At 75.0% G+C, this 55,805-nt stretch carries 51 protein-coding genes (2 of these 51 only partly in view); 17 read left to right on the top strand and 34 right to left on the bottom strand.

The window, feature by feature from the left end:
• The 3 genes from ANAEK_RS00485 to ANAEK_RS00475 form a co-directional block, all read right to left on the bottom strand.
• A protein-coding gene (locus tag ANAEK_RS00485; RefSeq protein ID WP_012524176.1) for a sensor histidine kinase KdpD crosses the window boundary here: on the bottom strand, positions 1-277 show its 5' end (the start). Its footprint begins 1,142 nt before the window's first position; 277 of the gene's 1,419 nt are visible here — the first part of the coding sequence; the start codon lies at positions 275-277; its stop codon lies off the left edge, out of view.
• Positions 278-377: 100 nt separating this feature from the next.
• Positions 378-1,850: a helicase HerA-like domain-containing protein gene (locus tag ANAEK_RS00480; protein ID WP_012524175.1), complete on the bottom strand. Its 1,473-nt coding sequence runs from the start codon at positions 1,848-1,850 to the stop codon at positions 378-380.
• A 16-nt stretch (positions 1,851-1,866) separates the two neighbouring features.
• Complete coding sequence (locus tag ANAEK_RS00475) at positions 1,867-2,547, bottom strand: outer membrane lipoprotein carrier protein LolA (protein WP_012524174.1); 681 nt, start codon at positions 2,545-2,547, stop codon at positions 1,867-1,869.
• A 98-nt stretch (positions 2,548-2,645) separates the two neighbouring features.
• Between ANAEK_RS00475 and ANAEK_RS00470 the strand changes: the two genes are divergently transcribed.
• Positions 2,646-3,008 (top strand): hypothetical protein, encoded by a 363-nt coding sequence (locus ANAEK_RS00470; protein WP_012524173.1) that lies wholly within the window; start codon positions 2,646-2,648, stop codon positions 3,006-3,008.
• Positions 3,009-3,026: 18 nt separating this feature from the next.
• Here the strand turns inward: ANAEK_RS00470 and amrS are convergent, their stop codons facing one another.
• The gene (amrS, locus tag ANAEK_RS00465; RefSeq protein WP_012524172.1) at positions 3,027-4,097 is read right to left on the bottom strand and encodes an AmmeMemoRadiSam system radical SAM enzyme; all 1,071 of its coding nucleotides are present in this window, start codon (positions 4,095-4,097) and stop codon (positions 3,027-3,029) included.
• A gap of 174 nt (positions 4,098-4,271) precedes the next feature.
• Between amrS and metH the strand changes: the two genes are divergently transcribed.
• Positions 4,272-7,724, top strand: a complete 3,453-nt coding sequence (metH, locus tag ANAEK_RS00460; RefSeq protein ID WP_012524171.1) for a methionine synthase — start codon at positions 4,272-4,274, stop codon at positions 7,722-7,724.
• Here the strand turns inward: metH and ANAEK_RS00455 are convergent.
• Positions 7,685-8,620: a LysR family transcriptional regulator gene (locus ANAEK_RS00455; RefSeq protein WP_012524170.1), complete on the bottom strand. Its 936-nt coding sequence runs from the start codon at positions 8,618-8,620 to the stop codon at positions 7,685-7,687. The genes metH and ANAEK_RS00455 overlap by 40 nt on opposite strands.
• Positions 8,621-8,701: 81 nt before the next feature.
• Here ANAEK_RS00455 and ANAEK_RS00450 point away from each other — a divergent pair, with 81 nt between their 5' ends.
• The 4 genes from ANAEK_RS00450 (at position 8,702) to ANAEK_RS00435 (ending at position 12,948) form a co-directional block, all read left to right on the top strand.
• Complete coding sequence (locus tag ANAEK_RS00450) at positions 8,702-9,118, top strand: CidA/LrgA family protein (RefSeq protein ID WP_012524169.1); 417 nt, start codon at positions 8,702-8,704, stop codon at positions 9,116-9,118.
• Positions 9,115-9,789 carry an LrgB family protein gene (locus tag ANAEK_RS00445; protein WP_012524168.1) on the top strand — a complete coding sequence of 225 codons (675 nt, stop codon included), beginning with the start codon at positions 9,115-9,117 and terminating at the stop codon, positions 9,787-9,789. The genes ANAEK_RS00450 and ANAEK_RS00445 overlap by 4 nt, the downstream gene beginning before the upstream one ends.
• A 155-nt stretch (positions 9,790-9,944) precedes the next feature.
• The gene (locus ANAEK_RS00440; RefSeq protein WP_012524167.1) at positions 9,945-11,003 is read left to right on the top strand and encodes a YncE family protein; all 1,059 of its coding nucleotides are present in this window, start codon (positions 9,945-9,947) and stop codon (positions 11,001-11,003) included.
• A gap of 22 nt (positions 11,004-11,025) precedes the next feature.
• Positions 11,026-12,948 carry a carboxypeptidase regulatory-like domain-containing protein gene (locus tag ANAEK_RS00435; protein WP_012524166.1) on the top strand — a complete coding sequence of 641 codons (1,923 nt, stop codon included), beginning with the start codon at positions 11,026-11,028 and terminating at the stop codon, positions 12,946-12,948.
• A 210-nt stretch (positions 12,949-13,158) separates the two neighbouring features.
• Here the strand turns inward: ANAEK_RS00435 and ANAEK_RS00430 are convergent, their stop codons facing one another.
• Complete coding sequence (locus ANAEK_RS00430; RefSeq protein ID WP_012524165.1) at positions 13,159-13,992, bottom strand: LEA type 2 family protein; 834 nt, start codon at positions 13,990-13,992, stop codon at positions 13,159-13,161.
• 216 nt (positions 13,993-14,208) lie between these two features.
• On the opposite strand from ANAEK_RS00430, the gene dnaB reads away from it, so the two are divergent.
• The gene (gene dnaB / locus ANAEK_RS00425) at positions 14,209-15,630 is read left to right on the top strand and encodes a replicative DNA helicase (protein ID WP_012524164.1); all 1,422 of its coding nucleotides are present in this window, start codon (positions 14,209-14,211) and stop codon (positions 15,628-15,630) included.
• Positions 15,631-15,651: 21 nt separating this feature from the next.
• Here dnaB and ANAEK_RS00420 read toward each other — a convergent pair whose 3' ends face one another.
• The 4 genes from ANAEK_RS00420 to thiE form a co-directional block, all read right to left on the bottom strand.
• The gene (locus tag ANAEK_RS00420) at positions 15,652-16,389 is read right to left on the bottom strand and encodes a transposase (RefSeq protein ID WP_012524163.1); all 738 of its coding nucleotides are present in this window, start codon (positions 16,387-16,389) and stop codon (positions 15,652-15,654) included.
• A 987-nt stretch (positions 16,390-17,376) separates the two neighbouring features.
• Positions 17,377-18,135, bottom strand: a complete 759-nt coding sequence (locus ANAEK_RS00415) for a hydroxymethylpyrimidine/phosphomethylpyrimidine kinase (RefSeq protein ID WP_012524162.1) — start codon at positions 18,133-18,135, stop codon at positions 17,377-17,379.
• The gene (locus tag ANAEK_RS00410) at positions 18,132-18,842 is read right to left on the bottom strand and encodes a gamma-glutamyl-gamma-aminobutyrate hydrolase family protein (protein ID WP_012524161.1); all 711 of its coding nucleotides are present in this window, start codon (positions 18,840-18,842) and stop codon (positions 18,132-18,134) included. The genes ANAEK_RS00415 and ANAEK_RS00410 overlap by 4 nt, the downstream gene beginning before the upstream one ends.
• Complete coding sequence (gene thiE / locus ANAEK_RS00405) at positions 18,839-19,507, bottom strand: thiamine phosphate synthase (protein WP_041454000.1); 669 nt, start codon at positions 19,505-19,507, stop codon at positions 18,839-18,841. The genes ANAEK_RS00410 and thiE overlap by 4 nt, the downstream gene beginning before the upstream one ends.
• Positions 19,508-19,589: 82 nt before the next feature.
• Here thiE and ANAEK_RS00400 point away from each other — a divergent pair, with 82 nt between their 5' ends.
• From ANAEK_RS00400 to ANAEK_RS00390, 3 genes are read left to right on the top strand one after another with little or no spacing between them, the layout of a single operon-like run.
• Positions 19,590-19,829: a hypothetical protein gene (locus tag ANAEK_RS00400; RefSeq protein WP_012524159.1), complete on the top strand. Its 240-nt coding sequence runs from the start codon at positions 19,590-19,592 to the stop codon at positions 19,827-19,829.
• Entirely contained in the window at positions 19,798-21,222 is a 1,425-nt protein-coding gene (locus tag ANAEK_RS00395; RefSeq protein ID WP_012524158.1) for a trypsin-like peptidase domain-containing protein, read from the top strand. The genes ANAEK_RS00400 and ANAEK_RS00395 overlap by 32 nt, the downstream gene beginning before the upstream one ends.
• Positions 21,223-21,243: 21 nt before the next feature.
• Complete coding sequence (locus ANAEK_RS00390; protein ID WP_012524157.1) at positions 21,244-21,513, top strand: DUF1844 domain-containing protein; 270 nt, start codon at positions 21,244-21,246, stop codon at positions 21,511-21,513.
• A gap of 22 nt (positions 21,514-21,535) precedes the next feature.
• On the opposite strand, the gene ANAEK_RS00385 is transcribed toward ANAEK_RS00390, so the two are convergent.
• The 6 genes from ANAEK_RS00385 to ANAEK_RS00360 form a co-directional block, all read right to left on the bottom strand.
• Positions 21,536-21,808 carry a hypothetical protein gene (locus ANAEK_RS00385; RefSeq protein WP_011419132.1) on the bottom strand — a complete coding sequence of 91 codons (273 nt, stop codon included), beginning with the start codon at positions 21,806-21,808 and terminating at the stop codon, positions 21,536-21,538.
• Between the two features lie 52 nt (positions 21,809-21,860).
• Positions 21,861-22,532 carry a dethiobiotin synthase gene (bioD, locus tag ANAEK_RS00380; protein ID WP_012524156.1) on the bottom strand — a complete coding sequence of 224 codons (672 nt, stop codon included), beginning with the start codon at positions 22,530-22,532 and terminating at the stop codon, positions 21,861-21,863.
• Entirely contained in the window at positions 22,532-23,905 is a 1,374-nt protein-coding gene (bioA, locus tag ANAEK_RS00375) for an adenosylmethionine--8-amino-7-oxononanoate transaminase (RefSeq protein WP_012524155.1), read from the bottom strand. The genes bioD and bioA overlap by 1 nt, the downstream gene beginning before the upstream one ends.
• 34 nt (positions 23,906-23,939) lie before the next feature.
• Complete coding sequence (locus ANAEK_RS00370) at positions 23,940-24,689, bottom strand: GDSL-type esterase/lipase family protein (RefSeq protein WP_012524154.1); 750 nt, start codon at positions 24,687-24,689, stop codon at positions 23,940-23,942.
• A gap of 76 nt (positions 24,690-24,765) precedes the next feature.
• Positions 24,766-25,371, bottom strand: coding sequence for a DUF2059 domain-containing protein (locus ANAEK_RS00365; protein WP_012524153.1), 606 nt, complete (start codon positions 25,369-25,371; stop codon positions 24,766-24,768).
• Between the two features lie 60 nt (positions 25,372-25,431).
• Complete coding sequence (locus ANAEK_RS00360; RefSeq protein WP_012524152.1) at positions 25,432-27,378, bottom strand: YgiQ family radical SAM protein; 1,947 nt, start codon at positions 27,376-27,378, stop codon at positions 25,432-25,434.
• A 128-nt stretch (positions 27,379-27,506) separates the two neighbouring features.
• Here ANAEK_RS00360 and ANAEK_RS00355 point away from each other — a divergent pair, with 128 nt between their 5' ends.
• Complete coding sequence (locus ANAEK_RS00355) at positions 27,507-30,776, top strand: hypothetical protein (protein ID WP_012524151.1); 3,270 nt, start codon at positions 27,507-27,509, stop codon at positions 30,774-30,776.
• Between the two features lie 22 nt (positions 30,777-30,798).
• On the opposite strand, the gene ANAEK_RS00350 is transcribed toward ANAEK_RS00355, so the two are convergent.
• The 6 genes from ANAEK_RS00350 to ANAEK_RS00325 form a co-directional block, all read right to left on the bottom strand.
• Positions 30,799-31,539: a rhomboid family intramembrane serine protease gene (locus tag ANAEK_RS00350; RefSeq protein WP_012524150.1), complete on the bottom strand. Its 741-nt coding sequence runs from the start codon at positions 31,537-31,539 to the stop codon at positions 30,799-30,801.
• A gap of 6 nt (positions 31,540-31,545) precedes the next feature.
• Positions 31,546-31,743: a hypothetical protein gene (locus ANAEK_RS00345; protein WP_011419124.1), complete on the bottom strand. Its 198-nt coding sequence runs from the start codon at positions 31,741-31,743 to the stop codon at positions 31,546-31,548.
• A gap of 71 nt (positions 31,744-31,814) precedes the next feature.
• Positions 31,815-33,011 (bottom strand): acetyl-CoA C-acetyltransferase, encoded by a 1,197-nt coding sequence (locus tag ANAEK_RS00340; RefSeq protein ID WP_012524149.1) that lies wholly within the window; start codon positions 33,009-33,011, stop codon positions 31,815-31,817.
• Between the two features lie 16 nt (positions 33,012-33,027).
• On the bottom strand, positions 33,028-33,225 hold the full coding sequence (locus tag ANAEK_RS00335; RefSeq protein ID WP_012524148.1) for a hypothetical protein: 198 nt from the start codon (positions 33,223-33,225) through the stop codon (positions 33,028-33,030).
• 73 nt (positions 33,226-33,298) lie between these two features.
• Entirely contained in the window at positions 33,299-34,105 is an 807-nt protein-coding gene (gene tatC, locus ANAEK_RS00330) for a twin-arginine translocase subunit TatC (RefSeq protein WP_012524147.1), read from the bottom strand.
• A 6-nt stretch (positions 34,106-34,111) separates the two neighbouring features.
• Positions 34,112-34,531 (bottom strand): twin-arginine translocase TatA/TatE family subunit, encoded by a 420-nt coding sequence (locus tag ANAEK_RS00325; protein ID WP_012524146.1) that lies wholly within the window; start codon positions 34,529-34,531, stop codon positions 34,112-34,114.
• A gap of 95 nt (positions 34,532-34,626) precedes the next feature.
• Here ANAEK_RS00325 and ANAEK_RS00320 point away from each other — a divergent pair, with 95 nt between their 5' ends.
• Positions 34,627-35,067 carry an EVE domain-containing protein gene (locus ANAEK_RS00320; protein ID WP_012524145.1) on the top strand — a complete coding sequence of 147 codons (441 nt, stop codon included), beginning with the start codon at positions 34,627-34,629 and terminating at the stop codon, positions 35,065-35,067.
• A 171-nt stretch (positions 35,068-35,238) separates the two neighbouring features.
• On the opposite strand, the gene ANAEK_RS00315 is transcribed toward ANAEK_RS00320, so the two are convergent.
• The 5 genes from ANAEK_RS00315 to ANAEK_RS23085 all read right to left on the bottom strand — a co-directional run bounded on the left by ANAEK_RS00315 (position 35,239) and on the right by ANAEK_RS23085 (position 42,356).
• Positions 35,239-37,305 carry a methyl-accepting chemotaxis protein gene (locus tag ANAEK_RS00315; RefSeq protein ID WP_012524144.1) on the bottom strand — a complete coding sequence of 689 codons (2,067 nt, stop codon included), beginning with the start codon at positions 37,303-37,305 and terminating at the stop codon, positions 35,239-35,241.
• Positions 37,306-37,507: 202 nt separating this feature from the next.
• Positions 37,508-40,066 carry a penicillin-binding protein 1A gene (locus ANAEK_RS00310; RefSeq protein WP_012524143.1) on the bottom strand — a complete coding sequence of 853 codons (2,559 nt, stop codon included), beginning with the start codon at positions 40,064-40,066 and terminating at the stop codon, positions 37,508-37,510.
• Positions 40,067-40,102: 36 nt separating this feature from the next.
• Entirely contained in the window at positions 40,103-41,122 is a 1,020-nt protein-coding gene (locus ANAEK_RS00305) for an RluA family pseudouridine synthase (RefSeq protein WP_012524142.1), read from the bottom strand.
• A 34-nt stretch (positions 41,123-41,156) separates the two neighbouring features.
• Positions 41,157-42,149 carry an MBL fold metallo-hydrolase gene (locus ANAEK_RS00300; RefSeq protein ID WP_012524141.1) on the bottom strand — a complete coding sequence of 331 codons (993 nt, stop codon included), beginning with the start codon at positions 42,147-42,149 and terminating at the stop codon, positions 41,157-41,159.
• Positions 42,150-42,212: 63 nt separating this feature from the next.
• Positions 42,213-42,356 (bottom strand): hypothetical protein, encoded by a 144-nt coding sequence (locus tag ANAEK_RS23085; protein WP_012524140.1) that lies wholly within the window; start codon positions 42,354-42,356, stop codon positions 42,213-42,215.
• Positions 42,357-42,607: 251 nt separating this feature from the next.
• On the opposite strand from ANAEK_RS23085, the gene uraA reads away from it, so the two are divergent.
• The gene (gene uraA / locus ANAEK_RS00295; protein WP_012524139.1) at positions 42,608-43,906 is read left to right on the top strand and encodes a uracil permease; all 1,299 of its coding nucleotides are present in this window, start codon (positions 42,608-42,610) and stop codon (positions 43,904-43,906) included.
• A gap of 104 nt (positions 43,907-44,010) precedes the next feature.
• Here the strand turns inward: uraA and ANAEK_RS00290 are convergent, their stop codons facing one another.
• The 6 genes from ANAEK_RS00290 to ANAEK_RS00265 all read right to left on the bottom strand — a co-directional run bounded on the left by ANAEK_RS00290 (position 44,011) and on the right by ANAEK_RS00265 (position 49,853).
• Complete coding sequence (locus tag ANAEK_RS00290) at positions 44,011-45,198, bottom strand: murein transglycosylase A (RefSeq protein ID WP_012524138.1); 1,188 nt, start codon at positions 45,196-45,198, stop codon at positions 44,011-44,013.
• A 61-nt stretch (positions 45,199-45,259) separates the two neighbouring features.
• Positions 45,260-46,174, bottom strand: a complete 915-nt coding sequence (locus ANAEK_RS00285; protein WP_012524137.1) for a DMT family transporter — start codon at positions 46,172-46,174, stop codon at positions 45,260-45,262.
• An 18-nt stretch (positions 46,175-46,192) separates the two neighbouring features.
• The gene (locus ANAEK_RS00280) at positions 46,193-46,954 is read right to left on the bottom strand and encodes a TerC family protein (RefSeq protein WP_012524136.1); all 762 of its coding nucleotides are present in this window, start codon (positions 46,952-46,954) and stop codon (positions 46,193-46,195) included.
• 54 nt (positions 46,955-47,008) lie between these two features.
• Entirely contained in the window at positions 47,009-48,013 is a 1,005-nt protein-coding gene (locus tag ANAEK_RS00275; protein WP_012524135.1) for an MBL fold metallo-hydrolase, read from the bottom strand.
• 28 nt (positions 48,014-48,041) lie between these two features.
• Positions 48,042-49,004 (bottom strand): electron transfer flavoprotein subunit alpha/FixB family protein, encoded by a 963-nt coding sequence (locus tag ANAEK_RS00270; RefSeq protein ID WP_012524134.1) that lies wholly within the window; start codon positions 49,002-49,004, stop codon positions 48,042-48,044.
• Positions 49,005-49,049: 45 nt separating this feature from the next.
• Positions 49,050-49,853, bottom strand: coding sequence for an electron transfer flavoprotein subunit beta/FixA family protein (locus ANAEK_RS00265; RefSeq protein ID WP_012524133.1), 804 nt, complete (start codon positions 49,851-49,853; stop codon positions 49,050-49,052).
• Positions 49,854-50,073: 220 nt separating this feature from the next.
• Between ANAEK_RS00265 and ANAEK_RS00260 the strand changes: the two genes are divergently transcribed.
• The 3 genes from ANAEK_RS00260 (at position 50,074) to ANAEK_RS00250 (ending at position 53,270) form a co-directional block, all read left to right on the top strand.
• The gene (locus ANAEK_RS00260) at positions 50,074-50,571 is read left to right on the top strand and encodes a DUF3015 domain-containing protein (protein ID WP_012524132.1); all 498 of its coding nucleotides are present in this window, start codon (positions 50,074-50,076) and stop codon (positions 50,569-50,571) included.
• A 74-nt stretch (positions 50,572-50,645) separates the two neighbouring features.
• Positions 50,646-52,643: a DUF4105 domain-containing protein gene (locus tag ANAEK_RS00255; protein ID WP_012524131.1), complete on the top strand. Its 1,998-nt coding sequence runs from the start codon at positions 50,646-50,648 to the stop codon at positions 52,641-52,643.
• A gap of 36 nt (positions 52,644-52,679) precedes the next feature.
• Positions 52,680-53,270 (top strand): DedA family protein, encoded by a 591-nt coding sequence (locus ANAEK_RS00250; RefSeq protein WP_012524130.1) that lies wholly within the window; start codon positions 52,680-52,682, stop codon positions 53,268-53,270.
• A 6-nt stretch (positions 53,271-53,276) separates the two neighbouring features.
• Here the strand turns inward: ANAEK_RS00250 and ANAEK_RS00245 are convergent, their stop codons facing one another.
• Positions 53,277-54,356, bottom strand: a complete 1,080-nt coding sequence (locus ANAEK_RS00245) for a GNAT family N-acetyltransferase (RefSeq protein ID WP_012524129.1) — start codon at positions 54,354-54,356, stop codon at positions 53,277-53,279.
• A gap of 64 nt (positions 54,357-54,420) precedes the next feature.
• Here ANAEK_RS00245 and ANAEK_RS00240 point away from each other — a divergent pair, with 64 nt between their 5' ends.
• A protein-coding gene (locus ANAEK_RS00240) for a PLP-dependent aminotransferase family protein (protein WP_012524128.1) crosses the window boundary here: on the top strand, positions 54,421-55,805 show its 5' portion. Its footprint extends 64 nt past the window's final position; 1,385 of the gene's 1,449 nt are visible here — the first part of the coding sequence; it begins with the start codon at positions 54,421-54,423; its stop codon lies off the right edge, out of view.

Raw genomic sequence — 55,805 nt, 5'->3', positions numbered from 1 at the left:
GATCGAGGGCCGCGGCCCCGAGGGCCACCGCCTCCCAGCGCCACCGGCGCCGCAGCAGCGCCAGGACGCCCACCGCGAACGCCAGGTAGACGACGCTCACCCGGAGCGCCGCGGCGTGCCACGGGGCCGGCTCGTGCCAGCCGGGCAGGTAGACGAGCAGGATGGCGCCGCGGAGCGCCACGCGCATCCAGGCCACCGCCTCCGCGCTGCGCCTCCGCGCCTCGCGCACCGCGTCCGCCACCGCCGCGCGGAGCGCCGCGTCCGCCGCTTCGAGCATCCCAGAACCCCCACCCGCCATCATAACGGCGGGCGCGTTCGCTCCGGGTACGTGCTCGACGGCGATCGGGCCGCCGCCTCCCACGCCGGCGGCGGGACGCTCACCGCCGCCGCCCGCCGAACATCGACCCGAGGATGCCCCGCATGATCTCCCGCCCGAGCTGCGTCCCGGCCGCGCGCATCGCGCTCTGCGCCATCTTGCCCAGGGCCGAGGCGGCCTCGGCGCCGACCGTGCGCGGCGCCGGCGCGGCCCGGCCGCCCGGGGCGGGCTCGGCGACGGTCGCCTGGGCGCGGCGCTGCAGGAGCTCGTAGGCCGACTCGCGGTCCACCGGCGCGTCGTAGCGCCCGCGCAGCGGGGAGGACGCCATGACCTGGGCGCGCTCCTCGGCGGTGAGCGGGGCGAGCCTCGACCGCGGTGGCAGCACCCAGGCCCGCTCCACCGGGTGCGGCGTTCCCTTCTCGTCCAGGAACGAGACCAGCGCCTCGCCCACGCCCAGCTCGGTGATGGCGCGCTCCACGTCCACCCCCGGGTTGGCCCGGAACGTCTCGGCGGCGGCGCGCACCGCCTTCTGGTCGCGGGGGGTGAACGCCCGCAGCGCGTGCTGCACCCGGTTGCCGAGCTGGCCCAGCACCACGTCCGGCACGTCGAGCGGGTTCTGGGTGACGAAGTAGACGCCCACGCCCTTCGAGCGGACCAGCCGCACCACCTGCTCGACCTTCTGCCGCAGCTCGTCCGGCGCGTCGTCGAACAGGAGATGGGCCTCGTCGAAGAAGAACACCAGGCGCGGCTTCTCCGGGTCGCCCACCTCCGGGAGCTGCTCGAACAGCTCGGAGAGCAGCCACAGGAGCAGCGTGGCGTAGAGCGTGGGCGCGCGGATCAGCTTCTCGGCGTGCAGGATGGTGACCTGGCCGCGGCCGGAGAGGTCGGTGCGGAGCAGGTCCTCGAGCGCCAGCGCCGGCTCGCCGAAGAGCCGGTCGGCCCCCTGCGACTCGAGCGCGAGGAGCGCGCGCTGGATGGCGCCCACGCTGGTGGGCGAGACGTTCCCGTAGCGCGCGCGGAGCGCCGCCGCGTTCTCGGAGACGTGCTCCAGCATGGCGCGCAGGTCCTTCAGGTCGAGCAGGAGCAGCCCGCCCTCGTCCGCCGCGCGGAAGGCCACGTTCAGCACGCCGGCCTGCACCTCGTTCAGCCCGAGCACGCGCGCCAGCAGCAGCGGCCCCATCTCGGAGATGGTGGTCCGGAGCGGGTGGCCGGCCTCGCCGTACACGTCGAGGAACGCCACCGGGCAGGCCTCGGGCGCGAGCGCGATCCCGAGCTGCTGCGCGCGCTCGACGAGCTTCGGCGCCTCGCCGCCCGGGCGCGCCATGCCGGAGAGGTCGCCCTTCACGTCGGCCAGGAACACCGGCACGCCCAGGCGGCTGAAGCCCTCGGCCAGCACGCGGAGCGTGACGGTCTTGCCGGTGCCGGTGGCGCCGGCCACCAGGCCGTGCCGGTTGGCGAGCCGGGGCAGCAGGGCGAGGTCGGTGAAGCCGGCGCCCGCGCGGGCGGCCTTCGCGACGAGGATGGGGTCGGACATGGGCCCCAGGATACGACTACTGGGCCTTCGGCGCCGCGATCCGGCGGACGTCCCGGGGGAGCTTCACCTCGAAGGCGGCGTCGGGCAGGCCCACGTTCCGCCGGACGTCCTCGAAGCGGATCTCGTTCGCGTTCCCGGCGCCGTCCACCACGCGGGTGGCGGTCACCTGCCCGTCCGCCGCCACGGTGAGCGCGATGGACTCGACCCGCGGGTCGGACTCCTTCGGCCGGAGCAGCAGCGCGCCCGACCCGTCGAGCGAGACGTCGAACTCGCGCAGGAGGTCGCCCTTGCCGAGCAGGAACGTCACCGCCGCGCTCATGGCCGAGCTGTCGAACGCCTCGTCCACGTAGGCCTGGTTCTCCTCCGGCTCGTACTGCACCAGCCGCGAGCCCTTCACCGCCACCGTCTTCGCCGCCGGCTTCTCGTAGTCCCAGCGCATCATCCCGGGCTTCTTCACGCGCAGCGTGCCCGAGGACGTCTGCCGGCGGCCGAAGCCGGCGTAGGTGTAGGCCTGGCGGAAGCGCGCCTCGAGGTCGCGGGTCCGCTCGTAGAACGCCTGGACCTTCCGGGCGAGCGCGCGCGGATCCTCGAGGGTGCGCGCCGCCGCGGCGCCGCCGGGCTCCGCCGGGGCGGGGGCCGGGCCGGACGCGGCGAGGGCGAGCGCGACGGGCAGGGCGAGGAGGAAGCTCGAGGTCATGGCGGTCTAGATACCAGACGGCCCGCCGCGGCGGCGCATTCAGCCGGTCCGCGGTCCTTGACGGCCGGGGACGCTCGGGTGATCCTCCCGCCCTCCGAATGCGCCGCCTGCTCCTCGTCCCCATCGCCCTGACGTTCGCCCTCGCCGGCTGCTCCGGTCCCTGCCAGGACCTGGGCGATCGGCTCTGCCGGTGCGTGGGCGTCGGCACCACGCGCGACGCCTGCGAGCGGAGCGTGAAGGAGCAGCTGCAGAACCACAACCCGTCGAAGGACGTCGAGCACCTCTGCGACCAGCGGCTGAAGACCTGCCGCGCGCCGGACGGGGCCGAGTTCTGCGAGTGGATCAACACCGCCTGCGGCAAGGCCTCCTGCGGCCTGTCGTCGGACGAGCCGGAGACGGCCTGCACCCCCGCCGCGGCCGCCGCGCTCGAGGGCGAGCCGGTCCAGTCGGTCGAGCCCTGAGCCTCCCGCGCGGGCCGGTCACACCGGGACGCCGAGCGGCAGCGGGATCCCGTCGTCGAGCCGGACCCCCTCGTCGCCGAACCGCCCGGCGATGCGCGTCCCGCAGGCCGCGCAGGCGCCGCCCTTCATCCGCACCGCCCTCACCGCGAACCAGTCGCGCTCGATGACCCGGGCGCCGCACCCCGGGCAGAAGGTGGTGTCGCCCTCCGGGTCGTGGACGTTGCCGGTGTACACGTGGCGCAGCCCCTCGGCCCGGGCGATCGCGCGGGCGCGGGTGAGCGTGGCGGGCGGCGTGCGGGGCCGGTCGGTCAGCTTGTAGGCCGGGTGGAACGCGCTGAAGTGGAGCGGCACCTCCCGGCCCATGTGATCGCGGATCCAGCCGGCCAGGTCGCGCAGCTCGGCGTCGCCGTCGTTCAGGCCGGGGATGAGGAGCGTCGTCACCTCGGTCCAGACGCGCGTCTCGCGCGCCAGCCACTCCAGCGTGTCGAGCACCGGGGCGAGGTGCGAGAACGTCTGGCGCCGGTAGAACTCCTCGGTGAACGCCTTCAGGTCCACGTTGGCCGCGTCGGCGCGCGAGAACAGGTCGCGCCGCGCCTCGGGCGAGACGTAGCCGTTCGTCACCAGCACCGTGAACAGCCCCGCCGCGTGCGCCGCGTCGGCCACGTCGATGGCGTACTCCGCCCAGATGATGGGGTCGTTGTAGGTGAAGGCGATGCCCGGGCAGCCGGCCTCGCGCGCCAGCGCCACCACCCGCTCCGGCGTCCAGTCCACCTCGGAGTGCAGCTCGTCGAGGCGCGCCTTGGAGATGTCCCAGTTCTGGCAGAAGCGGCAGCCGAGGTTGCACCCGGCGGTGCCGAACGAGAGCACCCGCGCGCCGGGGTGGAAGTGCGCGAGCGGCTTCTTCTCGATGGGATCGACGGCGAACCCCGTCGATCGGCCCCAGGCGGAGGTGACGAGCTTGCCGCCCTCGTTCCGCCGCACGAAGCAGAACCCGGCCTGCCCTTCCCCGATCCGGCAGTCGCGCGGACACAGCGTGCAGCGGACCTTTCCGCCGGCCGCGGGCTCCCAGTAGCGCGCCTCGTGGATCATGGAGCGATCCTAGCGCCGGGGCCGCGCGAAGCGACCGGGGGGCGGGCGGGGCCCCTCCCGCCGGTGCGGTGGGCCTGCAGGCGGGCTCGATCGCTCGGGGCCGGGGTGTTATCTCTCTAACTTTGCGGACGCGTCTCCAGCCCTCCGCCCCGCCCTCTCCGAACGGACGACCCCGTGAACTTCCGCGAAGCCCTCGAACGCCGCCCGCTCGTGTTCGACGGCGCCATGGGCACCCAGATCCAGCGCCACCAGCTCACCGCCGCGGAGTTCGGCGGGAAGGAGGGCGCGAACGACCTGCTCACGCTCACCCGCCCCGACCTCATCGAGGAGATCCACGCGCGCTACTTCGCGGTGGGCTGCGACGTGGTGGAGACGAACACGTTCGGCTCCTCGCGGCTGAAGCTCGACGAGTACGGGCTCGGCCACCGCACCTACGAGGTGAACTGCCGGGCGGCCATCCTGGCCCGCCGCGCCGCCGACCGCTACTCGACCCCGGATCAGCCGCGCTTCGTGGCCGGCTCGATCGGCCCGACCGGCATGCTGCCGTCGTCCTCCGACCCGGCGCTCGGGAACATCACCTCCGACGCGCTGGAGCGGATCTTCTTCGAGCAGGCGAAGGGGCTGGTGGAGGGCGGGGTGGACGCCCTCATCATCGAGACGCAGCAGGACATGCTCGAGCTCCGCGCCGCGGTGCTGGCCTGCGACGCGGTCCGGCGCGAGGCGCTGCGCGACGTGTTCGTCATCGCCCAGCCCACGCTCATCGACGCGAACGGCCGCATGCTGCTCGGCACCGACATCGGCAGCGCGGTCGCCACGCTGGAGCGGCTGCCGGTGGACGCGATCGGCCTCAACTGCTCCACCGGGCCGGACGAGATGCGCGCCTCGGTGAAGGCGCTCGCCGAGAAGTGCTCGCACTTCGTCTCGGTGCTGCCGAACGCCGGCATGCCCGAGAACGTGGACGGGCGGGCGGTCTACAAGCTCTCGCCCGACGACCTCGCCCGCGCGCTCGTCGGCTTCGTGGCCGAGTACGGCGTGGACATCGTGGGGGGCTGCTGCGGCACCACGCCCGAGCACCTGCGCAAGGTGGTCGAGGCGCTGCGCGCCCGGCCCGCGCCGCGCCGCCGCCGCCCCGCGCCCGCGGCCGAGCTCTCCTCCGCCATGAAGGCGGTCCCGCTCGCCATGGAGCCGCGGCCGCTGGTGGTGGGCGAGCGGCTGAACAGCCAGGGCTCGCGCAAGGTGAAGGAGCTGCTGCTCGCCGACGACTACGCCGGCCTGGTGCAGATCGCGCGCGGGCAGGTGGAGGCGGGCGCGCACGTGCTCGACGTGTGCGTGGCGCTGAACGAGCGCGACGACGAGGCGGCGCAGATGCGCACGCTCGCGAAGCTGCTGGCGCAGTCGGTGGACGCGCCGCTCATGATCGACTCCACCGAGCCGGACGTGATCGAGGGCGCGCTCAAGGTCTACCCGGGCCGCTGCATCGTGAACTCGGTGAACCTGGAGAAGTCCGGGGAGCGGGTGCGCCGGGTGCTGCCGCTGGTGCGCCGCTACGGCGCCGCGGTGGTCGCCATGACCATCGACGAGAAGGGCATGGCGCAGACCGCCGAGCGCAAGGCCGAGGTGGCCCGGCGCATCGTGGCGGTGGCGAAGGACCACGGCATCCCGCCGGACAGCCTGGTGTTCGACGCGCTCACCTTCACGCTCGCCACCGGCGGCGAGGAGTACCGCCGGAGCGCGGTCGAGACGCTGGAGGGCATCCGCCGCATCAAGGCGGAGAACCCGGGCGTGCTCACCACCCTCGGGGTCTCCAACGTCTCCTTCGGCCTGGCGAAGAGCGCGCGCGAGGTGGTGAACTCGGTGTTCCTGTACCACGCGGTGCAGGCCGGGCTCGACCTCGCCATCGTGAACCCGAAGGACATCCTCCCCTACCCCGCCATCGACGCGGCGGAGCGGGCGCTCGCGGAGGACCTGGTGTTCGACCGCCGGCCCGACGCGCTGGCGCGGCTCATCGCCCACTTCGGCGCGAAGGGCGCGCCGGAGAAGGCCGCGGTGGACCCGCTCGCCGGCGCCGGCGGGAAGAGCGCCGAGGAGCGCATCCACCTCCAGATCCTGCACCGCCGGCCGGAGGGCATCGAGGCGCTCATCGACGAGGCGCTGACCCGCCGCTCCGCGGTGGACGTGCTGAACCAGGTGCTCCTGCCCGCCATGAAGGACGTGGGCGACCGGTTCGGCGCGGGCGAGCTGATCCTGCCGTTCGTGCTCCAGTCCGCCGAGGTGATGAAGAAGGCGGTCGCCCACCTGGAGCAGTTCCTGGAGAAGAAGGCCGGCGCCACCAAGGGGAACGTGGTCCTCGCCACCGTCTACGGCGACGTCCACGACATCGGCAAGAACCTGGTGAAGACCATCCTCTCCAACAACGGCTTCACCGTGCACGACCTCGGCAAGCAGGTGCCGGTCGCCACCGTGCTCGACAAGGCGCTGCAGGTGAACGCCGACGCGATCGGCCTGTCCGCGCTGCTCGTCTCCACCTCCAAGCAGATGCCGTTCTGCGTGGAGGAGCTGCACCGCCGCAACCTCTCGTTCCCGGTGATCATCGGCGGCGCCGCCATCAACCGCCGCTTCGGCTACCGCACGCACTTCGCGCAGGACGGCAACCCGTACGCGGGCGGCGTGTTCTACGCGAAGGACGCGTTCGAGGGGCTGGAGGTGGTGGAGGCGCTGGTGGACCCGGCCCGCCGCGAGGCGCTCCGGCGCGAGGTGCTGCAGAAGGCCGTCGCGGAGAAGTCCCGGCCCGCCGCGGAGCCGGTGGCGCAGGCGCCGGCGCGGCGCACCGGCTCGGTCGCGCCCGCCGCGCGCGTGCCGGCGCCGCCGTTCTGGGGCCCGCGGGTGGTGCCGTCCGGCAGCATCGCGCTCGCCGACGTGTGGCCGCACCTGGACCTCGCCGAGCTGTTCAAGCTGCAGTGGGGCGTGAAGGCGAAGGGGGCCGAGTACGAGCGGCTCATCCGCGAGGAGTTCGGCCCGAAGCTGGAGGAGCTGAAGGCCGAGGCGCAGGCGCAGGGGTGGCTGGTGCCGAAGGTGGTCTACGGCTACTTCCCCTGCCACGCCGAGGGGAACGACCTCGTGGTGCTCGACCCCACCCACCGCAAGGCCGAGGTGGCGCGCCTCCAGTTCCCGCGCCAGCCCGACGACCGCAACCTCTGCCTCGCCGACTACTTCCGCGAGGAGCGCGGCGCCGACGTGTGCGCGCTGCAGGTGGTCACGGTCGGCGACCAGGCCACGCACCTCGCCGAGCAGGCGCAGGAGCGCGGCGACTACACCCGCGCGCTGTTCCTGCACGGCCTGGCGGTCGAGACCGCCGAGGCGCTCGCCGAGTACTGGCACCGCCAGGTCCGCGGGGAGCTCGGGCTCGCCGACGGCCAGGGGAAGCGCTACTCGCCCGGCTACCCGTCGTGGCCGGAGCTCTCGGACCAGCGGCAGGTCTGGAAGCTCCTCGACCCGGTCCGCACCATCGGCGTCTCGCTCACCGACGCCTGCCAGATGGTGCCGGAGCAGTCCACCAGCGCGATCGTGCTCCACCACCCGGACGCCATCTACTTCCTGGTGCGCGGCCTGGAGCGCGCGGCCGGGTAGCCCGCCGCCCGCCGCGGGAGCAGCACCTCGCGCGCGGTCTCGACGAACGCGCGCGCGGCGGCGGAGAGCGTCCCCTCGCGGCGCCAGATCAGGCCGAGGTTCCAGCCGATGGCCGGCGCGGCGAGCGGCACCACCGCCACCTGCGCCGGGTCGAGCCGCCGGCAGATGGTGCGGGGGAGCAGCGCCACCCCCACGTCCGCCGCGGCCATGGCCGCCATGAAGTCCCACTGCCCGGTCTCGCTCGCCACCTGCGGCGAGAACCCGGCCGCGCGGCAGGCGTCGAGGATGCGGCCGCGCAGCGCGAAGTCGGCCCGGTAGAGCAGGAACGGCGTGCCGGCGAGGTCGGCGAGCGCGAGCCGCGGGCGGCGCGCGAGCGGGCTCGCCGGGTGGAGCACCGCCGCGAGCACGTCGTGGACGAACGGGAGCGCCTCGAAGCGCGCCTCGTCGGTCGGGAGCACGGTCACGCCCACGTCGAGCGCGCCGGACGCCACCAGCGCCTCCACCTCGCGCGCCCCCTCCTCGCGCAGCTCGAGCTGGATGCCCGGGTAGCGCTGGCGGTAGGCGGCCAGCACCGGGGGGAAGAACGCGCCGCTCACCATGGGCGGCAGGCCGACGCGGGCGCGGCCGCGGCGCAGCGCGCCCAGGTCGGCCACCTCGTCCTCGATGGCCCGCACCGCCGCGAGCACGCCCTCGGCCCGCGCCAGCACCGCCCGCCCCGCCTCGGTGGGCACGGTCCGGCGCGCGCCGCGCTCGAGCAGCGGCACGCCGATCTCGTCCTCCAGCGCCCGGACCGCCTTGCTCACCGCCGGCTGCGTCACGTGCAGCGCCGCCGCCGCCCGGGTGAAGCCGCCCTGCCGCACCACCTCGACGAACGCGCCCAGCCCGCGCAGGTCCATCCCGCCTCCATGCCTGTCCGGAATGCATCCTAGTCCAAAGATTCACTTCCATCATGGCAGGGCGCCGCCTAGGTTCCGCCGATGCCTCGCGCCGTCCACGCAGCCTCCCCCGCCGCCCCGCCGCCCCGCACCGCCGCGCTGCTGGCGCTCCCGCTCCAGCTCCTCGCGCTGGGCGCGTTCTGGGGCGCGGGCGCGCTCGCCGCCCGCGCGCTGCGCCTCCCGCTCCCCGGCGGCGTGGTGGGGATGCTGCTGCTCCTCGCCGCGCTCCGGCTCGGCGTGGTGCGGGCGGAGTGGCTGGAGCGGGGGGCCGCGTGGCTGTTCCGCCACATGCTGCTCTTCTTCATCCCGGCCGCGGTCGGCGCCATCCAGTACCCGGAGCTGCTCGGCAGCGAGGGGGCCCGCGCGCTCGCGGTGGTGGCGGTGAGCACGGTGCTCGTCATGGCGGTGACCGGGGCCACGGTGGAGTGGCTGGCGCGCCGCCGCGAGGAGGCGCCGTGATCGCCGCCGCCTGGATCGCCCTCACCGCCGCGCTCTACGCGGCCGCCCGCGCGCTGCACCGCCGCTTCCCGCGGCCGTGGCTCACGCCGCTGCTGGTGGTGCCGGGCGCGCTCGCGGCGCTCCTGCTCGCCGCGCGCGTGCCGTACCCGGGCTACATGCAGGGCGGGCGGCTCCTGGTGGACCTCCTCGGCCCGGCCACGGTGGCGTTCGCGCTGCCGCTCCACCGGCACGCGGGCCTCCTGCGCCGCCACGCCGCCGAGCTCTGCGCCGGGATCCTGGCCGGCTGCGCGGTGGCGGTCGGGAGCTCGTTCCTGCTCGCCCGGGCGCTGGGCCTCGACCGGCCGCTCGCGCTCAGCCTGGCGCCGCGCTCCATCACCACCCCGTTCGCGATGCAGGTGGCGGGCGACCTGGGCGGCGTGCCGGCGCTGGCGGCGGTGTTCGTGATCCTCACCGCGGTGGTCGGCCTGGTGGTGGGGCAGCTCCTGGTGCGCTGGCTGCCGCTCCGGAGCGCGGTGGCGCGCGGCGCGCTGTTCGGCATGGGCGCGCACGCCGCCGGCACCGCGCAGGCGATGGAGCTGGGGCGCGTCGAGGGCGCCGTCGCCGGGGTGGTGATGATCGTCGCCGGCCTGGGCGTGCTGGTCGCGACCCCGCTCCTCCGCCTGGCGCTGTAGCCGCGCCCGCCTGTCCCCGCGCACAGGCCGCCCGGCCGGCGCGCCCGTTCCCCGAGAAGGACCGCGCCTCCCGCGGCCGCCGCGCGCATCCTGCGGCGCTCGCGCTCGCCTGCGCGCCCGCCCGCGAGGCGCCGGCCGCGCGCCACCACCTGTACGTGAGCCAGGCGGCGAGCGGCACGGTGGCGGTGGTCGATCCCGAGCGCGGCGAGACGGTGCGCCGGATCGCGGTGGGACAGCTCCCGCACCAGCTCCTCGCGGTGGGCGACCGGCTGCTCGTCGTCCTCACCGGCTCGCAGGCGGTGGCGGAGCTGGATCCCGCCACGGCCCGCCCGACCCGGACCTTCCTCACCGCGCCGCTCCCGGCGGCGCGCGAGGACGGCAGCCCCATCGCCGGCCACGCCACCGCCGAGGCCGCCGCGGCCACGAGCTGCGCCGCCTGCCACGGCGTGCCCGGCGGACCGCCGCCGCGCTACGTGGGCGAGCGGCCCATCGCCATGCTGGCGCTCCCGGGCGGTCGCCTCCTCGTGGCCCACGTCCGCTCCGGCGCGCTCACCGAGCTCGATCTCGCCACCGGCGCGATCCATCGCCGCGTGGCGCTCGCGCCGGCCGGCGACGCGCGCGAGGCGGTCGCGCTCGCGCTGCTGGGCGACGAGGTGCTGGTGGCGCTCCGGCCGAAGCCCCCCTCCGGCGAGCCCGCCGTGATCCGCCGGCTCGACGCGGACACGCTCGCGCCGCTCGGCGACGTGGCGGTCGGCCCGGATCCGGTGGCGCTGCTCGCGCTCCCGGAGCGGGGGCTCGCGCTCGTCTCCGACTTCGCCTCCGACACCGTCACGCCCGTCACCGCGGGCGCCGCCGCGGGCGCCGGCCCGGCGTTCACCGCCGCGCCCGGGCCCATGGGCCTCTTGCCGCTCCCCGGCGGCCGCCGCGTGCTGGCGCTCGACTACTACTCCGACGCGATCTCGCGCCTCGATCTCGACACCGGCGAGGTCCGCACCGAGCGGCTCCGCTCCGCCGCGCGCCCCTACGCGAACCCGAGCCACGCCGCGCTCTCGCCGGACGGCCGCACCGCCTGGGTGGTGTCGGCCGGGACCGAGGGGCACGTCCTCGCGGTGGACGTCGAGACGCTCGCGGTCGTGGGCGCCGTCCCGGTGGACGGCCTCTCCTTCGCGGTGGCCGTGGTGCCCGGCCCCGCCCCGCTTCCCCCCGCACCCTGAACCCCATCCGACAGGAGCCCCGATGAGCCCGTTTCCCTTTCCCCGGCCCGGCGCGCGCGCCGCGCTCGCCCCCGCCGCCCTCGTCCTCGTCGCCGCGCTCGCGGCCTGCGGTGGCGGAGGAGGAGGGGGCGGCAGCAGCCCCCCGCCCCCGCCCCCTCCGCCGGGCGGCGCCAGCACCGTCCTCGGCGCGGTCACCGACGCCCGGAGCGGCGCGCGCCTCGCCGGCGTCACCGTCACGGCCGCCGGCCGCACCGCGGTGACCGACGCCGCCGGCGAGTTCACCCTCACCGGCCTCGCCGCCGGCGACGTGCGGCTCACCTTCACGAAGGAAGGCTACGCGCCGAGCTACGCCGGCGCCCGCTCCGGCGACCGCTCCGAGGCGGTGCTCGCCACGCTGAAGCGCGAGGGGGCGCGGCAGCCCTACGATCCGTCCACCGCCCGGACCTTCTCGGAGGTGACCGAGGCCGGCCCGTACGCGGTGATCCTCCCGGCCGGCAGCCTCGACACGGCCGCGACCGAGCTGGAGGTGACCATCACCCCGGTCGATCCCAGCAAGGAGACCGCGGTGCTCCCCGGCGAGCTGGTGGCGGGGAGCGCCGGCGGGACGGTGCTCGCGCCGGTGACGTTCGCCGAGTTCAGCATCTACGAGCCGTCCGGCCGCCGCGTGAACCTGAAGCCCTCGGCGAGCGCGGTGGTCGAGCTGCCCATCCCGCCCGCGCTGCGTCCGCGCTACCCCCTCGGCACCGTGATCCACTGCTACTCCTACGACCCCGCCACCGGCGCCTGGGAGGACTTCGTGGAGGGCACGGTGGCGCGCTCGAGCGTCGACGGCGAGACGCCGGTGCTGCGCGCCGCCATCCGCCACTTCTCCTGGTACGGCGCCGCGCCGGAGGGGAACGAGTGCGCCGACCTGTACGGGCGGGTGGTGTCGGCGGTGGACGGGCGGCCGCTCCCGAACGCGCGCGTCGAGGCGTTCCCCGGGACCACCGCGTACACCGACGCGAACGGGAACTTCCAGGTGGTGGCGCTCCGCGACGGCGCCTCGAGCCTGGTCGCCTACCAGACCGGCTTCGATCTCGACGGCTCGCTCACCGGCATGCCCGGCGCGAAGTACATCGAGTTCGGCAAGGTGGACGACCTGCCGCTCACCGGGCTGGTGGCGCGCTCCTGCGCCGGGGGCGCCGCGCTCGCGGGCGCGGCCGGCGAGATGCAGGCCGCCGCCGCCGGCGTCGGCACGCCCGCCGATCCGCTGCTGGTGCGCGTCGGGGTGCTGAGCAAGCTCTCCTACGAGGTCACCGCCTGGGTGGACGCGAACGGCGCCGCGGCGCTCGTGAGCGAGGGCGTGCCGGGCCCGGACGGCGAGCTCGTGGACCCGCAGCCGACCGACGGCGCGGTGATCACCGTCACCGGCCCGGACGGCGCGCACGCGCTCCCGCTGGCGGCGGAGGGCACCGGCGTGTTCAGCGCCGCGTTCACCGGCGAGCCGGGCCGGCGCTACACCATCACGGTGGACGCGAACGGCGACGGCGCGGTGGACGGCACCGGGTTCACCTACCTCGTGGGCGAGCCGGCCTTCACGTCGCCGGCGGAGGGCGCCACCCTGGACGCGGCCGGGCTCCGCGCCGCCTGGACCGACGCCGCGGTCGAGGCCGGCACCGCCGACGCGGACTACGCGCCGCTCTACTGGGCCGCGGTGACGGCCGCGGCCGAGCCCTGGGACGGCGACTTCTACTGGGGCAGCGACCGCGGCTTCGACGTCCGCTCGCTCGTCAGCGGCGAGCCGCTCGCGCCCGGCGCGTACTCGGCCGCGGTGCTGGCGCTGTGCGGACCGTACGCCGCGGCCGGCCAGGACGTCGCGCTGGTGAAGAACGTCACCGGCGCGGGCATCTCGGGCGAGTTCTTCAGCTTCGCCGCCGGCACCGAGGTGGGGTTCACCGTCCGCTGACCCCCGCTCGCCGCGCCCCGGCGGTGGGGCGCGGCGGAACGCCGGGGCCGCCCCGTGACCAGCCACCGCACCCGCACGCGCGGAACGTTCGGGCGGGGGCTTGCTGGCACGCCCGTCGGGCATCAGGGTGGAGGGAGGCCGGCTCCTCCCCTCCCATGCCGGCCTCGAGGCGCCCGGCGGACGGTCTCCCCGCCGGGCGTCTCCTTTCGTTCACTTCGCGACGGGGACGCGCCCGCCCAGGTCGAGCGGCACCGGCAGGCCTCCCAGGTCGGCGGTGCCGCGCATGCCCACGTCCACCGGCGCGCCGCGCATCAGCTCGCTGGCGGCCCGGCCGGCGCGGAGCAGGTCCACCTTGAGCGGGATGGTGAGGACCGTGCTCCCCTGCGCGGGCACCGCGGCCAGGGCGCGCCCGTCGATCCGCCCGACCTGGCTGCCGGCCAGCGAGACCGCCGAGTCGAGCGTGCCGGAGGGGATCGCGAACGCGTTCGGGTTCTTCACCCGCAGCTTCACGTCGAGCGCGAGGTCGGAGAGCGACACCGAGCGGACCGACAGCCCCTCCAGCGTGAAGCCGGGGAGGCGCGGCAGCTTCAGGCTGTCCTCGTGGGAGATGGGCAGGTCCACCACGCCCACCGGCGTGGAGACCCCGACCGTGCCGCCCAGCTTGTAGCGGATGGACTCCTGCTGGCGTCCGAGCAGCGACACGATGCCCGGCACGTCCTTGAAGCGCACCCGCACCGGGAACGTGACCGGCGCCTTCCCGGCCGCCGGGATCTTCAGGCCGCCGGGCATGTCGCCGGCGGCGATGCGCGTCCCCTCCACCTCGACGCCGTAGCCGAGGCGCGCCAGCGTGAGGCCGAAGCCGTTCGGGTTCTCGAGGTCGAACTGGAAGCCCAGCGTGGCGCCCTCGAGGTCGAGCGACTGCAGCGTGGCGGAGCGGAAGGTGAGCTTCGGCTTCTCGAACGCCGACGCGGCGAGCTGGTTGAGGGCGGCGCAGCCGGAGAGCGCCACGATCGAGGTGAGGGCGAGGAGCCGGAGGGATCGCATGCCGTGGTTGTACCGCGGCCGCGGGACGCGGGCGTACCGGAGCCGCCTCCCACCTCACCCGCCCAGGGCACACCGCAGGGCCCGGGCGAGCCGTCCACAGCCCATCCACACGCCGTCCACAGCCTTTCCACCGCGTCTTTCCATGCGTTTTCGGCGGTTATCCACCGCACATCGACAATGATCGGGTCACAGTCGGCTGGTAGGCTGCGCCGCTCGATGGCCGAATCGGATCCTGCCCGCCGCGTCGCCGAAGCCGGCGTCTCCCCCCTGCGCTCCGCGCGCGATCTCCCCCACAGCCTCGAGGCCGAGCAGGCGGTGCTGGGCGCGATCCTGGTGGAGGAGACCGCCTTCGACCAGGTGGCGGCGCTGCTCCGGGCCGGCGACTTCTACCTGCTCGCCCACCAGCACGTGTACGGCGCGTGCGAGGAGCTGGCCCGCGAGTCGAAGACGCTCGATCCCATCCTGATCCAGCAGCGGCTCGACGCGAAGGGGCTGCTCGGCTCGGCGGTCCCGCACGAGCTCCCGCTCACGCTGGCGCGCGCCATCGGCACCGCGTCGAACGTGGGCCACTACGCGCGCACCGTGCAGGACCTGGCCCGGCTGCGGGTGATGATGCTCACCGCGCAGCGGCTGGTGGAGCGCGGCTACGAGGCGGGCGCGAACGTCCAGCACTTCCTGGACGCCGCCCAGCAGGAGGTGTTCGGCGCGGCGCAGGGCACCAGCGTCGACACGCTGAAGAAGATCTCCGAGCCGGTGCTGCGCGCGCTCGAGAACCTCGAGGCGGTGCAGAAGCGGGTGCAGGCCGGCCTGTCGCCCATCACCGGGGTGCCCACCGGCATCCAGACGCTCGACCGGAACACGCTCGGGCTGCAGCCCGGCACGCTGACCGTCCTCGCCGCCCGCCCGTCGGTCGGCAAGACCGCCTTCGCGCTCAACATCGCCACCCACGCCGCCACCAAGGCGCAGCGCAAGGTGGCGTTCTTCTCGCTGGAGATGCCCGCCGACCAGCTCGCGCTCCGCATGCTCGCGTCCGAGGGCAAGCTCGACTGGCGCAAGCTCTCGCAGGGCCAGCTCTCCCGGCACGACTGGGACAAGCTCGCCACCCAGGCCGACCGCATCGGCGCCGCCAGCCTGTGGCTCGACGACAACTTCGTGCTCACCCCCGTCGAGCTGCGCTCGAAGTGCCGCAAGCTGAAGCGCGAGAACGGCGGGCTCGACCTGGTGATGATCGACTACCTGCAGCTCATGCACGCGCCCAGCGATCGCTCCAACCAGTCGCGCGAGCAGGAGATCGCCACCATCAGCCGCTCGCTCAAGTCGCTGGCGAAGGAGCTCGAGTGCCCCATCGTGGCGCTCTCGCAGCTGAACCGCAGCGTGGAGAAGCGCAAGGGCGAGCCCCCCATGCTCTCCGACCTCCGCGAGTCCGGCGCCATCGAGCAGGACGCCGACATCGTGATGTTCCTGCACCGCGCGGAGGAGGACAACAAGGACGTCCAGCAGGGCACCGCCAGCGGCGACACGCTCCCCGTGCAGCTCATCGTCGCGAAGCAGCGCCAGGGCCCCACCTGCACCATCGACCTGGTGTTCTTCAAGAGCACCACCTACTTCGCCGAGATGGACCGCCGGCCCCAGCAGTAGGCGCGCGCCGCGACGCGGCGGTCAGCCCGCCGGCGCGGCCGGAACCTCGTCGAACGAGAGCAGCCCACCCGCCCCTCGTGGTGAGCCCGTCGAGCCACGGCGCCATCCCGTCCGGAGCAGCCAGGTGCGCGCCGCCGCCGTGACCCTGCGTGCGCCCTCGGGCACCGCAGGCCCACCCCCGCGCCACCCGTCGAACCACCGGCCCGACGAGAACCGGTCCACACCCCCGCGCCCAGCCGGCTTCCCCAGCCGCGCCAGGTGACTGCGGTGGTTGAGCAGCACGTAGGCGAGCGCGTTGCGGACCTCGGAGGGCGTGCCGAGCACGCGCGCGTGGTACCGGTCCGCGAAGACCTTCCCGCGCCGCCCCATCATGCGGTTGAGCCCCTTCGCCAGCCGGATGCAGAGCCCCTGCATCCCAGAGGAGAGCGCACGCTGCCCGTCCGCCTCGACGAGGAGGTGGAGGTGGTTGCCCTGGAGCGAGAAGTGGACCACGCGGAAGCCGGTGGCGGTCGCCGTCCCCGTCGCCGCCTCGAGCGCCGCCTCCACGACGCGGAACGCACGCTGGCTGCGCAGGTTCCAGACGTGCGGGAGCACGCGCAAGGTGACGTGCACCGGCGCGGCGGCGGTGACTACCGGCCGCCCGTGGTGCGAGACCCCCGCCCGCGCCCCCCTCGGCTTCCGCCCAGCACCCGGACGCCGCCCGCCGTGCGTTCGAGGCGCGGGGAGCCGGAACCGGAGCTGACGGGAGCCGCGCCTCATGATTGGGCAGATATTAACGGAACGTGAGCGCGTCCTACACTCACCGTGCGGGTCGCAAGCGCTCGTTCACGCAAGGTCACACCTGCACGCCACCGCTCGGCGGCCCACGGCTGCCGCCTCCGGCTGCGCTCCGCTGGGCTCGGCCGCCTCGGCGAGGCGCTCGTGGACTGCGCGCGCGTCGTGGAGCGCGCCCGACGCGCCCCGCTCGCTTCCGCGCCCAGCTTCGCGGTTCGAGGCTTCTGGCCTATGACTCGCTACGCCTTCGGGGCACGCGTGACGTTCGAGCAGCCATCCGGGGTCAGCGATGTCCTGAAACGACTTCAAGGTGGTGGCGCGCGGACGGCGCCTCGCGGGCGGGCGCGCAGGCGAGCGCGAGCGCCGCGGCCGCGGCGCGTCAGTGATGGCTCCGACTGCACCAGGCTTCGAGGGTGCGGCGGCGGTCGGGGCCGGGCCCGCGTGACCGGAACCGGGGCCGGCGGGATCGGCTTGCGAGCGGCCCGAGGGTGGGGCGCGGGGCGCAGGGCTGAGGGCTCCGCCCGCGTGGACTTCTGGTGGAGGGCACCGTGACTCGAACCGCCGCTGCTCCTACCGTCGCTCGTTTCTTCTCGGAATGGCAACGCGTCCATGGCGACGACACGTGATGGTCACTCGCGGCAGCCCGCGGCGTCTCGGCACGGACCGCACCGACCACATCGACGGCTTCGCCCGGAGGACGCGCTCCGCTGGCACGCCGGCTTCTTCGACGTCGCGATCCGGAGCCCCGCGCCGACCGTCAGCGATGTCTTGACTGGTTCCGCGCGCCCGCCCCCGCGCCCCGCGCCCCACCCACGAGCCTCTCGCGAGCCGATCCCCGCAGCCCCGGTTCCGGTCGCGCGGTCCCGCCCCCGACCGCCCCCGCACCCTCAAGGCCCCAGCAACGCCGGCCGATCCCGCCGCGCCGGCGCTCCCGTCGCATTCGCCGCGCCCACCCTCACCCCGCCCGCACCCTCAACGCCCGGCCGACCCCCGCCCGCTCGCATCCAGGTACCGCTCCACCACCCGCTTCCCCCCGCGCACCGCCTCCTCCAGCGACGCGCCGCCCGCCAGCAGCCCGGCCATCGCCGACGCCAGCCGGCAGCCGGTGCCGCGCGCCGTCCCCGCCCGCCGTCGCCCGGTGAACCGCGTCACGCGCCGCCCCTCCACCAGCAGGTCCACCGGCGCGCCCTCGCGGTGCCCACCCTTCACCAGCACCGCGCGCGCGGGGAGCGAGCGCGCGGCGCGCACCGCGGCGTCGTCGGTCGAGACTTCGAGACCGGTGAGCGCGGCGAGCTCGGGCAGGTTGGGCGTGGCGAGCCGCGCGCGGGCGAGCAGCGGCGCGAGCGCCTCGCCGGGCGGGACGCCACCCGCGTCGAGGAGCGGCGCCCCGGAGGACGCGAGCAGCACCGGATCGACCACCAGCGGCACGCGCGCGAGCGGCGGCTCCGCGAGCCGCGCCGCCAGCGCAGCGGCCAGCCCCGCGGTCCCGAGCATGCCGGTCTTCACCGCGCGCGGCCGCTCGCGCCCCTCCAACAGCGCGTCGATCTGGAGCCGCAGGAACGCCTCGCTCGCGGGCGAGACGCCGCGCGCGCCGCGGGGGCCCTGGGCGGTGAGCGCGGTCGCGACCGCCCAGCCGCGCGCCCCGACGGCGGCGAGCGCCTCGAGATCGGCGGTCAGCCCCGCCCCGCCCGACGGGTCGAGGCCGGCCACCACCAAGACCCGCGGGATCACCGGCGCAGGCTCCGCGCCGCGTCCACCAGGCCCCGGTAGATGGCGGCGTGGCGCGGGTCGTCGCGCGTCGCCTCGGGGTGCCACTGCACGCCGAGCGCGAACGGCAGGTCGGGGAGCTCGATGGCCTCGACCACGCCGTCCGGCGCGCGGGCCGACACGAGCACGCCCGGCCCGGGCTCGCGCACCGCCTGGTGGTGCGTCGAGTTCACCATGAGCGGACCCGCCCCGGCGAGCGTGGCCAGCTGCGTGCCGGGCGCGATGGTCACCTCGTGCGAGGGCACGTCCTTCGGCGCGGGCTGCTCGTGGCCGTGGAGGCCGGCCTCGCCGGGCAGGTCCTGCCAGAGCGTGCCGCCTCGCACCACGTCGAGGAGCTGCATGCCGCCGCACACGCCCAGCACCGGCAGGCGCGCCGCGAGCGCGGCCTCGAGCAGGTCCTTCTCGAAGCGGGTGCGCTCCGGGCGCGACGGGCCGCAGCCCGGGCGCCGCGCCTCGCCGTACAGCTCGGGCGGCAGGTCGAAGTCGCCGCCGCTCACCACCAGGCCGTCGAGCAGCGACAGGTACGCGCCGGCCACGTCCACCGCGTGCGGCAGCAGGATGGGCAGCCCGCCCGCGTCCAGCACCGCCTCCACGTAGCCGCGCGGCAGCTCGTAGCGGCGGCCCGACGCGTCGGCGTCGAGCGTGATCCCGATCCTCGGGCGCGGGTTCACGGGTTCGCCCCCCGCGCGGCCCGGCCCGCCTCGAACGCGGCCTGCATGCGCGCCGCGGCGGCCTCCGGGTCCGCCGCGCCCACCACCGCCTCGATCACCGCCGCGCAGGCGGCGCCCGCCCGCGCCACCGCGCCGACGTCGTCGAGCCCGATGCCGCCGATCGCCACCACCGGCGCGGGGAGCGCGCGGGCCACCTCGGCGAGCGCCTGCAGCCCGCGCGGCGGCACCGGCAGCGCCTTCGACCGGGAGGCGAAGATGGGCCCGTAGCCGACGTGATCGGCCCCCTCATCGAGCGCCGCCCGGGCCTCCTCCAGCGTCCGGGTGGTGCGACCCACCAGCAGGTCGGGGCCGAGCAGCCGCCGCGCCTCCGGCACCGGCAGGTCGTCGTCGCCGAGGTGGACGCCGTCGGCGCCGGCGAGGAGCGCCAGGTCGGCGCGGTCGTTCACGAGCACGAGCGCCCGGCCGGCGGCGAGCGCCAGGATGCGGCGGGTGGCCTCGAGCACCGCGCCGGCGGGCGCATCCTTCATCCGGACCTGGACGGCGCGGGCGCCTCCGCCGATCGCGGCATGCGCCTGCGCCACCGGATCCGCCCCCCCCACGATGACGTAGAGCCCGCCGAGCCGCGCGCGCCGCCCGGCGCCCATCGAGGCTTCGGAAACCGGCATGGCGACAGCGCTAACACGCGCTTGACGGGGCCGCAAGGCGGGGCCTATTTTCCGGCCTCCGCCCAGACAGCAAGGAAGTGACATGGCCGACCCGTTCGAGAACAAGCTCGTCGACAAGCGCGTGGTGCAGCGTTACCTGCGCAAGGGCAAGGTCGACGAGAAGGAGTACGAGAAGTTCCAGAAGGCGCTCCCGGATCTCGCCGATCAGGCGATGCCCATCGAGGCGTCGATGAGCGGCGTCGAGGAGCCGGACGATCTCGACGACGACGAGCCCGAGGAGGACGTCGGAGGTGGAGAGGTCCCGCCGCAGCAGCAGCCGTAGCGCCGTTCGCGGCGCCGGGCGCGCCCTCGCGCTCGCCGCCGCGCTCGCCGCCGGGCTCCCGGCGCCCGCCGCGGCCCGGCCCCCCGCCGCGCTCCCCCGCGCCGACGAGCGCCCCTCCGCGAACCGCCGCACGCCGGTGGTGATCGCGGTGGAGAAGGTGCGCGGCGCGGTGGTGAACGTCTCCGCAGAGGAGCTGGTCCGCATCCGCGTCCCCTCGCAGCCGCGCGGCGGCTCGATGGGCGACCTGCTGTTCGGCGACCTGTTCGAGCGGCCGCGCTACCGCAAGGGTTACGCGACCACCTCGCTCGGCTCGGGCGTGATCGTCTCGCCCGACGGCTACGTGCTCACCAACAACCACGTGGTGGAGCGCGGCGCCCGCTTCCGGGTGGGCCTGCTCGACGGCCGCGAGCTCATGGCGAAGGTGGTCGGCACCGACCCGTCGTCCGACCTGGCGGTGCTGAAGCTCGACACCCGCGAGAAGCTCCCCTACGTCACCACCGGCCGCTCCGACGACCTGCTCATCGGCGAGACGGTGATCGCCATCGGCAACCCGTTCGGCCTCGCGCACACCGTCACCACCGGCGTGGTCTCGGCGGTGCACCGCAACTTCAAGGCGGGCGAGCGGATGATGTTCGACTTCATCCAGACCGACGCCTCCATCAACCCCGGCAACTCGGGCGGGCCGCTGCTCGACATCGACGGGCGGCTGGTGGGCGTGAACACCGCCATCCTGGGCGACCGCAGCGCCGGCATCGGCTTCGCGATCCCCATCGACCGCGCCCGCCGCGTCGCCGAGGACCTGATCGCGCACGGCGAGGTGCGCGAGGGTTACCTGGGCGTCTCGGTGGACGACCTGCCGCGCAAGGACGGCACGGTGGACGGCGGCTCCGGCGGCGTGCGCGTCACCGGGGTGGACCCGGGCTCGCCCGGGGAGCGCGCCGGCGTCCGCGCCGGCGACGTGGTGGAGGCGGTGGACGGGACCCCGCCCGGCAGCGCCGCGGAGCTCCTGTTCCGCCTGCGCGACCTCCCCATCGGCCGCGCCGCGCGGCTCGACCTGTCGCGCCGCGGCGCGCGCGTCCAGGCGGCCGTCACCGCGGTGGAGCTCACCCCGCAGCGCGCCGCCGAGCTGGTGCAACGCCGCGTGGGGCTGCGCGTCTCCGAGGAGCGCGTCTCCGGGGGCACGCTGGTGGTGGTGCGGAGCGTGACCGGCCGCTCGCCCGCCGCCGAGGCCGGGCTGCAGCCGGGCGACCTGGTGCGCGAGGTGAACTCGTCCGAGGTCTCCTCGGTGGCGGCGTTCCAGCGCGCCGCCGCCCGCGCCCGCCGCGGCGGCCGGCTCGTGCTGCTCGTCCAGCGCGGCTACGCCGCCGAGCGCATCGCCTTCGACTTCGACTAGATCGTCCGGGAGGATCCGACCATGGCCGACGAGAAGCAGCCCGCGCCCATCGACTTCTACACGTTCGTGCTGTCGCTCGGCTCCTCCGCGTTCGTCCACCTCGGCGACGCCCCGCACCCGGAGACCGGCGAGATCGCCGAGGCGAACCTGCTGCTCGCGAAGCAGACCATCGACATCCTGTCGATGCTGGCCGAGAAGACGAAGGGCAACCTGACCGACGAGGAGGCGCGCTTCCTCGAGAACCTGCTCACCGATCTCCGGCTGCGCTACGTGGCGAAGAGCCCGCGGTAGCGCCGCGCGCGGGCGGCGGGCGCTACAGCCCCGCCTGCAGCATCGCCTCGGTGAGCCGGCGGATCAGCTCGCGGCGCAGCACGCGGCGGGTGCGCGAGAGCGCGTCCGGATCGCGGCGGGCGCGGAGCGATACCTGGCGGCGCGCCACCTCCACCACCCAGGCGATGCGGCGCGGATCGAGGCGCGGCGTGCGCGAGCCCGCGGCGAGGAAGAACCCGAGGCCGCGCTCCTCGAGCACGGCGTGGAGCGCGCGCCGGGCGCGCGAGACGAGCGTGAGGTCGACGACGTTCGGCACGTCAGCGATCTAGGATCGATCTCGCGATCGATCCAATTTTCGCTCCCACCGCTCAAAACTGGATCTTCGCGCCGAGGATGGATCCGAGAGAGCGCGCGCGCCGCGCGATATCGGGCTCCCACGGCAGCAGCGCGATGGGTTCACGGTGGGTCAATCGCGCGATCTCGGCGGGGTTGAGCGGCACCGAGGGATCGTCCTCGGGGCCGGTCCGGTTGAGCACGATCCCGGCCACGGCGAGGCCGCGGCGCTCCAGCGCCTCGACGGTGAGCGCGGTGTGGTTCACCGTCCCGAGCCCGGCGCGCGCCACCACCAGCACCGGCAGCCCGAGCGCCGCGGCGAGGTCGGCGTGGGTCTCGCGCGCGGTGAGCGGCACGAGCAGCCCGCCGGCCCCCTCCACCACCACCGCGGCGTGGCGCGCCGCGAGCGCGCGCGCCACCTCCACCACCCGCGCCAGCGAGACCTCGCGCCCCTCCAGCCGCGCCGCGGCGGCCGGCGCGAGCGGCGCCGCGAAGGTGTACGGGCAGATCGCCTCGAGCGGCTCGACGCAATCCGACGCCTCGCGGAGCCGCTCCGCGTCGGACGGCTCGCCGGGCACGTGGCCGGACTGCGCCGGCTTCATGCCCACCGCGTCCAGGCCGGCCGCGCGCGCCGCGCGCAGGAGCGCGCAGGAGACCTCGGTCTTGCCCACGCCGGTGTCGGTGCCGGTGACGAACAGCCCGCGCACTAGAGCCTCGCGGTGGCCGCCTCGATGGCGGCGAGCGTGATCCCGGCCAGCCGCTCCAGCTCGGCCTCGGTCATGGCGAGCGGCGGCATGAGCACCACCACGTTGCCGAGCGGCCGGAGGATCGCGCCGAGCTTGCGGGCCTCCAGGATGACCCGGTGCCCGGCCTGCAGCTCGTACGCGTACTCCTCCTTCGTGGCCCGGTCGCGCACCAGCTCGATGCCCACCATCAGCCCGCGCTGCCGCACCTCGCCCACGTGCGGGAGCCGCGCCGCCGGCGCGAGCGCGCGGGCGAGCGCCGCCGCCTTGGCCGGCACCGCCGCGCCCACGCCGCGCTCCCGGAACAGCGTCATGGAGGCGGTCGCGGCGGCGCAGGCGAGCGGGTTCCCGGCGTAGGTGTGGCCGTGGAAGAAGGTCCGCTTCTCGGCGTGCTCGCCGAGGAACGACTCGAACACGTGCTCGGTGGTGACGGTGGCCGCGAGCGGCAGGTAGCCGCCGGTGAGCCCCTTCGCCATGGTGAGGATGTCCGGGACGACGCCCTCCTGCTCCACCGCGAACGTGGTCCCGGTGCGCCCCCAGCCGGTCGCGACCTCGTCGCAGACCAGCAGCGCGCCGTGGCGGTCGCACAGCTCGCGCAGGCGGCGCAGGTACCCCGGCGGCTGGGTGATCATGCCGTCCGCGCCCTGCACGAGCGGCTCGACCACGAGCGCGGCCACCCGGCCCTCGCGCGCCGCGAGGATGCGCTCCACCTCGTCCGCGCAGGCCATCCCGCAGCCCGGCAGCGCCTTCCCGAGCGGGCACCGGTAGCAGTAGGGCTGCGGCGCGTGGTGCACGTCGAACAGCAGCGGCTTGAAGATGCGGTGGAACAGGTCGATGCCGCCCACCGAGACCGAGCCGATGGTGTCGCCGTGGTAGCCGCCGTGCAGCGCCACGAACTCGGTGCGGCGCTCGTCGCCGCGGAGCTGGTGGTGCTGGAACGCCATCTTGATGGCGATCTCCACCGCGGTGGCGCCCGCGTCGGAGAAGAAGACCCGCGTCAGGCCGGGCGGCAGGTGGCGGACCAGCTCCTCGGCGCACTCGATCGACGCGGTGGAGGCGAGGCCGAGCAGCGTGGAGTGCGCCACGCGATCGAGCTGGGCGCGCACCGCGGCGTCGAGCTCCGGGACGCGGTGGCCGTGCACGTTGCACCAGAGCGACGACACGCCGTCGAGGTACCGGTTCCCGAGGGTGTCCACGAGGTGGACGCCCTCGGCCGCGTCCACGATGAGCGGCTCCTCGCGGAGCCAGTCCCTCATCTGCGTGAACGGGTGCCAGAGGTGCCGGTGGTCCGCCTCCCACAGCCGGCGGTGCCGCTCTCGGCGTTCGCGGTCGTCCATAGGGCCGCGACCCTAGCGCACCGGCCCGGCGCCGTCACGGCCGGGCGGCCGCGGGCGGCGCGGGGGGGCGGCGGCCCTGCAGGCGCGCGCCGAGCGCCCGCTCCACCGGCTGCCGGAGCGCGTCGGCCCAGGCGTCGTAGCCGGCCGCCGAGGGGTGGAAGCCGTCGCCCGAGAACACCGCGCCGGCGCCGAGCCGCCTCACCGCGCGGCGCGTCTCGCCGAACGCGTCCGCCACCAGGAACCCGTGCCGCTCGGCCACCCGCTCGATGGCGGCGTTGAACTGGTCGAGGCGGCGCGCCAGCGCCGCGGGCGCCCCCTTCGCGGACGGTGAATCGACCAGGTCCGGCAGGCTGGAGATCACCACCGTGGCGCGCGTCTGCTTCAGGAAGTCGGCCACGATCTCGAGGTCGCGCGCGAACTCGCGGAGCGGTCGCCCCTGCACGAGGTCGTTGATCCCGATGCCCACCGTGACGAGGCCGGGGCGCGCCTCGAGCGCGCGCGGGAGCTGATCGCGGCGCAGGTCGCCGGCCGTCGCGCCGGCGACGCCCAGGTTCACGAGCTTCACGCCGAGCCCGGCGGCCTCGAGCCGGCGGGCGAGGCGCGGCGGGTAGCCGCCGCCGGGACCGCCGCCCTGCCCGGCGGCGGTGGAGTCGCCGAGCGCCACGTAGACGAGCGGCGCCGGCGCGTTGCCGGCGGCGCGCGCGCCGAGCGCGACGAGGACGACGGCGAGCGCGACCGCCGGGCGCGCGAGGCGCCCGGCGCGGCAAGGGGTCGGCGGGATCACGCGGTGAAGCTAACCACCACGGGCGGGCGCGGGAGCGGGTGAGCGCCCGGCCGCCCGCCCGGGACCTGCCGCGCGGCTACTTCTTGGGCGCCGGCTTCGCAGGCGCGGCGCCGCCGTGCGGGCTCGCGGGCACCTTCGCGCCGCCGGCGGGCGGCTTCACGTCCTTCGCGAGCTTCTGCATCACCTGCGGCAGCTTCGGCTCGATCCGCTGCTGCGTCTCCATCGCCACCTTCTCCTGCACCTCGGGCATGGCCTTCAGCGCCTTCTGCCCGAGCGGCGACTTGTAGAACGCGACCAGGTCCTTCAGCTCCTGCTCGGTGTACGCGGCGGAGAGCTGGCGCGCGTGGATGTTCACCAGGTCCTCGTAGGGGAGCAGCGCCTCGACCTCGGTGCGCGCCTTGGCCTGGAAGTCCTTCGGCATGCTCAGCTCCGAGCCGGGGTGGCCGCGGAACTGGCCCACCAGCGACTGCGTGAGCCCGTCCATGCCGCGCTTCCACGTCTCCTGCGTGGCGAGCGTGCGCGCCAGGTCCATCGCGGCGGGCGACGGCTTCGCGGCGGGGGCGGGCGCGGCGGCCGGGGCCGCGGGCTTCGCCGGCGCCGGGGCCGGGTCGGCGGCGCGCGCGGGCAGCGCGAGCGCGAGGGACAGGAGGGCGGCGGCGGGGAAAAGGCGGATCTGGGGCATACGGGACCCTACCACATCCGGGACGCGGGGTGAGGGGCGCCGCTGGGAGCCCTGGCTGCCCTACCGCGGCCCGCGGCCGGGCCCGGTCCCGCCGCGCGCGCCCGGCCCGGGCCGCCCCGCGCCGCGCCGGCCCGGGCGCATGCCCGGCCCGAGCCGCTCGCCCGGCCTCAACCGGCCGATCTTCCGGAGCGCCTTCTCGATGAGCGGCCGGTTCGCCGGATCGCCCCAGCGGAGGAGCGCCTTCTGCATGCGCTTCTCCTCCATGTCCCGGGTGACGTGCACCGGCTTGCCCGTCATCGGGTGGAAGCCCGACCAGAAGATGTCGGACGCGAGCGTCATGGGCGTGGGCATGAAGTCCTGCACCTGCTGCGGCTTCCAGCGGTTCGCCTGCAGGTACTCCATCAGATCCGCCGCCTCCTCCAGCGAGGCGCCCGGGTGGGAGGAGATGAAGTACGGGACGAGGTACTGCTCCTTGCCCGCCTTCCTCGTGTAGCGCTCGAAGTCCTTGCGGAAGCGCTCGAACGACTCGACCCCGGGCTTCTTCATCACCTTCAGCACCGGCTCGCAGACGTGCTCGGGCGCGACCTTGAGCTGGCCGGACACGTGGTTCGCGACGAGCGCCTCGAGGTAGCGCGCGCCGTTCTTCTCGTCGGCCTGCGCGAGGTCGTAGCGGACGCCGGAGCCGACGAAGACGTGCTTCACCCCGGGCACCTTCCGCGCCTTCTCGTACAGGTCCACGAGCGGCCCGTGGTCCACCGAGAAGAACTGGCAGACGCTCGGGTACACGCAGCTCGCGCGGCGGCAGGCGGCGTGCGCCTCGGCGCTGGTGCACTCCATCCGCCACATGTTGGCGGTGGCGCCGCCCACGTCGGTGATGGTCCCGCGGAAGGTCTCCTTGCTCGCGAGCGTCGCGATCTCGCGCAGCACGCTCGCCTCGGAGCGGCTGGCGATGTCCCGCCCCTGGTGCTCGGTGATGCAGCAGAAGGCGCAGCCGGCCGCGCAGCCGCGCAGGATCTGGACCGACCAGCGGATCTGCTCGAGCGCCGGGATGTGCGCGCCGCCGTAGGCCGGGTGCGCCTCGCGCACGTAGGGAAGCTCGGCGATCCGGTCCAGCTCCTCGGTGGAGGGCGGCCGCATGGGCGGGTTCACCACCACGTGGCGCTGCGCCGGCCCGCGGCCGTGGCGCTGCACCAGGATGCGCGCGTTCGCCTCGTTGTGCTCGAGGTGGTAGAGCCGGCTGAACTCGGCGAAGCGGCGCTTGTCGAGGACGATCTCCTCGTAGGCGGGCAGCTCCAGCACCTTCCGGTCGCGCCCGTCCAGCATCGCCATGCCGAGGTCGGGCACGGCGAGCGCGGTGCCGGGCACGTCGGTGAGGCCGCAGATGTCCTCGCCCGAGGCGAGCCGGCGCGCGATCTCCAGGATGGGCTTCTCGCCCTGGCCGTAGACGAGCAGGTCGGCGCCGGATGGCACCAGCACCGAGGGCAGGACCCGGTCGTCCCAGTAGTCGTAGTGGGCGATCCGCCGGAGCGACGCCTCGATGCCGCCCAGCACGATGGGCGTGGTGGGCCCGAACGCCGCGCGGGCCAGCCGCGCGTAGACCGTGGTGGCGCGGTCCGGCCGCCTGCCGGCGGCGCCGTCGGGCGTGTACGCGTCCTCGGAGCGCCGCCGCTTGTGCGCGGTGTAGTGGTTCACCATCGAGTCCATCGCACCCGAGGTGATCCCGACGAACAGCCGCGGCCGCCCCAGCCGCAGGAGCTCGGCCGGCGAGCGCCAGTCCGGCTGCGCCACCACGCCCACCTTGTAGCCAGCCGCCTCCAGCACCCGCCCGATCACCGCCGCGCCGAAGCTCGGGTGATCGACGTACGCGTCGCCGCTCACCAGGAGCACGTCCAGGTCGGCCCAGCCCCGCGCCCGCAGGTGCTCCGGGAACATGGGCAGGAAGGCCTCCGGGCCGGGCGGCGCGGGGCGGCGGGCGCGGTCGCCCTGGAGCACGGGAAGTCGGGCCATCGGCGCACATAGATGGCCGCCGGGCCTCGGGAAAGCAAGCCGCCCTCGCCTTTGAGCGGACGGGGAGCGGAGGTATCATCCGGCCCTCCGGAGCGCCGGCCCCCTCGCCCACCGGCGGTACACCGCACATGCCCGATCCGCGCAGCGCACTGAAGGAGTTCCGCCAGCTCGACCGCAAGCGCCTCTCCGAGGGGCTGACCGCGGAGGAGGAGCGGCGGCACGCCGAGCTGCGCGACCTGGTGGAGCCCGAGCTGCAGGCGTCGGGCTCGGGCTTCGACGTGGGCGCCGCGGCCGATCGGCTGCGCGCCTCGCTCGAGCCGGCCGGGCTTCGCCGCGCGCCGGCCGAGGCGCCGCCGGCGCCGCCCGCCGCCGAGGCCGGGCCGGCGCCGCTGTTCGAGGACGTCGCGCCCGACGCCGGGCTCGCGGAGGCGTTCGAGGGTCAGGCGTTCGAGGCGCTGGAGGTTCCCGCGCCGGACGCGCCGGCGTGGGAGGCCGCCGCGCAGCCCGCCGCGCCGGAGGCAGCGGAGGGCTGGGCCCCGGAGGCGCCGGCCTCCGATCCGGACGCCGCGCAGGCGTGGGATCCCAGCGCGCAGCCGTTCGACCCGAACGCCGCGCAGGCGTGGGATCCGACCGCGCAGCCCTACGACCCGAACGCCGCCCAGGCGTGGGATCCCAGCGCGCAGCCGTTCGATCCGGACGCCGCCCAGGCGTGGGATCCGAACGCGCAGCCCTTCGACCCGGACGCCGCGCAGGCATGGGATCCGAACGCGCAGCCCTTCGACCCGAACGCCGCCCAGGCGTGGGATCCCAGCGCGCAGCCCTCCGATCCGAACGCCGCGCAGGCATGGGATCCGAACGCGCAGCCGTTCGACCCGAACGCCGCGCAGGCGTGGGATCCCAACGCGCAGCCGTACGATCCGAACGCCGCCCAGGCGTGGGATCCGAACGCGCAGCCGTTCGATCCGAACGCCGCCCAGGCGTGGGATCCCAACGCGCAGCCCTTCGACCCGAGCGCCGCGCAGGCGTGGGATCCGAACGCGCAGCCGTACGATCCGAACGCCGCTCAGGCCTGGGATCCCAACGCGCAGCCGTACGATCCAAACGCCGCACAGGCGTGGGATCCGAATGCGCCGCCGTTCGATCCCAGCGCGGCGCAGGGCTGGGATCCCAGCGCGGCCGCGTCCGATCCCAGCGCCGCGCAGGCCTGGGATCCCGGCGCGCAGCCGTACGATCCGGACGCCGCGCAGCCGGCGTGGAACCCGGACACCACCGCCACCTTCGGCGAGCCCGAGCCGCAGCCGTCCCCCGGGGCGGCGCCGGCCGAGGCCGCGCCCGGATACGAGGCGTGGACCACGCCGGCGGACGAGCCCGAGACGGTGGACCTCGCCACCGAGGCGGTGATCGAGGAGCTGGAGCCGCTCTCGGCGGACGGGCTGGCGCTCGAGGGCGATCCCTCGGCCGAGCCGCCCGCGCCGCTCGCCGGCGGCGACGCGGCCTCGCTGCCGCCCGACGGCTGGGAGGTGACGGCGCCACCGCCGGACGCGCCCGAGGCCGCCGTGCTCGGCGAGTACGACGAGGCCGGCGCGGCCCCGGCGGCGCTCTCGCCGGAGGACCTCGGCGCCGAGCCGGCGCCGGAGCCGGCCGCGCCCGGTGCCCCGCTCGAGCTCGGCGAGTACGACGACACGAGCGGCTTCGCGGCGCCGGTGGGCGAGGACGTGCTCGAGCTCGCGACGCCCGGCGCAGCGCCCGCCGCCGAGCCGGGCTGGGCCGAGGAGGTGGCGCTCGACCAGGGCTTCGAGCTCGAGTCGGGCGGCTCCTTCGACGCCGCCGCCGAGGCCACCGTGCCCGAGTGGGCCAGGGAGGCCGGGCTGCCGCCGTGGGACGCGCCGGCGCCGGCCGCGGTCGACGCCCTCGACGCCGGGAGCCTGGGCCTCGACGGCGACGTCGAGGCGCCGGTGGAGCCCGCGGCCGAGCCGGTCGCGCTCGGCGACGAGACGGGCGAGCCGGGCGAGGACGGCGAGCCGATCGCGCTCGAGCCGACGCTCGACCTGGGCGCGCCGGTCGAGCCCACCCTCGAGCTGGCCGAGCTGGAGGAGCCGGCGGCCGGCGAGGCCGGCGCCTCGCCCGGCGACGATCCCTTCGCGCTGCGCGCGCCGGAGCCCGAGCCGACCGGGGCGCGCGACCTCTCGGCGCTCGACTTCGCCGCCGGCGAGCTGGGCGAGGACGCCGACGCCTGGGCCGCGGCGGAGACCGCGCCCGCGGAGCCGGAGCCGTTCACGCTGGGTGATGTCGGGCCGCAGGCGGAGCCGCTCGCCGGGCCCGACCCGGAGGCCGAGCTTCCGGCCTGGGACGCCGGCGCCGCGCCCGCGCTCGAGCTGGAGCCGTCCCGGTGGGACGAGGCGGCGGCCGTCGACCCCGTGGGCGGCGAGGCCGGGATCGCGGTGGCCGAGCCCTCCGCGCTCCTGGCCGAGGCCGCCGAGGCGCTGCCGCCGCTCGAGCTGGACGGGCCGGCCGCGCCGGAGCCCGTCGCCGACGCGGAGCCCGCGGTGGACGCCGCGGCGTCGCTGACCGCGGCGGCCGGCACGTTGCTCGACGCCGGCGCCGAGGCGCCGCCCGCCATCGACGACCTGCTCGGCGACACCTTGCCGGCGGCGCCCGAGGCCGACGCGACGGAGGTGGCCGAGGTGGCCGACCTGGCCGCGATGCCGACGCCGGACGCCGACGACCTGCCCACGCTCGACGGCGAGGACATCCTCGAGGAGATCCCGGCCGACGAGCTGGTGCCGCTGCCACCCGACGAGGAGGCCGGCGGCGGCATCGAGCTCGGCGAGGTCTCGCTCGCCGCGCCCGTCTCGGCGCCGGCGCCGGCGCCCGCCCCGGAGCCGGCCTCCGAGCCGGAGCCCCCCGCCGCACCCGCCCTGCCCGCGCCCGCGGCGGCGATCCCCGACCCCGCCTTCGAGCCGCTGCCCGTCGAGGAGGTCTCCTTCACCCCGCCGCCGGTCGAGGCGGCGCCGGCACCGGCCGGCGCGTGGCAGGTGCCCGGCGCCCACCGGGTGGTGATCCACACGCTGGAGGGGCTGGTGAAGCGCGGCCTCATCGAGGACGCGGCGCTGGACGCGCCCGCGCTCGACGTGGTCGCGCAGGGGCCGCTCCCCGAGCGGATCCCCACCGACAAGGTGAAGGCGATCTTCTTCATGCTGGCGCCGGGCGAGGCCGCGCCGGCGCCGGAGGGGAAGCGCGTGCGCGTCACCTTCCGCGACGGCCGGCAGGTGGCCGGGTTCAGCCCGGACTACCGCGAGGACGGGCCCGGCTTCTTCATGATCCCCGCGGACACGCGCACCAGCACGGCGCGGATCTGGATCTACCGCTCGGCGGTGCGCCAGGTGGCGGTGAGCTGAGCGCGGGCGCGCCCGCCGCGGATCAGTTCATCCAGCGGGGCGGCTCGCCCTTGCCGTCCTTGCCGATGACCTTCAGGTGCTTGGAGCGCCGGCGGAACTCGCGCTCCGCCCACCACTCGCGCGCCTGCAGCTTCCAGCGCCGCGTGGGCATGCGGCCGCCGCGCGACAGCGCGAAGCCGAGCGCGAGCGCCGCGAAGTGCGGCACGAACGCGCCCAGCCCGGGGAGCCCGCCGCCGGCCAGGCCGTAGAGCACCGTCCCGAACACCACCAGCAGCGCCAGCGTCTTCCCGGTGAGCGGGAGCACGCCCCAGATGCTCACCTGGCGATCCGGGTACATCATCGCCCACATGAGCAGGAGCGCGTTCACCACCGGCCACATGCCGAGGTGCGGCCGGTCGGCCGGGAACCAGAGCAGCGCCGCCGCCACGGTGACGGCCGTCGCCCCGGCCGCGAGGCCGAGGAAGGTGCCCACCAGGCGCCGCTCGCTCCAGGTGAACGCGAGCTGCTGGCCGATGGAGTAGAGCATGAACCCGCCGAACAGCAGCGTGAGCGGGTCGTTCTGCACGAAGGCCCAGGAGACGAGCCGCCACACCTGCCCGCGCAGCACCAGCCCCGGCACCAGCGCCGCCCAGGTGTCGTCGCGCGTCACCCAGGAGCCGACCGTCGCGACCAGGATGAGGACGAGCAGCAGCCCCAGCCCGGAGGGGATGCGGCCGCCGAAGGTGAACGCGCTGCCGAGGTCGGGGCTCCGTCTGCTGCGCACGCGGTCCTAGCCCTTCTTCCTCTCCCGGTAGAAGAGGGTGATGGTGAGGCAGTGGAACTCCTTGTCCGAGCTCTGCCGGACCTCGTGGCTCACCACCTCGAGCTCGGGGTTGCCGGCGAGCCAGCGCGTGATCGTCTCGCCCATGGCGTCGCGATCGCGCGCCAGCGTCGTCGAGAAGACCTTCACGCCGGTGAAGCTCGTCATCGTCGCCCCTCCTCGCCGCGGACCCTCGGGGACCCTATCGTCCCCTCCGGGCGGGGGCAAGAACGTCGCCGCTACAGCGGCTCCAGGATCACCGCCACGCCCTGGCCGCCGCCGATGCAGGCCGAGCCGAGGCCGGCCCGGGCCTTCCGGCGGCGGAGCTCGTACAGCAGGTGCATGGTGATCCGGGCCCCGCTCGCGGCGAGCGGGTGGCCGAGCGCGATGGCGCCGCCGTCCACGTTGGTGCGGTCGCGCGGCAGCCCCAGCTCCTGCTCCACCGCCAGGTACTGGGGCGCGAACGCCTCGTTCACCTCGAACAGGTCGAGGTCGGAGAGCGTGGCGCCGGCGCGGGCCAGCGCGTTGCGGACCGCCGGCACCGGGCCGATGCCCATCACGGTGGGGTCCACGCCCGCGTGGCCCCAGTTCACCAGCCGCCCCAGCGGCCGCAGCCCGCGGCGCTCCGCGTAGGCGCGCGAGGCCACCACCAGCATCCCGGCGCCGTCGGCGATGCCGCTCGCCGCGCCGGCGTGGATGACGCCGTCGGCCTTGAACACCTTGGGGAGCTTCCGCAGCCCCTCCAGCGTGGTGCCGGGGCGCGGGTGCTCGTCCTTCTCGAACCGGACCGTCCCCTTGCGCGTCCGGAGCTCCACCGGCGCCAGCTCCTCGCGGAAGCGCCCGGCCTCGTCGGCGGCGGCCCAGCGCCGCTGCGAGGAGACCGAGAGCTCGTCCACCGCGTCCTGCCCGATCCCGTGGCGCTCGGCCAGCTTCTCGGCGGTGAGCGCCATGGGCATGCCGGCGTAGGTGTCGGTGAGCGCCGACCAGAGCATGTCCTCGAGCGGCGGCGTCTTGCCGAACGCGTGGCCGAAGCGCGTGCCGCGCAGGACGAGCGGCGCCTGGCTCATCGACTCGGTGCCGCCGGCCAGCACCAGCTCCGCCTCCCCGCCGTGGATGAGCCGCGCCGCCTCGATGACCGCCTCGAAGCCGGAGCCGCACAGCCGGTTCACGGTGACCGCGGGCACGCCCTCGGGCAGGCCGGCGCGCAGCCCGACGTGGCGCGCCAGGTAGATCGCGTCCGGCGAGGTCTGGGCCACGTTCCCGACCACCACGTGGCCGTAGTCGGCGGGCGGCGCCCCCGCCTGCTCGATCGCCGCCTGCGCGGCGTGCACCGCGAGGTCGGTCGCGCTGAGGTCCTTCAGGGAGCCGCCGAACGTCCCGAAGGGCGTCCGCTTCGCGGCGAGGAACACCACGTCCTGCTGGCCGGCCCGGTTCATGACGCCTCCTGGTGCGTCACCTCGAGATAAGCGCGCCCGCCAGGCCTTTCACGGCCACGACCAGGATGGCCAGCGCCAGCGCCACGTTCAGGGCCGGCACGAGCGCGCCCACCCGGTCTCCGGCGCGCCCCCGGAGCGCGGCGTAGGCGCGCGGGGCGTGGCGGGCGAGCATGTAGACCGCGAACAGCGCCGCGACCGACTGGAAGACGAGCATGCGCCGATGCTAGACGGCGGCGCCGGCCCTGAACAGCGCGCCGGCGCGCCGCGCCCGCCCGGGCCAGGCGGCGCTAGGCCGCCGGGGCGGCGTCCGCGGCGGGCTTCTTGCCGAGGATCCGGGCCAGCACGATGCCGACCTCGTAGAAGACGATCATCGGCACGGCCATGAGCGCCAGGTTGAGCGGGTCGCCGGTGGGCGTGATGATCGCGGCCGCGATCACGTTCACGATGATGGCGATGCGCCGGTACTTCGCGAGCGTGCGCCACTGCACCAGGCCGATCATCGACAGGAACGCGATGACCACCGGGACCTCGAACACCACCCCGAAGCCGAGCAGCATGGCGAGCACGAGCGAGAGCTGCTCGGAGAGGGAGAGCATCGGCGAGAGCGTGTCGCTCTCGGCGAACGCCAGCATGGCCGGGAACGCCTGCGGCATCACCAGCTCGAAGCAGAACAGCGCGCCCAGGTAGAAGAGCAGCGTCCCCCAGAACAGGAACGGGAACACCACCTTCTTCTCGCGCTTGTACAGGCCGGGCGCGATGAACAGCCAGAGCTGCCACAGCACCCAGGGCGCCGCGACGAAGACGCCGCCGTACATGGCCACCTTGATGTAGACCATCATCGGCTCGATCGCGCTCGTGTACACGAGCTGCTGGCGGCCGGCCGGGAGCGCGTCGCGCACCGGCTTCATCAGGTGGTCCACGATCTGCGGCACGAACCCGCCGACCAGGCCCATCCCGATCGCGATGCCGAGCATCGCGCGCACCATGCGGACGCGCAGGTCGCGCAGGTGATCGAGGAACGACAGCTTCACCTCGCCCTCGGGCTCGGGCGACGGCGGCGGCGGCGGCGGCAGCTGCGGGACGGTTTCGCTCATGCGGACCTACGCGGCGGTGCCGCCGGTGCCGGGCGGCGGGGCGCCCTCGCCGGACGGCGCAGGCGAAGGGGTGGGGGCCGGCTCGGCGGCGGGCGCCGCGGGCTCGGCGGCCGGCGCGGCCGGCTCGGCGTCCACCAGCGCCGCCTCCAGCCCCGGGACGTTCTCGGCGGTGGCGGCGGGGGGCGGGCCGGCCGGACCGGGGACCGGGCGGTTCGGGACGGGCGGCACCAGCGAGGGGCGCGCCACCTTCCGGTCATCCTTGTAGATCTCGGTCTCGATCTGGTCCTTCAGGTCGTCGGTGGCCTGCTTGAACTGGCGCAGGCCCTTGCCGATGGTCTTCGCCGCCTCGGGGAGGCGATCTGGCCCGAGGAGGATGAGGGCGAGGACGGCGATGATCACGATCTCGCCGAAGGACAGACCGAACATAGGGCGGTTCCTATAACACGGCGGAAACCGGGACGCTTCCGCCGCCGGACGGATCCGGTTGCGGCGGCAGCATGCCACGCCTAACGTCCCCGCGCATGGCCTACTGGTTGCTGAAGACCGAGCCCGGCACCTACGCGTGGTCCGACCTCGTCGCCGACGGAACCACCCCGTGGACCGGCGTCGCCAACCCGCAGGCCCAGACGAACCTCCGGGCCATGAAGGCGGGCGATCGGGCGATCGTCTACCACTCGGGCGAGAAGCGCGCGGTGGGCATCGCGGAGGTGGTGCGGACCGCCTACCCGGATCCGACCGCCGGCGGCGAGCTGGTCTGCGTGGACGTGAAGGCGGTCGAGGCGCTCCCGGCGCCGGTGCCGCTCGAGGCGCTGAAGCAGGAGCCCGCGTTCGAGGGCTCGGTCCTGCTCAGGCAGGGCAGGCTCTCGGTGGTGCCGCTCGCGCCCGCGGAGTGGCGGGACCTCGCCTCGCTCGCCGACGTGATCGCCCGGACCGGCGGCCTGCGGCGCAAGGCAAGGTTCTGATCCAACCAGGGCTGCGCCCTCAGGATTGATCACATCCTGAGGGCTGCGCCCTCGCGCCGCCGGCGGAGCCGTCGGGGCCCCACTCCTGCTGCGCGGGGCCCGTGACCTCGCGCGCCCGCCTCCGCGGGCTCGCGCGAGGTCCCCGCGGGCGCGCCTGGCGGCGCGCTGCGCCTAGATCCTGAATCTCCGGACCTCGCCGCGGAGGACCTCCGCCTGCGAGGCGAGATCGACGATGGCGGCCTCGAGGTCGCGGACCGAGTGCGTCTGCGCCTCGGCCACCTGCTTGATCTGCACCACCGCCGTCATGACCTGCTCGGAGCCCTTGGTCTGCTCCTTCTGGGCGCGGTTCAGGTGGTGGACCATCTCCGAGATCGACTCGATGGCGCGGGTGATCTGCTTCGAGCCGCGCGCCTGCTCCTGCGCCGAGCGCTCCACGTGCTTCGTGATCGCCTTCATCCGCTCGGCGCTCTTCATGATCTGCTCGGAGCCGCGCGCCTGCTCGGCGGTCGCGCTCGCGATCTGCTGCACCGTCTCGGCGATGCGGTTGATCGCCATGGTCACCTGCTTCGACCCGCGCGCCTGCTCCAGCGTGGCCCGCGCGATGGCCTTCACCATCTGCGTGGACTTCTGGCTCGACTCCTGGATCTTCTTCAGGGCGGTCTCGGTCTCCTGCCCGAGCCGCACGCCCTCCTCGACGTTGCGGACGCCGCGGTCCATCGCCTGGATGGCGTTGCGCGACTGGTCCTGGACCGCGCGGATGAGCTCGGAGATCTCCTTGGTGGACGCGCCGGTGCGCTCGGCCAGGTCCTTGATCTCGTCCGCCACCACCGCGAAGCCCTTGCCGTGCTCGCCCGACTGCGCCGCCAGGATGGCGGCGTTCAGCGCGAGCAGGTTGGTCTGCTCGGCCACGTCGTCGATCACGTTGAGGATGTTGCCGATGGCGGCGATCTTGGCGCCGAGCGCCTCGATGACGCTGGCCGCCTCCTTGGAGGACTCCTTGATCTTGTCGATGCCGAGGAGCGTGCGCGAGAGCGCCTCCGCCCCCGACTCCGCGTCGCGCTGCGCCTGCTCGGAGAGGCGCGCGGTCTCGTTCGCGTTCGACTCCACCTGCGAGATGGACACGTCCATCTCGTTCATCGAGGACGACGTCTCCTCGGTGGTGGCGGACAGGTCCTCGATGTTCTTCGCCACCTCCTTGATCGAGTAGGTCATCTGCTCGATCGCGGCGGTGGTCTCCTCGACGCTGGCCGCGAGCGCCTGGATGTTCTCGGCCACCTCGTCGTTGGTGGCGGCCATCTCCAGGATCGACGAGGAGGACTCCTCGGCGCTCTGCGCCAGCACCTCGACGTTGTCGGCGATGCCCTTCAGCGACGAGATCATCTGGCTCATCGACGACGAGGTGTCCACCACCCGCGCCGACACGGTGCCGGCGCCGGAGGACACCGCCGAGCCGGTGCGCGAGATCCGGTCGATCACCGTCGCCACGCCGCCGGTCACGTTCTGCACGCGGGACAGCGTCGCGGCCAGGTTCTCGCCGATGCGGTTCAGCGACTCGGCCAGCGTCCCCAGCTCGTCCGGGCCGAGCTGCGCGGAGCGGGCGGTCAGGTCGCAGTCGGAGACCCGGCGCGCCACCGCGCTCATCTCGTCGAGCGGCCGGAGCACGAGGCGCGAGACGAACACGTAGACGAGCCCCGCCAGCACCATCCCGCCGCCCACCAGCAGCGCGAAGATGTACCAGCCCGCGCGCCCGGCCTGGCCGTCGAGCGGGTCGCGGTCGAGGCCGAGCAGGACGTACCCGGCGCGCGCGCCGCCGCCCGCGCCCTCCACCGGGCGCGTGAAGGCGAGCACGCCCGGCGCCTGCGGCTGCGCCGCGCCGCCCGCCGCCTGGTGCCAGGCCACCACCTCCTCGGCGCTGCGGCCCAGGTTGCGGGAGAGGTGCTTCGCCGCGACGGACCAGTCCTCGCGGACCACCACCACGTACGCGAACGACTCCTCGTCCCAGTCCTCGTCCACCCGCGCCGCGATGCGCGCCGCGTCGCCGGCCGCGAGCGCCGGGGCGAGCGCGGAGGCGTAGACGCGGGCGTCGGCCTCGCCGCGGTGCACGGCGGCGCGCTCCAGCGCGACGTGGATCTCGCGGTTCACCGCGATCGACGTGAGCACGCCGGCGATGGCCAGCGCGCCGGCGATGGACAGGAACAGGATCCGCTTCACGCCGAGGTGGGCGAGCTTTGGACGCATCGGGCCCTTCTCGCCGGCGCGGGCTGAAGCACGCGATTTTCCGGCGGTTCGGCGCGATGCTACCGGCGGGTCGGGATCGAGGCAAGGGAACGGCCGGCGCCCGCGGCGGCGGCGCACGCACCTCCGCGCACGTCGCGTGCGCGCCCGGGAGGCCGGCGCGAACCACGACCGCGGGACGCAGCCCGAGCGATCTCCTGCGCGACTACTGCATGAACAGGTCCTGCACCTCGACCTGCTTCTTCTCGGCGTCGGCGAGCACGGGCTCGGTCCCCTGCTTGAACGGCTCCGGCACGCCGCCGGCGCCGTCCGCCACCGCCTTGCCGGTGGCCGGGTCGATCCGCACCTCGACGATGCCCGACGGCGCCTCGAACTCGGGCTGCGCCCGGCCCTTCAGCGCCGCCGACATGAAGTCGAGCCAGATGGGCAGCGCCGCGTGGCCGCCGGTCTCGTAGCGGCCGAGCGGCGTGACGTTGACGTCGTAGCCGAGCCACACGCCGGTGGCGAGGTCGCGGGTGAAGCCCATGAACCAGGTGTCGAAGGAGTCGTTGGTGGTGCCGGTCTTGCCGGCCGCCGGCTTCCCCAGCGCGGCGGCGCGCGCGCCGGTCCCGACCGTCGCGACCTCGCGCATGAGGCGGACCAGGATGTAGGCGCTGCGCGGGTCCATCACCTGCTCGCGCGGGCGCGTCACCTCGGCCACCGCGCCGGCCAGCCGCTCGTCGAGCCCGACCCACGGATCGCGGTAGTCCACGCGGTCCTCGAGGACGCGCCCGTCGCGATCCAGCACGCGCTTCACGAACGCGCTGGGGCGCTTCTCGCCGTACCGCGCGAACAGCGCGTACACGTTGGTGAGCTCCCAGGGCGTCACGCAGGACGAGCCGAGCGCGCTGCCCAGCTCCTGCTTCACCGGCGTGGTGATCCCGAGCGCCTTCGCCCAGTCCCCCAGCCCCGCCGGCCCGAGCTTCGCGTTGAGCGCCTCGGCGGTCTTCACCGCCGGGATGTTCATCGAGTTGACGAGCGCGGTGCGCAGCGTGACGTCGCCCTTGAAGTCCTCGCCGTAGTTCTGCGGCTTCCAGCTCGACTCGTCGTCGCGGAACACGATGGGCGCGTCGGTGAGGATGGTCGCCGGGGTGTAGTCGAGCTTCTCCACCGCGGCGGAGTAGACGACCGGCTTGAACGCCGAGCCGGGCTGGCGGCAGGCCTGGAAGGCGCGGTTGAACTCGGACGCCTCGAAGTCGTAGCCGCCCACCATGGCGGTGACGTAGGCCGTGCCGGGATCGACCGCCACGAGCGCGCCCTGCAGCGTGGGATCCTGCTGCAGGGAGAACAGCACCGGCGCCTCGGGCACGTCCTTCGGCCTGCCCACCCCGAGCTGCGCCTCCTTCTTCTGCAGCTCGGCGCGGTCGACGCGCTTCAGCACCACCACGTCGCCGGCGTGGAGCGCGCTCGAGGGGCGGGAGAGGAGCGAGTCGGCGTAGGACACCACCGGGTTCGGCTTGCGGGCCCAGCGCATGCCGGAGATGGGCAGCACGCCGCGCGTCTCGCCCACCTCCACCTCGACGATCCCGGCCCGGTCGTCCACCCGGTCCACGATGCCGACGCAGAAGTCGCCGGGGCGCAGCGTCCCCTTCGGCCACGTCTTCGCGAGGCGCGTGCCGAGCGCGGTCCGCTCCGCGCCGGCCACCTTCGCCACCGGCCCGGTGAAGCCCTGCCGCTGGTCCACCTCGACGAGCCCCTTCAGCACGGCCGCCTGCGCGGCGCGCTGCTTCTCGAGGTCCATCGCCATCTCGACCCGCAGCCCGTCGTGCAGCAGCCGGTCGTTGCCGTAGCGGTCCACCACCTGCCGGCGCACCGTCTCCACGTAGAACGGCGCGGTCTCGCGGAACACGTCGTCCACGCCGAACACCTTCACCTCGGCCTTCTCGGCGGAGCGGCGCTCGGCCTCGGTGATCATCCCCTCCTCGGCCATGCGCCGGAGCACGTAGCGCCGCCGCTCGGCGGCCGCCTCCGGCCGCGAGAACGGCGAGTAGCGCGAGGGCGCCTGCGGCAGGCCGGCGATGAGCGCCGCCTCCTCCAGCGTCAGGTCCTCGACGTTCTTGCGGTAGTAGTTCTCCGCCGCCGACTGCACCCCGTAGCTGTGGTGCCCGAGGTACACGCCGTTCAGGTAGATCCAGAGGATCTGCTCCTTCGTGAAGCGCGCCTCGAGGCGCCGCGCCAGGATCAGCTCCCGGATCTTGCGGCGCAGGCTGCGCTCGGTGCCGCGCTCGAAGCCCTCGGCGCTGATGAGGAGCGCCTTGGCGGTCTGCTGCGTGAGCGTCGAGGCGCCCTGGATGCGCGACCGGAGCACGTAGGTCTTCACCGCGGCGCGGAGCGTGCCGAGCAGGTCGATGCCGCCGTGCTCGAAGAAGTTCTTGTCCTCCGAGGCGATGAACGCCTGGATGACGCGCTTCGGGATGCGCGCGTAGGGGACGACCTTGCGGCGCTCCACGAAGAACTCGCCGGCGATCTGGCCGTCGGCCGAGATCATCTCGGTGATGATGGGCGGGCGGTACTGCTCCAGGGTGGGGATGTCCGGCAGCCCGCGCGAGAAGACGAGCCAGCCGACCACCGCCACCACGATCGCCGCGTTCACCGCCGCGATCGCGGCGAACAGCCCCCAGCGGAGGAGCCGCCGGCGCAGCGGGCGCTCGGGCGGCAGCCCGTCGAGGACCACGCGCGAGGAGGGCTCCTCGGGTGGCTGCTGGGGATCGCCGGGCTCGCGCATGGGGTGGCCGAATCTATGCGTGCCCTGCCCTGGAGTTCAACGCTCGCGGTGCGGTCCGTCGCGGCGCGCGGCGGGCGCGTGTGCGCCGGTGGGCGACCCGGGGAGCTTCAGGTTCGCGCGGGAGAGGACCTCGGCGAGCTCCGCCGGGAACGGCGCCTCGAGCCGGAGCGGCGCGCCGGTGAGGGGATGTGGGACCTCCAGCTTCCACGCGTGCAGCCCCATGCGGCGCAGCCCCCAGCGCGTCCGCGCGGTCCGGTTGAACGCGAAGTCGCCGTAGCGCCGGTCGCCCGCCACCGGGTGCCCCACCGCCTCGAGGTGCCGGCGGATCTGGTGCGTGCGGCCGGTCTCGATGGTGACGGCGAGGAGCGAGATCTCCTTCGCGGCGGACACCACCTTCCAGCGGGTCAGCGCCTCCTGGAAGTTCACCCCGCGCAGGGCCTTCGATCTCGACGTCTGCTCGTGCTCGGACAGCGGCAGGTCGATGGTGCCCGCCTCGCGCGGCATCTTCCCCTTCACGAGCGCGAGGTAGGTCTTGTGGACGCCTTCGCCGCTGGTGAACGTCTCGGTGAGGCGCACCATCGCCTTCCGGTGCTTCGCCACCAGCACCACGCCCGAGGTGTCGCGGTCGAGCCGGTGCGCCGGCGAGGGCTTGAACTCGGTGGGCGGGAGGTCGTCGGGCGTCCTCAGGTACCCGCGCGCCATCTCCACCAGCGTGGCGCCCTCGATCCCGGTGCCGGGGTGCGCGGCGAGGCCGGCCGGCTTGTCCACCGCGAGCAGGTCCGCGTCCTCGTGCAGCACGCCGAACGTCACCCGCGGCGCGCCGCCCGGGGCGGCCGGCGCCGCCTTCGCGAGCAGCCGCTCCTCGTCCCCGCGGATCACCACCACGTCGCCCTCGGCGACGAGCTGGTCGGCCTTCCCGCGCTGGCCGTTCACCCGCACCTTGCGCGTGCGGAACATCTTGTAGACGTGGCTGAGCGGGACGTCGCGCAGCGCCTTGCGCACGAGCTTGTCGAGCCGCTGGCCGGCCGCGTCCGCCGTGACGGTGAGCTGGATCACGGGGGAGATCTACCTCACCCGGGCCCGCGACACCTCAAATCAGCTCGAGCTGCATGTGCTCGCGCAGGGGCTCGGCGCGGATCCCCTCCTTGCGGAGCGCGGCGGCGAGCGCGTCCTCGTGGCCGTGGACCGTGAACACCCGGCCGGCGCCGGTGGCGCGGGCGTAGCGCACCAGCGAGGGGAAGTCGGCGTGGTCGGACAGCGGGAACGCCGCGTCCACGCCGCGGAAGAAGCGGCCGCCGTCGATGGCCCAGCCGGTGAGGATGGCGGTGCGGCGCTTGCGGAGGCCGCGCATGGCGGGGCTGCGGGCGAGGTGCGGGGGGCACACCACCACCTCGTCCATCCCGGCGCCCTCCGGCCCGAGCGGCCGCACGTTGGGCAGCGCCACCCCGTGCGCCTCGTAGACCTTGTTCACCGCGTGGACCACCGGGTGCGCGCGGCAGGCGTAGCCGAGGTCGGAGAGGTACTTCAGGATCTCCTGCGCCTTGCCGAGCGCGTAGCCGAGCAGCACCGGCGTGACGCCGTCGGCGAGCGCGTCGTCCACGAAGCGGCGGACCGCCGCGAGCGTCTGGTCCTTCGGCGGGAACACGTACCGCGGGTGACCGAAGGTGGACTCGATCACGAGCACGTCGCAGCCCATCACCTCGGCGCGCTCGGCGGCGTGGGTGGGCTCGGTGCAGAGGTCGCCCGAGTAGCCGAGCGAGACGCCGTTGCGCGTCACCCGCACCTGGGCCGAGCCGAGCACGTGGCCGGCCGGGAACAGCTCCAGCGTCAGCTCGCCCAGGCCGAACGGCGAGCGGTAGGAGGCGGGCAGGTGCTCGGTCTTGCGGCGCTTCCCCTCGCCCAGCCGGTGGCGCATGAGCGCCAGCGTGGGCGCGGTGGCGATGGTCCGATCGTGGCGCCCGATGTGATCGCCGTGCGCGTGCGACACGAACGCGCACTCGACCCGCCGGGTGGCGTCGAGGTGGAGGGACGAGCCGGTGACCTTCAGCTCGCCCCGGTGGAGCTCGATCGGCGGGCGCCTCATCGGGCGCCCGTTCTACAACGGGCGCCCGACAAAGGCGCGCGGCAGGGCCCGCGGACCCCGCCGCTACTTCTTCGGCGGCTCCTTCGCCGGCGCCTTCTTCTCCTCCGGCTTCGACTCCTGGGCCGCCTGGCTCCGGTCCTCCTCCTCGATCTGGTGGATCCGTTTCTCGAGGGAATGGAACCCGCCCTTCTTCTTCTCCTCCGCCATGGAACACCTCCTTCGAGGACCCTAGGGATCCTCTCGCGGCCAGGCGAACCGGTCCGCGCCAGGGTGGGTTCGCCCCGAGGTCTCCCCGCGATGGGGGGTTCTCCCGCGGCCGAGCGCCGCCCCGCACCCCTCTGGCGGGTGTCAGGGCGGGAGGGCATGATGCGCCGCCCCAGCCCTCCGGCACCCCGGCCGCCTCGCGGCCAGCGCCCGGGCGAGCGGGCGCGTCGCGTGGCGCATCTCGAGGAGGGACCATGAAGAGGACCGTGGACGTCGGGGAGCGGCTGCCGCTGCTCCAGAGCATTCCCCTGTCGCTGCAGCACCTGTTCGCCATGTTCGGCGCCACCGTGCTGGTGCCGTTCCTGGTCGGGCTCGACACCTCGGTGACCTTGTTCACCAGCGGTGTCGGCACGCTCGTCTACATCTTCATCACGAAGGGGAAGATCCCGGCCTACCTCGGCTCCTCGTTCGCGTTCATCGCCGCGCTCTCCGCCATCATCGGGGTCGCGCCCGGCCAGGCCGCACCGGCCGACCGGGTGGCCGTGGCCATGGGCGGCTGCGTGGCGGTGGGCGTCTGCTACCTCGTGGTGGCGGCGCTCATCGCGAAGTTCGGCACCGGCTGGATCGACCGCCTGCTCCCGCCGGTGGTGATCGGCTCGGTGGTGATGGTCATCGGCCTCGGCCTCGCCCGCGTGGCGGTGGTCAACATGGCCATGAACGGCGGCGGCCCCACCTACCGACCGGAGTTCTTCGCGGTGGCGCTCGCGTCGCTCGCCATCGCCATCCTGGCGGCGGTGTTCCTGAAGGGCTTCCTGGGCGTCATCCCGGTGCTCATCGGCATCGTGGGCGGCTACGTGGTGGCGCTCCTCGCCGGCCAGGTGGACCTCTCCGGCGTCGCGGCGGCGCGGCCGCTGGCGGTGCCGCCCTTCGTGCTCCCGCGGTTCACCTGGGCGGCCATCATCACGCTCGCGCCCATCTCGCTCGTGGTCATCACCGAGCACATCGGCCACCTCATCGTCACGAACAACGTGGTCGGCCGGGACTTCGTGAAGGACCCGGGCCTGCACCGCTCGCTCGCCGGCGACGGCGTCGCGACCATGATCTCCGGCGCGCTGGGCGGCCCGCCCAACACCACCTACGGCGAGAACATCGGCGTCATGGCCATCACCCGCGTCTTCTCGGTGTGGGTGATCGGCGGCGCGGCGGTGCTCGCGGTCCTGATGTCCTTCCTGCCGCCGGTGGGCGCGCTCATCCGCTCCATCCCGACCCAGGTGATGGGCGGCATCTGCATCCTGCTGTTCGGGATCATCGCCTCCGCCGGCATCCGCATGCTGGTCGAGGCGGGCATCGACTTCTCGCAGAAGCGGAACCTGATCATCGCCTCGGTGGTGCTGGTCATCGGCGTGGGCGGCGCCGAGATGCACTTCGGCTCGGTGAAGATCGACGCCATGCCGCTCGCCACCTACGTCGGCATCCTGCTCAACCTGGTGCTGCCGCGCGGCATGGAGGGCACCGCCGCGAACGGCGCCGTCGCCGAGGCGCCGGACGTCTAGCCGGCGGGACCCGCTCGCCCCTCGGCGCGCCCGGGGCGAGCGGGCCGCTCGGCACCGGCGCGCCGATCCCGCCCGCGGTGGGCCGTCGGCCGCGGGCGGGAGCCCTACCTGAGCAGCAGGTACCAGAGGCGCCCCGGCTGCTTCATGCGGCCGGCGGCGTTCGCGGCGTAGGGGCCGCTGCCGAGGTACAGGTCCACGCGCCCGGAGGTGCGGATGGCCCCGCCCGCGTCCTGGTCGAGGACGAAGCGCGAGAACGGGCGCATGACGGCCGAGGTCGCGTCCACCGGCCGCTCCGTCTCCAGGAACGCGAGCCCGCCCTTCGGGAACACCTTCGCGTCGGCGGCGACGGTGCGGTCCGGGGTGACCGGGACGCCGAGCGCGCCGATGGCGTCGTCGGCGAACCGGAAGAACACGTAGGACGGGTTGGTGGCGAGCACGCCCGCCTGCTCCTCCGGGTGCGCGAGCAGCCAGGCGCGGATCGACTGCATCGACACCTCCTCGCGCCGGAGCGCGCCGCGCCGGATCAGCTCCGCGCCCACCGCGGCGTAGCGCTGGCCGTTCTTGCCGGCGAAGGTGACCACGCGCGCGCTGCCGTCCTCGAGGCGCACCACCCCGCTCCCCTGGATCTCGAGGAAGAACGCGTCGAGCGCCGAGTCCACGTAGCAGAGCTCCGCGCCCTTGCCGGCGAGCGCGCCGCGCGCGATGTCGGCGCGGGTCGGGTACGGGACGAGCCGGCCCTGCTCCACGCGGCCGACGACGTCCTCCGCGACCTGCGGGAAGTCGCGCGCGCGCACCACCACCAGGTCGTCCGGCGCGCGGTGCAGCGGCACCTGGTACGGGCCGCCGCGGGCGAGCGCGCCGCGCAGCTCCGGCAGGTAGTAGCCGGTGAACAGCACCGTCCCGCGCCCGTCGCCGGCGGAGCGGAACGCGCGGAACTCGCGGCGGAGCGTCTCGCGCAGCGCCGCCGGCGCGGGCCGCGCCGCCACGATCGCGCGGAAGCGCGCCAGCGTGGCCTGCACGCGCGCGAGCGGGACGCGCTCCCTGCCGTAGGCGAACGTCCGGCCCGGATCCGAGGCGGCGAGCCGCGCCAGCCAGGTCTCGGAGCGGCCGATCGCGTCCTCCAGGCCGGCGTAGTCGAGGTCGTCGGCGAACGCCGGGAAGTCGGACGGCGGCACCTCGCGGAGCGCCTCGTCGGCGGTGCGCGCCGGCGCGGGCGGGGGCGCGTGCCGGCAGGCGGCGACCGACAGGGCGAGCGCCGCGAGGAGGGCGTGCGGGAGGTGCGTGCGTCGCATCGGGCCGAAGGTAGCAGAGGTCCGGCCGCGCGGCGCGGGCCGGCCGCGGCGCCTCGACCGGCTACGCCGCGGGCGCGCCCGCGCGGGCGCGGGCCCGGGCCTCGGCGGCGCGGGCCTCCAGCACCCCGCCCACCTCGCCGGCCACCACCCCGAGCACCATGAGCCCCCCGCCGGCCCAGTCGAGCGGCCCGAGCGGCTCCCCGTAGTACAGCCAGCTGAACACCGCCGCCGCGGCGGGCTCGAGCGAGAAGATGAGCGCGGCCCGCACCGCGGTGGTGTGGCGCTGGCCCCAGTTCATGACGAAGAACGCGAGCGCGGTCATGACGAGGCCGGTGAAGGCCACCACCGCGAGGAAGTGGCCGGCCCCGGCCAGATCGAAGCGCGGCCCCTCCAGCGGGGCGAGCACGAGCGCGCCGGCCAGCGTCACCAGCACCTGCACCGCCACGAACGGCGCGAGCGGGTGGCGAGGCGCCCACTCCGAGGTGAACGTCACCTGGAGCCCGTAGGCGACCGCGCAGAACAGCGTGAGCAGGTCGCCGAAGCGGACCTCCTCCGTGACCGCACCGGGGGTGAACGGCCGCGTCAGCAGCACCAGCCCGGCGAGCGCGAACGTCACGCCCACCCAGAACGCGAGGCGCACCCGGCGCCCCAGGAACCAGCGGGCGACGATCGGCACCACCAGCACGTTCAGGCCGGTGATGAACCCGGAGCGCGAGGGCGTGGTGTGCCGGAGCGCGACCGTCTGGAGCACGAACCCCACCAGCATGGTGAGGCCGAGCAGGATCCCGTGCCGCCAGAACCCCTCGCCGAGCGGCGCGCGCGGCCGGAGCGCCCAGGCGGCGAGCAGCGCCACCGCGGCCAGGCCGAAGCGGGCGGTGAGGAACACGCCGGGCGAGGCGATCTCGAGCGCCTCCTTCACCAGCGCGAAGGTGGTCCCCCACAGCAGCGTGAGGACGAGCAGGGCGAGGTCGGCCACGGCGGACGGCGGGCGGCGCTAGCGCCCGGCCCGCTCCTCCTCGAAGCGCCCGTGCAGGTGGACCGGCGCCTGCCGCGCCTTGCGCACGCGCATGTTCAGGAGCTCGACCCCGAGCGAGAACGCCATGGCGAAGTAGACGTAGCCCTTCTCGATGTGCTTCCCGAGCCCCTCCGCCACCAGCATCACGCCGATGAGGATGAGGAACGACAGCGCCAGCATCTTGATGGTGGGGTGGCGCTCCACGAAGCCGCCGATGGCGTCGGCGAAGACGAGCATCACGCCGACCGCCAGGACCATCGCCGCGACCATCACCGGCAGGTGCTTCGCCATCCCCACCGCGGTGATGACCGAGTCGAGCGAGAACACGATGTCGAGCAGCGCGATCTGCACGATGACCGCCCAGAACGCGGCGCCGCCGCCGGCCTTCCGCTCCTCGGCGTGCTCGACCTCGAGCTTGTCGTGGATCTCGTGGGTGGCCTTGGCGATGAGGAACAGGCCGCCGCCCAGCAGGATGAGGTCGCGCCCGGAGACCTCCCGGCCGAGCACCGAGAACAGCGGCCGGGTCAGCCCCATCACCCAGCTGATGGCGAACAGCAGGCCGAGCCGGGTGAGCAGCGCGAAGGAGAGGCCCAGCTTGCGCGCCCTGCCCTGCTGCTCCTGCGGCAGCCGTCCGGCGAGGATGGTGAGGAACACCACGTTGTCGATGCCGAGCACGATCTCCATGGCGGAGAGCGTGACGAGCGAGATCCACGTGTCGGCCTGGCCGAGCAGCTCGAGCATGGCGCCTTGAATGCCCGATGGCGCCGCGCTTGTCGAGCGGCGCCGCCGCCCCGGTCAGGCGGCCAGGTAGCGCCAGGGCTCGGCCGCGCGATCGCGCCGCACCTCGCCGCGCGACTCCATCACCTCCAGGTTCGCCACCGTCTCCGAGAGGGTGAGGAACGCGTCGGTGGGGCGGGCGCGGGGCCAGAGCGCGCGGGCGAGCTCGTGCGCGGTCTGCGGCCCGCCCTGGAGCAGCTCGAGCAGCCGCGCCTGCCGCTTCGCGTAGAAGCCGAGCAGGGCGTCGATGATCTCGCGGTGGCCGCCGAACGGCGGGCCGTGGCCGGGGAGCACCAGGTCCACCTCCAGCGCGCGCAGGCGGCGGATGCTGTCGAGGTAGGCGAGCAGCGGGCGGAAGAAGCCGTCCTGGCCGTCCGGCCCGAGCTCGATGAGCGGGTTCGGGGAGACCTTCTCGAGCAGGTGGTCGTCGGAGAGGAACAGCCGCTTCTCCCGCTCGTACAGGCACAGGAGCCCGGGCGTGTGCCCCGGCATGTGCATCACCTCGAGCGCGAGGTGGCGCGTGCGCAGCACCTCCCCCTCGGCGATGGGCCGGATCTCCGGGAGCCGCCGCGCGTAGCGGAAGCCGCCCTCGCCCTGCTTCGCGAGCAGCTCGACCACCTCGGGCGGCACGCCCTGGCGCGCCAGGTACGCGGCCAGCCGCGGCGCCAGCTCCCGCCAGCGCGGCCCCTGCTCGGACATCTTGGGCGCGTCGGCCGGGTGGCCGAACACCGGGACGTCCGGGCCGCCGTGCCGCTCCTGCACGAAGCGCGCGGCGCCGTAGTGGTCCACGTGGCCGTGCGAGACCACGATGCGGTCGACCTCGTCGAAGCGGCGGCCGAGCCGCTGGAAGCCGGCCTCGAGCGCCGCCTGCGCCTCGGGCGTGCCGAGGCCCGAGTCGAACATGAGGAGGCCGCCGCCGGCCTCCTCCACCAGGTACGCGTTGACCGGCCCGCCCGCCTGCGGGAACGGGACCGGGATGGCGATGCGGTGGACGCCGAGCCCCTCGAGATCCGCCTCGGTCACGCCCGCACCGCCGCGCCTCGCGGCGCCCTCACTTCGACGCCTTCACCTTCTCGGTGAGCGCCGGCAGCGCCTGGAACAGGTCCGCCACCAGGCCGTAGTCGGCGATCTGGAACACCGGCGCGTCCGGGTCCTTGTTCACCGCCACGATCACCTTCGAGCCCTTCATGCCGGCGAGGTGCTGGATGGCGCCGGAGATGCCCGCCGCCACGTAGAGGTCCGGCGCGACCACCTTGCCGGTCTGCCCCACCTGCCAGTCGTTCGGCACCCAGCCCGCGTCCACCGCGGCGCGGCTCGCGCCCACCGCGGCGCCGAGCGCGTCGGCCAGCGCCTCGACCGGCTTGAAGTCGCCCTTCGTGCCGCGGCCGCCCGACACCACCACCCGCGCCTCGGTCAGCTCGGGCCGCTCGCTCTTCACCTCGCGGAAGGCCACGTGCCGGGTGCGCAGGCCGGCCGGCACCTGGGCCGCCACCTCGTGCACCGCGCCCTTGCCGGCGCCCTGCTCGGCGGCCGGGAACTCCGTCGCACGGACGGTGAACACCTTCACCGGCGTCGCGATCTCCACCTCGGCGAGCACGTTGCCCGCCCACATGGGCCGGCGGAACGTGACGGCCGCGCCGTCGCCGCCGAAGCCGAGCACCTCGGTCGCCATGCCGGCGCCGAGCCGGGCCGCCACGCGGGGGAGGAGGTCCTTGCCCTGCGCGGTGGCGGCGGCGCCCACGTACGCGGCCCCGCAGGCCTTCGCGATGTCCGCGATCACCGGCGCCCACGCGTCGGCGAGCGGGTGCTCGAGCGCGGGCGCGTCGGCCACGTGCACCTCGGCGCCGGTCGCGGCCAGCGCATCCGCGAGCGGGCGCACGCCCTTGCCGAGCAGCGCGAGGTGGAGCGCGCCGCCGGTGCGGGCGGCCAGGGCGCGCCCCGCCGAGATGGCGTGGAGCGTCGCCTTGCGGAGCTGGCCGCCGCCCTGCTCGGCCACGATGAGGACGTTCGACATGTCGCCTCCGGAGGTTCGATCGCCGCGCGGCGCGCGGACGGTGGGCTAGAGGACCTTCGCCTCGTCGTGCAGCTTCTTCCAGAGCTCCTCGACGTCGGCCACCTTCACGCCGCCCTTGCGGGCGGGCGGCTCGGCCAGGCGCTTCACCACCACCTTCGGCGCGAGGTCCACGCCGAGGGAGGCGGCGGCCAGCTCCTGGAGCGGCTTCTTCTTGGCCTTCATGATGCCGGGCAGCGAGGCGAAGCGCGGCTTGTTGAGGCGCAGGTCGGTGGTCACCACCGCCGGCAGGCCCAGCTCCAGCGTCTCCACGCCGCCGTCCACCTCGCGCACCACCGTGAGCGCCTTGCCGTCGGCGGAGAGCACCAGGCCCGGCTCCTTCTTCTGCTCGGCCTCGCTCTCCAGGCTCTCGGTCTTCGAGGCGAAGGTGCCCTGCGGCCAGCCGAGCCGCTCGGCCAGGTACTGGCCGGCCTGGTTCTGGTCGTCGTCGATGGACTGCTTGCCGAGGATGACGAGGTCCGGCTTCTCCTGCTCGACCAGCTTCGCGAGCAGCGCCGACACCACCACCGGATCGAGCGGGCCCTCGTGGCGGACGAGGATGCCGCGGTCGGCGCCCATGGCGAGGGCGGCGCGGATCTCGGTCTGCGACCTTTCCCCACCGATGGAGGCGACGACCACCTCCCCGCCGTGGCGCTCCTTCAGGCGGAGCGCCTCCTCGACGGCGATCTCGTCGAACGGGTTGATCTTGTAGTTGACGCCGTCGGTCACGATCCCGGAGCCGTCCGGCTTCACGCGGATCTTCGACTCCGGGTCCTCGACGCGCTTCGCGGTCACCACGATCTTGAGGGCCATGATCGCTCCTGATTCCGGAATCAGCCTGGGCCCGACCATATTGCGCAGTGCGCCACGATGCCGCAACCGAAATCCTGTCCCGTCCGGCAGGGCCCCGACAAGGGTCGTCCGCGAAGTTCGCAGGCATGAGAGAGCGCGGTATACGGGAACGATCTCCACGGAAAGCATGCGTGGGGGACTTCACTGGGGGTGTGAACCCCCGAGAACGAAAGGGAGACACATGACCCGCATCACGCTCGCGCTCGTCGCCGCGCTGCTCGCCGTGCCGGCCGCCGCCGCCGATCAGACCGCCTCCGCCATCAAGGGCACCGGCCGCTACGGCACCGCCGGCTGTGGCCTCGGCTCCATGGCGTTCGGCAGCACCCCCGGCGCGGTCCAGATCCTGGCCGCCACCACCAACGGCACCTTCGGCAACCAGACCTTCGGCATCACCACCGGGACCTCCAACTGCGGCAGCGGCGTGTTCACGGCCGGCACCAAGAACTTCGTGGACGCGAACCGCGAGGCGCTCGCCAAGGACATCTCCCGCGGCGAGGGCGAGGCCATCGGCGCGCTCACCGTGATCAACGCCTGCGAGAACTCGCACGCGGTCGGCGCCGCGCTGCAGAAGAACTTCAAGGCGATCTTCCCGAGCGAGAGCGCCTCGAACGAGGACGTGACGAAGGCGATCCTCGACACGCTGCACGGTGACGCGGCCCTCGGCTGCGGCCGCAGCTAGCGCCCGGCGGTCCGCTTCATGAGAGGGGAGTCCTCGCGAGAGGGCTCCCCTTTCGTTTACCCTCGTCCCCCCGCATGCTCGGCCCGCTCGCCCTCGCCCTCGCGCTCGCGTCCCCGCCCGCCGCGCCCGCCTCGCCGTCCGCCGATCCCGGGACGGCGCCCGCGGCCGCGATCGCCCCCGCAGCCGCCCCGGCAGCGGGCGCGACCGCCGCGCCGGATCCCGCCTACCTCGCCGAGCTCGTGGCGAAGGCCCGCGCGCTCCGGCTGGCGGAGGATCCCGGGTGGCTGAAGCTGGGGCACTGGCGGCGCCGCCCGCTGGGCGGCTGGAAGAGCGAGGCCGACGGCGGGAAGTTCTTCCGCGCCCGCGACGGGAAGACCGACCCGGCCGCCGAGCTGGAGGCGACGCTGGCCGGCTTCTTCGACGCCACGCCGAAGGCCGAGGAGCTCGACGACGCGCAGTGCCGCTTCCCGGCCCGCTTCGCGTTCCTGGGCGGACGGCTCGGCTTCGACCTCGCCCGCCTGCCGCCCCGCCGCTGCCCGAAGTTCGAGGACTTCTACGGCAAGATCCGGCCGCAGGGCGTGACGGTGGTGTTCTCGTCGTACTACCTCAACAACCCCGCCTCGGCGTTCGGCCACACCCTGCTCCGCCTCGACAAGGCGCCGGAGGCGATCGGCGGCAAGCACTTCGAGCTGCTCGACTACGGGGTGGACTACGCCGCCACCGTGGACACCGGCAACGCGCTGCTCTACGCGGCGAAGGGGCTGCTCGGCTTCTTCAAGGGCGAGTTCAAGTACTACCCGTACTACTACAAGGTCCGCGAGTACGGGGACTACGAGTCCCGCGACCTGTGGGAGTACGACCTCGAGCTCACGCCGGGCGAGGTGGCGCTGCTCGGCGCGCACGTGTGGGAGCTGGGCGGCACCTGGTTCGACTACTGGTACCTCGACGAGAACTGCAGCTACCACGTGCTCGGCGCGCTCGAGGCCGCCGCGCCGCGGCTCGACCTGCTCTCGCACGTGGGCCGGGCGGTGGTGCTGCCCTCCGACACCGTCGTGGCGCTGTTCGAGAACCCGGGCCTGGTGCGGCGCGTCCACTACCGGCCCTCCATCCGCACGCAGTTCGAGGCGCGGGCCCGCGGGCTCTCCGGCGCCGAGCTGCGCGAGGTGGAGGCGCTCTCCGGCGACCCGGCCGCGCCGCTCGCGCCGGGCACCCCGCCGGACGGGCAGGCGAAGGTGCTCGACGCGGCGGTGGACCTCCTCGACCTCCGCCACGCGCGCGAGCTCATCCGCGGTTTCGAGCCGAAGGCGGCGCAGGACCGGCAGGCGCTCCTCGAGCGCCGGGCGGCGCTGGGCGTGCCGAGCGCCCCGCTCGCGCTCCCGCTCCCGGAGGCGCGCCGCCCCGAGCGCGGCCACGGCTCGCTGCGCCTCGGCGTGGGCGGCGGCGCGGTCGACGGGCAGGGCGGCACGGTGCTCCTCGACGCCCGCCTCGCGCTCCACGACCTCGGCGATCCGCCCGAGGGCTACCCGCCCACCGCGCAGATCGAGTTCCTCCCCACCCGCCTCCGCTGGACGCCGCGCGAGCGGCGGGTGGACCTCGACGACGTGGCGCTCGTGCGCATCGTCTCGCTCAGCCCGGTGACGCGGTTCGACGCGCGGCCGTCCTGGAAGGCGAGCTTCGGCGCCACCACCGTGCGCGACCGCGGCTGCGATCGGTGCCTCGCGTTCGCGAGCGACCTCGGCGGCGGGCTGGCCGCGGCGCTGCCCGGCGGCCTCGACCTCGCCGCCACCGGGGACCTGGAGCTGCGCGCCTCGCCGGGCCTCTCCGGCGCGGGCGGCACCGGGTGGCGCCCGGGCATCGGCCCCTCGGCGCTGGCCCGGCTCCGCCTCGGGACGCGCGCGGTCCTGCTCGCCGACGCGCGCTGGCGCTGGCTGCCCGAGGCCGCGCCGCGCACCACCTGGTCGTGGGGCGGCGCCCTGCGGCTGCACCTCGCGCGCGACCTCTCGCTGGCGCTGGAGGGCCGGCGCCAGCCGCTCGCCACCGAGGCCGCCGCGCTGGTGCTCGGCTACTTCTAGCCGCGCGCCCGCGCCGCGCGCCGTAGATTGCCCGAGGTGCTCCAGGCGCTCCTCTCCCGCTTCGGCTACCTCGCCGTGCTGGCCCTGCTGGCCGGCGCGGGGCTGGGCGTCCCGATCCCGGAGGAGGCCACCCAGCTCGGCGCGGGGGCGCTGGCGCACCAGGGCTACCTGCGCCTGCCGCTCGTCATCGCGGTGTGCTGGCTCGGGATCGTGCTCGGCGACCTCGCGTTCTTCCTCCTGGCGCGCCGGCACGGCGAGCGGGTGCTGCGGTCGCGGCCGGTGGCGCGCGTGCTCACGCCGGCGCGGCGCGATCGGCTGGAGGCGCACCTCGCGCGCCACGCGTTCCTCTCGGTGGCGGTGGCGCGGCACACCTCGGGCCTGCGGCTGGCCGCGTTCGCCCTCGCCGCGACGCACGGGGTGCGCCTGCGCACGTTCGCGCTCGCGGACGGGCTCTCCGCGCTCCTGTCGGTGCCGCTGGTGGTCTCGGTCGGCTACCTGTTCGCGCACCACCTCGGCACGGCCGAGCGCGGCGTGCGCCGGGTGGAGCTCGCGGTGCTCGGGGCGGTGCTGCTGGCGGCGGCGGTGGCGGTCTGGCTCCGCCGCCGCCGCGCCCGCGCCGCCGCGTGAGCGACCTCAGGACGCTTCCGCCCCGGCGGGCGGGTCGCGAACCAGCACCATCTCGGTGGAGGTCCCGAAGCGCCGCTTGCCCGCCGCGTCCACGAAGCCGAACCGCGCGTAGAGCCCCTGCGCGTCGGCGGTGACGAGGCGGACGAAGCGGGTGCGCCGCACCGCCGGGTGGTCGAGGAGGAGCGCCACGAGCCGCTTGCCCAGGCCGCGCCGGCGCCAGGCCGGCGCCACCACCACGTCGTAGATCCAGGCGTGGCGCGGGTCGGCCATGGCGCGCGCCGAGGCGACCAGCGCGCCGTCGGCGTCACGGGCGCCCACCCACGCGGTGGAGGCGAGGTGCGAGGGCCCGGCCAGCGCGAGCGGCTCGCCCTCCCACCAGTACTCGCCGGCGAGGAGCGCCCGGATCGCCGGCGCGTCGGCCTCGCCGAGCGCCACCTGCAGCCGGACCCCCGGGATCCCGGCGGCGAGGAACGCGGGCTCCGGCGCGTGCGGGTTCGCGGCGCGGACGGCCTCGATGGCGGCGACGTCGCCCGGCGCGCCGCGCGCCCACAGCCCCTCGAGCGCCGCGCCGATCTGCTCGGGGGTCCGGTTCTGGAGCAGCTTCCACTTGCCGTCGAGCGCCTCGCCCAGGCGGACGCCCAGCACCAGGAGGCCGCGCAGCTCGCCGGCGTAGAGCGGATCGTCGGCGCGGATGGGCCGGTAGCGCCCCTCCGGCTGCCAGCGCGCCATGAGCGCCGAGAGCACCTCGGCCTTGCGCGCCGGATCGGTCAGCTCCTCCAGCGTCCCGTGCGCCTGGACGCTCCGGTAGAGCGTGGTGGCCGGGCAGGCGCGCACCGGGTCCGCCATCCAGCTGGGCAGGTGCGCCACCAGCTCCTCGGCGGAGACCACCGCCGCCCGGCCCAGGCAGCGGGCCTTCTCGCCGGAGCGCGCGCCGTGGAACCAGACGCCGTCCTCGAGCACGGCGGCGTCGAGCGCGCGCAGCACCGGCGCGCCCTCGGGGGTGGTGGTGGCGAGGTGCACGGTGGGCGCCCGCCGCAGGAGCGCCAGGGCCTCCTCGCGGCCGGCCCGGAAGATCTCGCGTCGCATCGGGGCAGCCTGCCGCGGCGCTGGTCTGGCGAGAAGGTCCAGTTTCGAGGTATCGGATGGACCAGTGCGCACCTGGCAGACCCCGCTCGCGATCGACCGCGCCGACCCGGCCCCGCTCTCGGTCCAGATCGCCCGCGCGCTCGGCGCGCGCATCCGCGCCGGCGCGCTCCGGCCCGGCGCGCCGCTCCCCTCCAGCCGCGCGCTGGCGCGGACGCTGGGCGTCCACCGCAACACGGTGCTCGCCGCCTACGGGGAGCTGGCCGCCGAGGGCTGGATCGCGTCCGACCCGGCCCGCGCCACGCTCGTCTCGCGCGACCTCCCGCCCCTGCCACCCGGGGCCGCGGGCGCGCCCGGCCCGGCCGCGCGCGCCGGCTTCGACCTGCCCGCCGCCCCGGCCGACGCGACCTGGGAGACGCTGCCGCCCGGCACGCTCGAGCTCCTCGGCGGCACGCCCGACCCGCGGCTCGTGCCGGTGGCCGCGCTCGGGAGCGCCTACCGCCGCGCGCTGCGCCGTCGCGAGCACCTGTCCTACGGCGACGCCGCCGGGCACCCGCGGCTGCGGGCCGCGCTCGCGCGCATGCTGGGCGAGGCGCGCGGGCTGGCGGTGGCGGCGGACGGGATCCTCGTCACCCGCGGCGCCCAGATGGCGCTCTCGCTCGCCGGGCGGGCGCTGCTCGGGCCCGGCGACGGCGTCGCGGTCGAGGCGCTCGGGTACCGGCCGGCGTGGGAGTCGCTGCGCCTGGCCGGGCTCCGCACGGTCCCGGTGCCGGTGGACGCGCGCGGGCTGCAGGTGGAGCGCCTCGAGGCGCTCGCCGCGGCCGGCGCCGTCCGCGCCGTCTACCTCACCCCGCACCACCAGTACCCGACCACCGTCACGCTCGCCCCCGCCCGGCGGCTGGCGCTGCTCGAGCTGGCCCGTCGCGCCCGGCTGCTCGTGCTCGAGGACGACTACGACGCCGAGTTCCACTACGACGGCCGCCCGGTGCCGCCGCTCGCCAGCGCCGACGGCGCGGGGGTGGTGGTGTACGTGGGCACGCTCTCGAAGGTGCTCGCCCCCGGGCTGCGCATCGGCTGGCTGGCCGGCCCGCCGGACGCGATCGAGCGGGTCACCGCGCACCGCCGCTTCCTCGACCGGCAGGGCGACCTCGCGGTGGAGGCGGCGGTCGCCGAGCTGTTCGAGGAGGGCGAGGCGCAGCGGCACGCCTGGCGGACCCGCCGCGTCTACGCGGGGCGGCGCGAGGCGCTCGCGGCGGCGCTGCGCGCGCGGCTCCCCGGCGCGCTCTCCTTCCGGACGCCGGCGGGCGGGATGGCGCTCTGGTGCCGGGTCGCGCCCGGCCTCGACCCGGAGGCGTGGGCGGCGCGCGCCCTCCGCGCCGGGGTGGCGGTGCAGCCGGGCCGCCTGTTCGCGCACGACCGCCGGGCCCGTCCGTTCCTCCGGCTCGGCTTCGG

This window comes from Anaeromyxobacter sp. K, assembly GCF_000020805.1.
Taxonomy (GTDB): Bacteria; Myxococcota; Myxococcia; order Myxococcales; family Anaeromyxobacteraceae; genus Anaeromyxobacter; species Anaeromyxobacter dehalogenans.
The sequence above is the reverse complement of the archived record's forward strand: the minus strand, read 5'-3'. Positions and strand labels throughout refer to the sequence as shown.

Bases quoted from the DNA above. Each gene is read 5' to 3' on its own strand.
- ANAEK_RS00280 (WP_012524136.1), bottom strand. From the start codon at position 46,954: ATGCTCGAGCTGCTCGGCCAGGCCGACACGTGGATCTCGCTCGTCACG.
- tatC (WP_012524147.1), bottom strand. From the start codon at position 34,105: ATGAGCGAAACCGTCCCGCAGCTGCCGCCGCCGCCGCCGCCGTCGCCC.
- ANAEK_RS00270 (WP_012524134.1), bottom strand. From the start codon at position 49,004: ATGTCGAACGTCCTCATCGTGGCCGAGCAGGGCGGCGGCCAGCTCCGC.
- ANAEK_RS00325 (WP_012524146.1), bottom strand. From the start codon at position 34,531: ATGTTCGGTCTGTCCTTCGGCGAGATCGTGATCATCGCCGTCCTCGCC.
- ANAEK_RS00315 (WP_012524144.1), bottom strand. From the start codon at position 37,305: ATGCGTCCAAAGCTCGCCCACCTCGGCGTGAAGCGGATCCTGTTCCTG.
- ANAEK_RS00245 (WP_012524129.1), bottom strand. From the start codon at position 54,356: ATGCGACGCGAGATCTTCCGGGCCGGCCGCGAGGAGGCCCTGGCGCTC.
- ANAEK_RS00320 (WP_012524145.1), top strand. From the start codon at position 34,627: ATGGCCTACTGGTTGCTGAAGACCGAGCCCGGCACCTACGCGTGGTCC.
- ANAEK_RS00255 (WP_012524131.1), top strand. From the start codon at position 50,646: ATGCTCGGCCCGCTCGCCCTCGCCCTCGCGCTCGCGTCCCCGCCCGCC.
- bioA (WP_012524155.1), bottom strand. From the start codon at position 23,905: ATGGACGACCGCGAACGCCGAGAGCGGCACCGCCGGCTGTGGGAGGCG.
- ANAEK_RS00345 (WP_011419124.1), bottom strand. From the start codon at position 31,743: ATGACGAGCTTCACCGGCGTGAAGGTCTTCTCGACGACGCTGGCGCGC.
- ANAEK_RS00290 (WP_012524138.1), bottom strand. From the start codon at position 45,198: ATGCGACGCACGCACCTCCCGCACGCCCTCCTCGCGGCGCTCGCCCTG.
- ANAEK_RS00455 (WP_012524170.1), bottom strand. From the start codon at position 8,620: ATGGACCTGCGCGGGCTGGGCGCGTTCGTCGAGGTGGTGCGGCAGGGC.
- ANAEK_RS00260 (WP_012524132.1), top strand. From the start codon at position 50,074: ATGACCCGCATCACGCTCGCGCTCGTCGCCGCGCTGCTCGCCGTGCCG.
- ANAEK_RS00265 (WP_012524133.1), bottom strand. From the start codon at position 49,853: ATGGCCCTCAAGATCGTGGTGACCGCGAAGCGCGTCGAGGACCCGGAG.
- ANAEK_RS00355 (WP_012524151.1), top strand. From the start codon at position 27,507: ATGCCCGATCCGCGCAGCGCACTGAAGGAGTTCCGCCAGCTCGACCGC.
- ANAEK_RS00300 (WP_012524141.1), bottom strand. From the start codon at position 42,149: ATGAGGCGCCCGCCGATCGAGCTCCACCGGGGCGAGCTGAAGGTCACC.
- amrS (WP_012524172.1), bottom strand. From the start codon at position 4,097: ATGATCCACGAGGCGCGCTACTGGGAGCCCGCGGCCGGCGGAAAGGTC.
- ANAEK_RS00365 (WP_012524153.1), bottom strand. From the start codon at position 25,371: ATGCCCCAGATCCGCCTTTTCCCCGCCGCCGCCCTCCTGTCCCTCGCG.
- ANAEK_RS23085 (WP_012524140.1), bottom strand. From the start codon at position 42,356: ATGGCGGAGGAGAAGAAGAAGGGCGGGTTCCATTCCCTCGAGAAACGG.
- ANAEK_RS00335 (WP_012524148.1), bottom strand. From the start codon at position 33,225: ATGCTCGTCTTCCAGTCGGTCGCGGCGCTGTTCGCGGTCTACATGCTC.
- ANAEK_RS00480 (WP_012524175.1), bottom strand. From the start codon at position 1,850: ATGTCCGACCCCATCCTCGTCGCGAAGGCCGCCCGCGCGGGCGCCGGC.
- ANAEK_RS00390 (WP_012524157.1), top strand. From the start codon at position 21,244: ATGGCCGACGAGAAGCAGCCCGCGCCCATCGACTTCTACACGTTCGTG.
- ANAEK_RS00400 (WP_012524159.1), top strand. From the start codon at position 19,590: ATGGCCGACCCGTTCGAGAACAAGCTCGTCGACAAGCGCGTGGTGCAG.
- dnaB (WP_012524164.1), top strand. From the start codon at position 14,209: ATGGCCGAATCGGATCCTGCCCGCCGCGTCGCCGAAGCCGGCGTCTCC.
- ANAEK_RS00360 (WP_012524152.1), bottom strand. From the start codon at position 27,378: ATGGCCCGACTTCCCGTGCTCCAGGGCGACCGCGCCCGCCGCCCCGCG.
- ANAEK_RS00450 (WP_012524169.1), top strand. From the start codon at position 8,702: ATGCCTCGCGCCGTCCACGCAGCCTCCCCCGCCGCCCCGCCGCCCCGC.
- ANAEK_RS00470 (WP_012524173.1), top strand. From the start codon at position 2,646: ATGCGCCGCCTGCTCCTCGTCCCCATCGCCCTGACGTTCGCCCTCGCC.
- ANAEK_RS00310 (WP_012524143.1), bottom strand. From the start codon at position 40,066: ATGCGCGAGCCCGGCGATCCCCAGCAGCCACCCGAGGAGCCCTCCTCG.
- ANAEK_RS00420 (WP_012524163.1), bottom strand. From the start codon at position 16,389: ATGAGGCGCGGCTCCCGTCAGCTCCGGTTCCGGCTCCCCGCGCCTCGA.
- uraA (WP_012524139.1), top strand. From the start codon at position 42,608: ATGAAGAGGACCGTGGACGTCGGGGAGCGGCTGCCGCTGCTCCAGAGC.
- ANAEK_RS00430 (WP_012524165.1), bottom strand. From the start codon at position 13,992: ATGCGATCCCTCCGGCTCCTCGCCCTCACCTCGATCGTGGCGCTCTCC.
- ANAEK_RS00475 (WP_012524174.1), bottom strand. From the start codon at position 2,547: ATGACCTCGAGCTTCCTCCTCGCCCTGCCCGTCGCGCTCGCCCTCGCC.
- ANAEK_RS00435 (WP_012524166.1), top strand. From the start codon at position 11,026: ATGAGCCCGTTTCCCTTTCCCCGGCCCGGCGCGCGCGCCGCGCTCGCC.
- ANAEK_RS00340 (WP_012524149.1), bottom strand. From the start codon at position 33,011: ATGAACCGGGCCGGCCAGCAGGACGTGGTGTTCCTCGCCGCGAAGCGG.
- thiE (WP_041454000.1), bottom strand. From the start codon at position 19,507: ATGCCGGTTTCCGAAGCCTCGATGGGCGCCGGGCGGCGCGCGCGGCTC.